We start from the raw sequence: 57,671 nt of genomic DNA on the forward strand, positions 1-57,671 counted from the left end.
GTGATCTTCGCCTCCGCCAGCGCACGGACCGTCTCCCGGAGCATCTCGTGCTCCTCCGACGGACGATACAGATCGAAGTCCTTGGCCATGGTCTGGGGCTCCCCTAGCAACGCTCGTGGCAATGATGGCACTGAATGGCACTGAGTACCCTCAGCAAAACACACTCAGTGCCATGATGCTAGTGGCTTCGGTGCGACATGCCCGACAGCAGGACCGACAGCAGACACGACGGCCCCGGCCGGGGGCGCACCCCGGCCGGAGCCGTCGTGTCTTCTCTGCTAGGGCTGCCGCACCGGGACGCTCAGCCCTTCGGCCGGGTCGTCACCACCACCGCCCCCGCGAGCAGCACCACGTTCTTCACCACGAACTCGCCGATCATCGTCAGGAGCAGCGGGTTCGCGTGGTCGAAGGCCACCTGCGGGGTGAGCAGCAGGACCAGGAAGGTGCCCAGGAGGTGGCCGGCCAGGACCGGGAGCAGCAGCTGCTGGGCGCGGGCGCTGAGCAGCCAGACGCCCAGGGCGATCTCGGCCCAGCCGAGGGCGGGGACGAACCAGGTACCGGTGTCGAAGGGGATGACGTCGACGACGAGCTGGGCGGCCGGGCTCTGCCCGATCACCTTCAGGACGCCGAACCAGACGAAGACGCCGCCCAGGCCCACCCGCAGCAGCACCAGGCCGTAGCGGTGCAGCCGCGGCGCGAGGCGGTCGAAGAAGGCGGTGAGGGGCGGGGCGGCAGGGGGCGCCGAGGCTGAGGTCTGCGGTCTGATCTGCGAGGAAACGGACATGCGCGGCCACTCCAGACGGATCGGTGCGGGATCGTGAGGTCTTGCCGGACGGGATTGCGAGGGTGCGGTCACCGGTCCGGCGGCCGGCGGCCCGCGGCGCTCGCCCCCGAGACGGGGCGGCCGGAGGTGGCCGGGATGACCGGGCGGACCCGAGTCCTCGGGTCGGCGGTGCGCGTGCAGATGTCCTGCGGTGCCAGGCGGTCGGGCCCCGCCCGCTGAGCGGGCGACGGGGCGGGCCACGGGCGGTGAGCGCGGCCGGGGTCGGTCCGGGCGGCGGAGCCGGCCCCCGAGGACGTGCCGCCGCCCCGGGAACCGGGATCTGGGCCTGTCCGGCGGATGAGGGCCGGACGGGCCCAGGTGCCGAATCTCCGCGGCACGGCGTACCCGGCCGTACGGACCGGCGGTGCCTGGCGTCCCCTCACGCTAGCCACTCGCCCCGGCCCCCGCCCCGGCCCATCGCTTCCTTGCATGCCTCCGATGGAAGAAGCCGATAGGCCGTTGCCCCGCGCGATCAATTCTCGCCAGCCTGAGGACTGTTCGAGCTTGTGTTTGATCCGCGATCCGAACGATCCGACCGATTTCCGGCGCCCAGATCGACCCGATGGACCCGTCCCACCAGCTCCGCCCCGGTCCGCCCCCGATCCGACCGATCCGGGATCCGTCCGATCCGTGATCCGCACCGTCCGCATCCGGCCCGCACCGCACGCGAAGGAAAGACAAGGGATGTCTCAGCGACCCGTCTCCACCGACCCCGCCACCCCCACGCCGTTCACCCGGCGCCGGGTGCTCACCGCCTCCGCCGCCGCGGCCGGCGCCTTCGCGCTCGCCTCCGGCGGGACCGCCTGGGCCGCCGCGGCCCCGACGACGCGGTTCGAGGCGGAGACCCGCACCGGCCGCCGGGCGCCCGGCGCGGTCGCCGAGCCCACCGTCGTGGTCCGCTGGAACCAGGCCACCATGGACGCGATCCTCGGCCGCTACCAGGCCGTCGGCAACCGCTTCGGCCCCGCCACCGTCAACGCCCGCATCCTCGCCGTCGTCCACAACTGCATCTACGACGCCTGGGCCTGCTACGACCGGGTCGCCTCCGGCACCCGCTTCGGCGGCGCGCTGCGCCGGCCCCGCTCCGAGCGCACCCTCGACAACAAGAACGAGGCCGTCAGCTACGCCGCGCACCTCGCGCTCCTGGAGTTCTTCCCGGAGTACAAGGTCGCCATCGACTCCATGCTGAGCAGCCTCGGCTACGACCCCGAGCTGACCAGCCCGCGCCGCTACAGCCCCGCCTGGATAGGCCTCCGCACCGCACAGGCCGTCCTGGACTACCGCCACGGCGACGGCGCCAACCAGCTCGGCACCCCGCCGTACGCGGACACCACCGGCTACCAGCCGAAGAACCCGCCGCAGACCGCCGGCGCCTTCGACCCGTCGATCGTCGTCTCGCCCGAGCACTGGTCCCCGCTGATCGTCGGCGGCAAGCTGCAGAAGTACCTCACGCCGCAGTTCGCCGTGATGAAGCCCTTCGCGCTCAGCCGCCCCGACCAGTTCACGGTGCCCGCGCCGCCCGCGTACCCCTCGATCCGGATGACCGCCGCCATCGAGGAACTCCTCGACATCAGCGCCCATCTGACGGACGAGCAGAAGTGCATCGCCGAGTTCTGGCTGAACGACGACGTCACCCCGCCCGGCGCCCAGCAGATGTGGGGCCGCTTCGTGTCCGCCCGTGACGGCCACGACATCGACCAGGACGCCAAGCTGTTCTTCGGCCTCAACATGGCCGAGTGCGACGCCGCCATCGGCTCCTGGGCGGTCAAGCTCGACTACGACTTCGCCCGCCCCTCCACCCTCATCCCGTACGACCAGCGCGGCCGCCAGGTGACCGTCTGGGGCGGCCCCGGGCAGGGCACCGTCACCATGGACGGGGTGAACTGGCAGGCGTACGTCGCCGTGCCGCCGTTCCCGGCCACCGTCTCCGGCCACAGCACCTTCTCCGGCGCCGCCGCCGAGTTCCTGCGCCGCTTCACCGGTACCGACTCCTTCGGCGACTCCTTCCGCTTCAAGGCCGGCACCTCCACCGTCGAGCCCGGACTCACCCCGCACACCGATGTCGTCCTGACCTGGCCGACCTTCAGCGAGGCCGCCCGCCAGGCCGGCATCTCCCGGGTGTACGGCGGCATGCACTGGAGCTTCGACAACGAGCCCGGCATCGAGATGGGCCACCAGATCGGCACGGTCGTGCACCGGCAGGCCATGCACTACTTCAACGGTTGTTGAGGAGCGAGCACGTGAGCAACCAGACCCCGACCCAGACCCCGGCCCCGGCGCCCGCCGCGGCCAAGGGCGGCAGCGGCGCCCCGCCGTTCCCTGGCGCCAAGCCCGCCCTGCTCGGCACCCTCGCCACCGTCGTCTCCCTGGTCGTCCTCGTGGCGCTCGGCGAGGCCACCGGCCATCTGCTGATGATCGCCCCGCTGGCGGCCACCGCGATGATCGTCTGCTCCACCCCGGCGCTGCCGCCCGCGCAGCCCCGCAACGTGGTCCTCGGCCAGATCGGATCCGGCGTCCTCGGCCTCGCCGCCGTCGCGCTCTTCGGGCACTCCCTGTGGGTCGCGGCCGTCGCCGCCGGCCTCAGCGTCGGCCTGATGCTGGTGCTGCGCGCCGTGCACGCGCCGGCCGCCGCGACCGCCGTCCTCGCCGTGCTCCAGGACCCGAAGCCGGTCACCTTCCTCGTCCTGCTCGGCATCGGCAGCGTGCTGCTCGTGCTGCTCGGCCTGATCGCCTCCAAGGCCGGCGTGATCGCCAAGTACCCGACCTACTGGTGGTGAACCCGATGAACCGCGAGAGCCTGCTCGTCAGCACGGAACGCCTCCAGGAGCACCTGAAGGACCCCGCCGGCACCGCCGCACTCGTCCTCGTCGAGATCACCGACGGCGGCAACGACGGCGGCGGCCGCCCCGGCCGCATCCCCGGCGCGGTCCGCATCGACTGGACCGGCGACCTCCAGGACCCGGTACGGCGCGACCTCATCGGCCCGGAGGCCTTCGCGGCCCTCCTCGGCCGGCACGGCATCTCCGAGGACGACACCGTCGTCTTCTACAGCGGCAACAACAACTGGTGGGCCGCGGCGGGCTATTGGCAGTTCCGCCTGTACGGGCACCGGGAGCTGCGGATCCTCGACGGCGGGCGCGCCCGCTGGGAGGCGATCGGCGGCGCGCTGACCACCGAGGCGCCCGAACGCCCCGCGACCACGTACCCGGTACCGGCCGGCGCCGACGAGACGATCCGCGCCCGCCGCGAGGACATGCTCGACCACATCGGCCGCCGCACCCTGCTCGACGTGCGCTCCCTGGAGGAGTACCTCGGGCACACGAACACCCCGCCCGGAGTGCCCGACGACATCGGCGTGCGCTGCGGCCACGCCCTGTCCGCCGAGCACATCCCCTGGCACACCGCCATCCACGCCGACGGCACATTCCGCGGCGAGGAGGAGCTCAGGGCGGCCTACGGCGCCCTGAACGCCGAGGCCCCGACCGTCCTCTACTGCAGGGTCGGCTGGCGCTCCGCGCACAGCTGGTTCGTGCTTCACGAGCTGCTCGGCATGAGCGACGTGCGCAACTACGACGGCGCGTGGCGGGAGTTCGGCTCCCTCATCGGCGCGCCGATCGTCAAGGGCCCGCAGCAGTGGGGCCCCGACCCCATCCCGTCCGTCGTCCCCCAGCGAGCCGCCGCCGATACGGAGGTCCCCACCCGTGCCTGACGTCACCGTCTTCCGCGATGTGCTGCGCAACGGCTTCGAGCAGACCGACCTGCCCTGGGTGCCGTGGACCGAACCCGGCCGCGAGGGCGTGGAGTTCGTGGTCCTGTGGGGCCCCGGGCACGCCGGCGAGGAGGACTCCGCCTCGCTGCTGCTCCGCTTCCCGCCCGGCGCGCACGGCGACTTCCACGAGCACCTGGGGCACGAGCTGATGCTGGTGCTCGACGGCACGCTCGACCACAGCGACGGGCGCCGCTTCCACCGCGGCGACCTCGTGATCGAGGAGCCGGGCACCCGGCACCAGATGTCCAGCGCCACCGGCTGCACGGTCCTCGCGGTCCGCGCCCGCCCGGCCTCCCCGCGCACGCCCCACGAGGGCGAGATCACCACCGGCGTCGGCGCCGGCGCCTGACACCGACGGCCGCGCGCGGACCGGTCCCCGTCCGGTCCGCGACCGGCCCCTGCCGGGGGCTCGCGGCCCCCACCGCCCGCGAGGGCGGCGACCCCTCCCGTACCGCTGCACCGTGCCGTACGGGCCTCCCCGTGGCCCGTACGAACGCACTGCACGAACGCACCCGCACGCACCCGCGCGCCGCGCCCCCCGTCGCGGCCGCCCCCGCCCGCCACCGGCCGTACCCGCCGGTGGCCGCGGCTCCCGGGGCCGTACGCGCCGATTCCCCGCCGGCGCCGCCCCATGGCCCCACGCCGCCCCCGTCGCCGTACCGCCACGCCCGGGCTCGCCCCCTTCCGCATCCGCATCCGCACCGTCACTGGAGACACGCCATGCAAAGTCTGCACAGTCCCGAGCCGTCCCGCCGGGTGCTCCTCACCACGGGGTCCTCGGACGCGCACACCTGGAATCTGGTGCACCTTCAGCTGTTCCTGGAGGAGCACGGGCACTCGGTGCTCAACCTGGGGCCCTGCGTGCCCGAGCGGCTGCTCGTGGACACCGCGCGGATGACCAGCCCCGACCTCGTCGTGCTCTCCTCGGTCAACGGCCACGGGCACCAGGACGGCCTGCGCGCCGCCCGGGCGCTGCGCGAGGACGCCGACACCCGGGAGATCCCGATGGTGATCGGCGGACTGCTCGGCATCTCGCCCGAAGGCGCCGAGGAGCGCACCGCCGAACTCCTCGCGGCGGGCTACGACGCCGTGTACCCGGACGGCACCGCGCCCACCGCGCTGCTCGCCCGGCTCGGCCGGCTCGAGGAATCCGGCGGGACGAGAGGCGCGTGTACCGGGCGGGCCGCGGCGTGACCCTTCCCGACCGGCACCCGCCGCACCCGCACCCGCATCCGCCTTCACCGCAGGCGCAGCCCGTACCCGGCCCGAACCCCGGCCCGGGCGCGAACCCGGGCCCCGCCCCGTACGCCCCCGGTGACCTGGGCGCCTTCGTCCAGGAGGCCGCCGCGGCCGGCGAGCTCGTCGTCCAGCCCCGCATGGGCATGGTCTCCCCGGAGGAGATGGCCGCCGGCGTCGCCGCCGTCGCCGCGCTGCCCGAGCGGACCGTCGCCACCCTCACCATCGACAGCTACACCCGGGTCGGCGACCACGCCGCCGCCACCGCCGCCCTGCGCACCGGGCGGCCGCTGAACGGCTTCCCGATCGTCAGCCACGGGCCCAGGACCGCCGCCCGGACCGCCGCGGCCGCCGGCCGCCGCACCCCGGTGCAGGTCCGGCACGGCTCCGCCGACCCGATGGCCATCTTCCGCACCATGGCCGCCGCCGGGCTCTCCGCCAGCGAGGGCGGCCCCGTCTCGTACTGCCTGCCCTACGGCCGCACCCCGCTCGCCGAGTCCGTCGCCGCCTGGCGGGACTCCGTGCAGTTCCTTGCCGAGGAGAGCCGCGCCCAGGGCCGGCGCGCCCATCTGGAGTCCTTCGGCGGCTGTCTGCTCGGGCAGCTGTGCCCGCCGTCGATGCTGGTCGCCGTCTCCGTCCTGGAGTGCCTGTTCTTCGCGCAGAACGGCGCCACCAGCGTCTCCCTGTCGTACGCGCAGCAGACCCACCCGCTGCAGGACGCCGGGGCGCTCGCCGCGCTGCGGCAGCTCGCCGACGAGCTGCTCCCGCCGAGCGTGGACCGGCACGTCGTCCTCTACACGTACATGGGCGTCTATCCGCGCACCGTGCCCGGCGCCCGGCTGCTGCTGCGCCGCAGCGCCGAACTCGCCGTGCTCGGCGGGGCGCAGCGGCTCATCGTGAAGACCGAGACGGAGGCGCACCGCATCCCGTCGGTCGCGGAGAACCTGACCGCCCTGTCGGTCGCCGCCGACGCGGCCAGGACCGCACGGCAGCGGGCGGCGCGCGGCGCCGGGCAGACCGCCGTGGGCGACGCCGAGGAGATCCTCGCCGAGGCCCGCGCCCTGGTCGGCGCGGTCCGGGCGCTCTCCGACGATCTGGGCCTCGCGCTCCTGAAGGCCTTCGACCGCGGGCTGCTCGACGTGCCGTTCTGCCTCCACCCGGACAACCGGGGCGAGGCCCGCTCGGCGGTCGCGCCGGACGGGCGGCTCCAGTGGACCGACCTGGGGGCGCTGCCGCTGCTCACCACCAGCCGGAGGACCACCCCGATGACCTCGCGCCAGCTCTCCGGCATGCTCGGCCGGGTCTCGCGGGAGCACGACCTGGCCGCGGAGACCGCTCCGCCGCCGGAGCCGGCTCCGCTGGACACCCCGCGCTGCCTGGCCGATCCGGTCGCCGAACCGCTGCGGATCGCCTTCGTGGGCATGGGCCCGCGCGGCCTGTCCGTCCTGGAGCGGCTCGCGGCCCGGTGCGCGGAGCGGCCGCCGGCGCGCCGCATCGAGGTGTTCGCGATCGATCCGCACGAGGCGGGGGCCGGGCGGATCTGGCGGACGGACCAGTCGCCGTGGTTCCTGATGAACACCGCGGCGCAGGAGGTCACCATGTTCTCCGGCCCGGCCGACGACGGCCCGCACCGGCCCGGCGCCGGACCCTCGCTCGGCGAGTGGTGGACCGAGCACGACCCGGCGCGCGCCGAGCCGCAGGGCTATGCGCCGCGCGCGGTCTACGGCCGCTATCTGCGCTATGTGATGCGGCGGATCGAGGAGACCCTGCCGCCCTGCCTCACCGTGCACCAGGTGCCCGCCCGGGTGATCTGCGCGGACCGGGGCGCGCCGGGGGAGCCGTACCGGCTGCGGCTCGACCGCGGCGACGTGCTCACCGTCGACCGGATGCTGCTCGCCACCGGCCACCCGGTGAACGAGCTCGACGCGCAGCAGCGCGACTGGCGCCGGTTCGCCCGCGAGCACGGCACCCCGGCCCGCCCGCTGCGCTACATCGCGGGCGGCTCCGCCAACGAGATGCCGCTCGCCGACATCCCGGCCGGCGCGAGCGTCGGCGTCATCGGCATGGGTCTCACCTTCTACGACGTGCTCGCCGAACTCACCCTCGGGCGCGGCGGCGTGTTCACCGACGGCGGCGACGGGCTGCTCTACCTGCCCAGCGGGAAGGAGCCGCGGATCCTCACCGGCTCACGGGCCGGCGTGCCGCTGCTCACCCGGGGCGTCAACCAGAAGGGGCCAGAACACCGGTACCGGCCGGTGCTTTTCACGCCCGCCCGGATGGCGCGGCTGCGCGCCGAGCACGCGCCGCTCGACTTCGAGCGGCTGGTGCTGCCCTGGCTGCTCGCCGAGGTGAACCTGGTGCTGCTCGCCACCCGGATCCGGCAGGTCCACGGTCCGGACGCGGCACGGGAGTTCACCGAGCGGGCCGAGGAAGCCCTCGCCCTGGTCCCGGACCAGGACGTGCTGCGCGGACTCGCCGCCGGCTACCGGATCGACCCGCAGCCGCTGACCGGACTCGACGCGCTCGCCCGGCCGTTCCACGGCTGCCGCTTCGGCTCGCCGGCCGAGTTCCACAAGGTGCTCACCGAGTGGCTGCGCGCCGACCTGGGCGACGCGCGGCTCGGCAACGCGGACGGGCCGATGAAGGCGGCGGCGGACGTGCTGCGGGACGTCCGGCAGACCATCCGCGAGGTGGTCGACTTCGGCGGGCTCACCCCCGCCTCGCACGCCTGGTTCCTGGCCGAGTTCGGGCCGGTGGCGGCGATGGTGTCGACCGGACCGCCGCAGCTGCGCTCCGAGCAGTTCCTCGCGCTGCTCGCCGCCGGGGTGCTCGAACCGGTCGGCCCGGGCGTGCGGTTCGGCACGGACCCGGTCGGCGGCCGGTTCACGGTGGAGTCGGCGCAGGTGGAGAACTCCTGGACACCGCTCGACGTCCTCGTCGACGCGCGCCTGCCCACCACGGACATCACCGCGGACCGCGATCCGCTGATCCGCGGACTGCTCGCGGACGGACTGGTGCGGCCCTATGTGAACGCGGGCGAAGCCGGATCCGGTGCGGGGGCCAGCGCGGGGGCCGGGGAGTTCCGGACCGGCGGGGTGGACTGCACCGACGCGCCGTTCCACCCGGTCGGCGCGGACGGCTCGCCGGAGGAGGCGATCCATGTGCTCGGCATCCCGAGCGAGCACACCCGCTGGTTCACCCAGGTCGGCAGCGGCCGGCCGGGCGGCTGGGGCTCCTTCACGCGCGACGCCGACGCCATCGCCGGCGCGCTCGCGGGAGCGGCCGGGGTGGCCGGGGTGGCCGGATGACCGCGCCCGCCCGGCGGCGGCCCGCCTGCCGCGCGGAGTACCGCAGCACGCCCGCGCACGAGGAGTACCGGGCGGCCAGGGACCTGCTGCTGCGGCTGCGCGGCGAACGGGAGGCGGCCTCGGCCGCGTTCCGGTGGCCGCGGGCCGAGCACTTCAACTGGGCCCTGGAATGGTTCGACGTGGTCGCCGAGGGCAATCAGCGCACCGCCCTGGAGATTCTGGGCGCACCGGACGCGCACGGCACGGTGCCGGTCGTGGACCGGGTCACCTTCGCCGAACTCTCCGCCCGCTCGGACGAGCTGGCGGTCACGCTCGCCGATGCGGGGGTGGCCCGCGGCGACCGGGTGCTCATCCTGCTCGGCACCCGGGCCGAGCTGTGGGAGACCCTGCTCGGCTGCATCAAGCTCGGCGCGGTCGTCGTCCCCGGCTACCAGGACCTCACCCGCGACGAGGCCGCCGACCGGATCGGCCGCGGCGGCATCCGGCACGTGGTGTGCGCGCCCGAACTCGTCCACCTGGTCGGGGAGTCGGCGGTTCCGGTGCCGGGCGTACGGATGGCGCCCGGCGCCGGGGGAGTGCCGGGCTGGCTGCCGTACCCCGACACCCGGGACGCCGGGCGGCGCCGCGCCTTCCTGCCGCCCGGGCCGACCCGGTCCGCCGATCCGTCCTTCTGCTACTTCACCTCCGGTACGACCTCGCTGCCGAAGCTGGTCGAGCACTCCCACGCCGGCTACGCGGTGGGGCATCTGTCCAGCCTCTACTGGAGCGGGCTTCGCCCCGGCGACCGGCACCTCAACCTGTCCGCGCCGGGCTGGGCGAAGCACTCCTGGTCCAGCTTCTTCGTGCCGTGGACGGCCGGCGCCACGGTCGTCGCCCCGCCCGACGGCGGACTGCCGGCCGAGCTGCTCCCCGGGGTACTCGCCGCCCAGCGGATCAGCAGCCTGTGCGCGCCGCCGAGCGCGTGGCGGGCGATGCTGCCGTACGTGACGGGGGGCCGGGGCGCGCCCCGGCTGCGGGAGGCGACGGCGGCGGGCGAGCCGCTGACCGCCGAGGTCACGGACCGGATCGAGGCGGCCTGGGGGGTACGGGTACGGGACGGCTACGGGCAGACGGAGGCGACGGCCCTCATCGGCCGGGCCCCAGACGTTCCGGCGCCGCTGTCCCCGCTCGGGCATCCGCTGCCCGGCTACCGGATCGTGCTGCGCGACCCGGAGACGGGCGCGCTCGGCGAATCCGGCGAGGTGTGCGTGGATCTGACGGACCGTCCGCCGGGTCTGATGCGGGGCTACGCGGACCGCCCGGACCGCACGGCCGAGGCCTTCGCGGACGGCCTCTACCGCACGGGCGACCGGGGCGAGCGGCTCGCCGACGGGTCGATCCGGCTGCTCGGCCGGAACGACGAGGTCTTCAAGTCGTACGGCCACCGGGTCTCCCCGATGGAGATCGAGGCGGTCCTGCGCACCCACCCCTCGGTCGCCGACGCGGCGGTGATCCCCGGCCCCGACGAGCGCGGCGGCCTCGCCCCGTACGCCGTGGTCGAACCCCGCGGCCCCGTCGAACCCGAGCTCCTGCGCACCGAGTTGCTCACCCTCGCCCGCCGCCGCCTCGCCCCGGTCTTCGTCCCGAGGTCCATCACCCTGACCCCGACCCTCCCCCGCACCCGCTCGGGCAAACTCCGCCGCTCCGCCCTCAGCGCGGACGGCAGCGCGGCCTGAGACACGCCAACGCCCGGGACGCCCTCGTGAGGGGGGCGCCCCGGGCGTTCACGCGTCCGGCGCCGGGTGTGTCCGGCGCCGTTCTCAGCGGGCTTCCGCCGGCTCCGCCGCCCGGTCCGCCTCCCGGTCCGCCGTGCTCAGCAGGACCGTCGCGACCGCGCGGGCGCGGAGGGCGGCCTCGGTGGTGCCTTCGCGCAGCGCGGTGACGATGGCGCCGTCGCCGAGGAGGGCGAGCTGGCGGGCGAGGGTCTCGTGGTCGTGGTAGCCGCCGTCGGTGAGGAGGGCGTCGAGGCGGGCGATGACCTTCTCCTTGTGCTCGGCCGCCACATGGTGGGCCGGGCTCTCCGGATCGGCGGTCTCCACCATCGTGTTGATGAAGGCGCAGCCGCGGAAGTCCGCCGCGGCGAAGCGCTCCGCGAGTCCGTCGAAGAGGGCGAGCGGCAACTCCTCCGGCCCGCGCTCGCTCGCCTCGATGCGTCCGTCCAGCCAGGCCCGCCACATGCCGTCGCGGCGCCGCAGCACCTCGACGACCACGTCGTCCTTGCTGGGGAAGTGCCGGTAGAAGGAGGCGCGGCCCACTCCGGACTCGGACAGGATCCGCTCGATGCCGACGGCCCGGATGCCCTCTTCGTAGAAAAGACGCTCCGCGGCACTGAGGAGTCGTTCTTTCGCGTTCGTGGCCATACCAAACGGTACCACTCGGTTCCGTGCGGCGGATTCCGTGCGCCCGGACCGGAGTCCACGCCTCCCGTTGCGCCAGACGGAACCGATCGGTACCGTCATGATGGTACCGATCAGTTCCGTTCGGTTCCGTACTGGTTCCGTCTTGGTTCGGCTCAAGGAGAGTTCCATGCCCCGCCTGCCCCAGCTGACCGTAGAGTCCGCCAACGAGGAGCAGCGCGAGCTGCTCGAGAGCACGCTCAAGCAGCTCGGCAAGCTGCCCAACCTCTACGCCGCCCTCGCCAACGGCCCGGCCGCGCTGCGCGGTTACCTCGCCATGCGGGACGCCCTGGTCGGCGGCAGCTTCAGCGCCCGGCAGCGCGAGCAGCTGGCGCTCTACATCGCCCAGCGCAACGACTGCACCTACTGCGTCTCCGCGCACACCCTGCGCGGCGGCAAGGTCGGCCTCGGCGAGCAGGAACTGCTCGCCACCCGCAAGGGCCAGGACGCCGGCGACCCGCACATGGACCAGGTCCTGCGGATCACCGGCGCCATCATGGAGAGCGGCGGCCGCGTCAGCGACGCCGCCCTCGCCGACGCCCGCGCCGCCGGCGTCTCCGACGCCGAACTGGCCGAGATCGTCGGACATGTGGCGCTCAACGTGCTGTCCAACTTCTTCAATCACGTTGCGCAACCGGAACTGGACTTTCCGTTGGTTCCGGCGCAGCTCGCCGAGTAGAGTCCTCCGCTGCCGACAGGGGTGCCGGGAGCGAAGGAGCGTCCGGCACCCCTGTGGTGTGAACAGACCGACTGGGGCGATCGAACGGGCGGCGTGCGACCAGCCGCCCCAGTGCCAGGCGCCGCCGGGGGGCGGCAAGGGGGTTGAACACGTGGACATCGACGCAAGAACCCTGAGAACCTTCCGCGAGGTGACCTTGACCGGGTCCTTCACCCAGGCGGCCCGCCGCCTCGGGTACTCGCAGTCCAGCGTCACGGCGCAGATGCGCGCCCTGGAACGGCAGGTGGGCGAGCCCGTCTTCGAACGGCTCCCCAGCGGCGTACGGCTCACCCGCACCGGGACCGTGCTCTGCGACTACGCCCGGCAGATCCTCACGCTCGTCGGCGAGATGGAGGTCGCCCTGCGCCGCCCCGCCGCCAACCCGCCGCGGATGACCGTCGGCGTGGTGCCCGCGCTCGCCTACGGACAGCAGCTCGCCCGCCTCACCCACATCGGCCGCCGGCTGCTCTCCGGAGTCCAGCTCGCCCTGCGGGTCATGGGCACCGGAGAGGTCCACGACGCCTTCCGGGCCGGCACCATCGACGGCGCGCTCGTCCTCACCGTCGTCGACGCCGACGACCCCGCCGCCCTGCCCGGCGCGCTCACCGACCCGCTGCGCACCCCCGACCGGGCCGACGACCTGACAGAAGTGCGCCTGCAGGAAGTCGAGTTCGTGCCCGTCACCGGAGTCACCCGGATGCGCGGCGCGGCCGCTGCCGGCCGCCAGGTCGTCATCGCCGACCCCGACTGCCCCTCGCAGCGTTGGCTGCCCGAGTTCCTCCGGCTCCGCTCCGACGGACCGCCCGAGATCCACGAACTCGGCTCCATGGCCGGGGTCCGCGCCGCCGCCCAGTCCGGGCTCGGCTGCGCCATGCTCCCGATGGCCCTGGCCGCCTCCCCGCGCGAGGCCGGCGGACTGCGCCCGCTGCCGGGCGTGCCCCGGATGCGCTGGAACGCCTGTCTGCTCTCCACTCGCGGCGACGACCGCCCGGCCCTCGACTGGGAGAACCTCGCCGAGACCCTCCGCCAGGCCACCGCGCTGGCCGGCGCGGTCCCGGCCGAGGACCCCGAGGACGCCGCGGTGTCGGCCCTCGGTCCCAACCCGGGCCTCGCCGGCTGACCTTCGCCCACGGCGCGGGCCCGCCCCCACGGCCCGCGCCCCCTGAACCGGTGCCACGGCACACCCGTCTCTCCCCGGACCCACACCCCCGACCGGGCTCCAGAGACCGCGGGTGCGCCGTGGCACCGCCATGTCCGGGCCTCGTCGGAAGACGGGCGGGAAAACGCCGAACGGCGGCGGGGCGAGGGCCCCACCGCCGTTCGGCGTATGGCTTGTCCGGTACCGCGGCGGATCAGGCCGCCGGGGCCGGGTAGGTCGGGTACTCGACGCCCGAGACGTGCTGGACGACCCGGATGACCTGGCAGGAGTAGCCGAACTCGTTGTCGTACCACAGGTACAGGATCGCGTTGTCGCCGTCGACCTTGGTCGCACCGGCGTCGACGATGGACGAGTGGCGCGAGCCGACGAAGTCCATCGAGACGGCGTCGGGGGCCGTGGTGAAGTCGATCTGGCGCTTCAGCGGCGAGTGCAGCGAGACGTCGCGCAGGTACTCGAGGACCTCGTCGCGGGTGGTCTCGCGGCCCAGGCGCAGGCTCAGGATCGCGATCGAGACGTCCGGGACGGGGACGCGGATCGAGCTGCCGGTGATCGGGGCCTTGAGGTCCGGCAGCGCCTTGGCGACGGCGGAGGCGGCACCGGTCTCCGTGATGACCATGTTCAGCGGCGCGGAGCGGCCACGGCGGTCGGCCTTGTGGTAGTTGTCCAGGAGGTTCTGGTCGTTCGTGAACGAGTGGACGGTCTCCACGTGACCGCGCAGCACGCCGTACTCGTCGTCCATGGCCTTGAGCGGCGGGACGATCGCGTTGGTGGTGCAGGAGGCGCAGGACAGGACGCGCTCGTCCGGCTTGATCGTGTCGTGGTTGACACCGTGCACGATGTTCGGGACGTCGCCCTTGCCGGGAGCGGTCAGGACGACCTTGTCGATGCCCGGACGCAGGTGCTTCGACAGGCCCTCGCGGTCGCGCCACTTGCCGGTGTTGTCGATCAGGATGGCGTTCTCGATGCCGTACGCCGTGTAGTCGACCTCGGACGGGTCGTTGGCGTAGATCACCTTGATCGTGTTGCCGTTGGCGACGATCGCGCCGTTGGCCTCGTCGACCGTGATGGTGCCCTGGAACTGGCCGTGGATGGAGTCGCGGCGCAGCAGTGAGGCGCGCTTCACGAGGTCCTGGTCGCCGCCGCCGCGCACGACGATGGCGCGCAGCCGCAGCCCGTTGCCGGAGCCGGCCTTCTCGATGAGCAGGCGGGCGACGAGCCGGCCGATGCGGCCGAAGCCGTACAGGACGACGTCACGGCCCTCGCCGCGCTCGATCTTGTTGGCCCCGGTGGCGCCGGCGACGGCCTGGGCGGTGAACTCCGCCACCGAGAGGCCCTTGTCGTCCGCCTTGTACTCGGCGGCCAGCATGCCGATGTCGATCTGGGACGGACCCAGGTCGAGGGTGGTGAGCGCCTGCAGGAACGGCATGGTCTCGGTGACCGACAGCTCCTCGCCGTCGATCTGGCGGGCGAATCGGTGGGTCTTGAGAATGCTCACCACCGACTTGTTCACCAGGGAGCGGCTGTGAAGGAGGACGGTGACGTCCTGCTCCCGGTGCAGCTTCCCGATGATCGGGATCATGGACTCCGCGATCTCCTCGCGGTTCTTCCAGTTTGTGAACGAGTCCTCGTTGACAGTCACAGAAAGCATCTCTCGATCGAGCTAGGCAGTGCTCAAATGCTATCCCGTCGTCTCCGATGTGCGGCAGGGGGGTCCCGTGTGGTCCTGGACACGGGGGTGTGGGGTGGGGGTTCCCGGCGGTAACATCGCGGGACCGTCGAATCTGACGCCCCGTCACTTCGGGGTTTCATTCCTCTCGCCGACTGCCCGGAGGCCTTGTGATGCGTCGCTCAGCCACCGCCCTCCTCACACTCCTCACGGCCCTGGCCGCCCTGCTCGCCGGACCCGGCGCGGGCCCGGCGCGCGCCGCCACCACCGCCCACCGGCCGGTCGTTCTGGTCCACGGCTACAACGCCGACCCGGGCGTCTGGGGCAGCCTCGACGCGCGGCTCCGGGCCGCCGGGTACGCCGACGGCGAGATCTTCCGCTGGGGCTACGACACCCACCAGTCCGTCAACGAGGTGCTCGCCGGCCGCTTCGCCGCGTACGTCGACGAGGTGCGCCGCACCACCGGCGCCGACCGCGTCGACATCGTCGCCCACTCCTTCGGCGGCCTCCCCACCCGCTGGTACGTGAAGTACGCCGGCGGCACCGCCACCGTGGCCCACTGGATCTCCCTGGCCGGCCCCAACCACGGCACCGGCGTCGCCTGGGCCTGCGCCCTCTGGGACCAGGCCTGCCGCGACATGACCCCGGGCAGCTGGGTCCAGAACCACCTCGCCGAAGGCGACGAGACCCCGGGCCCGGTGGCGTACACGACCTTCTGGTCGAACTGCGACGAGGTCATCGACCCGGACGACAGCGTGCGGCTCGCCGGAGCGACCAACACGCCGGCGGGCTGCCTGGACCACAACGCGCTGCTCGGGGACGAGGCGGTGGGGCGCGGGGTGGTGGCCGCGCTGGGGGCGGCCTGAGGGGGCGGGGGGCTTCCCCCGCCCCCTCCCCTCAGAGGCCCACGTCCCGCGCCCGCAGGTCGTCCAGGGTCTCGCGGCGGACGAGGAGGCGGCTCGTGCCCGCCGAGACGGCGACGAGCGGGGGGCGGCCGATGAGGTTGTAGGAGGAGGCCATGGACAGGTGGTAGGCGCCGGCGACCGGGAGGGCGAGGAGGTCGCCGGGGCGGAGGTCGGCGGGGAGGGGGACCTGGGCGGCGAGGATGTCGCCGGCCTCGCAGTGGCGGCCGACCACGGTCATCGGCCGGGGCGGCGCCGTCGAGGGGCGGGCGATCAGGCGCGGGGCGTAGCGCACGCCGTAGAGCGCGGGGCGCGGGTTGTTGCTCATGCCGCCGTCGACCGCGACGAACACCCGCTCCGGGGTGGTCTTCACGGCGAGCACCCGGTAGACGGCGACGCCCGCCGGGCCGACGACCGCGCGGCCCGGCTCGACGAGGAGCCGGGGCACCGGGAGGCCGGCGCTCGCGCAGCTCACGGCCAGTTCGGTGCGGACGCGCCGGGCGAGCGCGGGGAGGTCGAGGGCCGGGTCGCCCGGGCGGTACGCGATGCCGTGGCCGCCGCCGAGGTCGAGCTCGGGCAGGACCGCGCCGTGCGCGTCGCGGGTGCGGGCCATGAGGCCGACGAGCCGTCGCACCGCGACCAGGTACGGCTTGACCTCCGTGATCTGCGAGCCCAGGTGGCAGTGGAGCCCGGTCAGTTCGAGGCGCGGCTGGTCGAGGATGCGGGCGATCGCGTGCTGGGCGTGCCCGTCGCGCAGCGACAGGCCGAACTTCTGGTCGTCCGAGCCCGTGCGGATCTTGGCGTGGCCGCCCGCGCCGATGCCGGGGGCGACCCGCAGCAGCACCTTCTGGCGCGCGTGCGGACCGACCGCCGCCGCGATCCGGGCGATCTCGGCCGGGTTGTCGATGACGATCCGGCCGACGCCGAGCCGCAGCGCGGCCCGCAGGTCCTCCGGAGACTTGGCGTTGCCGTGCAGCAGGATCCGCTCGGCGGGGAACCCCGTGGTCACGGCGAGCTCCAGCTCTCCCGCCGAGCACACGTCGAGCCCGAGGCCCTCCTCCTCGACCCAGTGGGCCAGCGCCCGGCACAGGAACGCCTTGGCGGCGTAGTGGACCTCGGCCTCCGGGAACGCGTCGCGGTAGGCGCGGCAGCGGCCCCGTACCTCGTCCTCGTCCAGGACGTACAGCGGTGTGCCGTGGCGCTCGGCCAGCTCGTCGAGGGCGACGCCGCCGACGAGCAGCCGCCCGTCCGGACGGGCCACCGCCGAGGCGGGCCACACCGACAGGTCGGAGGCGGCAGGGGCAAGGGGTGCGACGGTCATCCCGGCCCCCTCAGCGGGCCGGCACCGGCCGCGGCCGGCGCGCGGACGGCGGGACCGGGGAGCGGCCGGCGGAGGGCCCACCGGTCGGCGGGGTCGCCGACAGCGCCGGGTCGACGGTCAGCTCCGCGACACCCAGCGGCCGGACCAGGGCCCGCAGCGCGGGCTCGGCGAGCGCCGTCCAGGCCTGGTCGGGGCCGAGGACGGACCTGAGGCGCTCGGGCGTGGTGAACGCGACGGCGGTACGGGCGCCGAGCGGCGTACGGAAGAGGCGCGCCGCGCAGCCGTGGGCCACCGGCCGGACGGGTACGCAGAGCCGGGCACGGCCTCCGCGCCGGCCCCCGCGCCGACCCCCGCCTCGTCCGGCCGGCACCTGTTCAGCGGGCTCGGGATCGTCTCCGTACAGGACGTCGCTCATGGTGGTTCCTCCCCGGGAACGGGCGCCCCCGCGCCGTTCGCGCCGGGGCCGCGCCGACGAAGCTATGCCCGGCGCCGGCCCCCGGGGCCCTGGGGGAACCGTCCCTGACGCGCCCCTGACGAGGCACCGGCGCCCCCTGACGGGGACTTGACGCGTTCAGCGCGCCGACGACACCGGTTCGGGCTCCGGCCGGTGGTGGCCGTGACGCGCGCGGAGGCCGGCGCGGGCCGGCCCGGCTCCCCGGCCGCCCCGAAGTCCGCCCCCGGGCCCCGGGTACCCCCGGCTCCCGGGCCCTCGGGGGGCACCGCCAGGACCCCCCGGCTCCGCGCCGGGACCCCGAGTCGCACTCGGGCCCGGCCCCGCACCGACTCCGCCTCCGGGCCCCGGCCCCGCCCCCGGGCCCCGGCCCCGCGCCCGACTCCGCCCCCCGGATCCGTCCCCACCCCTCCGGATTCCGCAATCCCTTCGAAACCGCCCCGCCCGGCCTGGCAGTCTTGCGTCGTGACGTACGTCGTGACCGTGGAAACCTGCATACCGGACGACGCCTCCGACCTCGACGCCCTCGGCAGGTTCGGGGCCGCCGTCCTCCTGGAGCGCGGCTTCGGCTCGGTGGCCGGCGCCGAAGGGCCGGACGGCGTGGAGGTGGACGTCCTCGATGTGACCGTGGACCCCCACCACCGGGGCGCCGAGCTGTCCGTGACCGCTCTCGCGCCCTCCCTGGAGGCCGCCGAGGACGCGGTCGGCGCCGTGGTCCAGGAGGTCCTGGACCACACCGAACTCCTCACCGGCTGGCTCGTCGTCAGCAGCGAGGTGCGGCTGCACACCGACCGCGCCCGGGAGAGCCTCGCCGCCGCCGACGGGCCGGACGCCCCGCCCAGCGACCCGGCCGCCCGCCGGGCCCGGCACACGGCGCCGGGGCGCGGCCGGCCCGCCGGGGAGGGCGACGGGGACGACGAGGACGGCGTCTGGTCCGAGATCGTCGAGGACGCCCCCGACCCCGAGACCGAGATCCGCGCCATGGCGGCCCGGCTGCGCTCCTTCGAACCGGCCGTCTTCGGCGCGAGCCCGGACACCGCCGAACTCGCCGCCGGCGTCCTGGTGCACGCCGCCGAGGTGTTCATCGACGAGCTGTACGACGACGTGCAGGCCCTCGCCGACGAGGACACCGACGTCGCCGGCTGCCAGGGCCACCTCTGGCACCTCGACCGCCTCCCGGCCCGGCACGCCGCCCGCTACGACGAACCCTTCGCCCGCCGCTTCCTCGTCACCGCCGTCGCCCTCACCACCCGTTTCACCGACGGCGGCTTCCGCCGCCTCGGCTGCCTCGCCGAGGAACTCGTCCTGCGCTTCCTCATCGAGCAGGCCCGGGCCGCCCTGGAGCTGTACGGCCTCGTCGACGACGACGTGCTCGCCGCCCTGGAGCGCTTCCGCGCCCACGTCCACGAGGGCGCGGAGGCCGAACCCCCGCTGCTCGGCTTCGGCACCTGGTTCACCCCGTTCGGCGACGACCACTACGTGCACCCGTACGCCGCCGACTCCTTCGGCGACGAGGAACCCGCCGAACGGAGCGAGGGTGCGTAGGCCGGGGCGCGGGCCGCGGCGGTAGGCTCGGGCCTCGACGGGCGGGCCGGCGGAGAGCTGAGGAGACACAGGTGTTCGTGAAGGTGTGCGGGCTCGCCACGACGGCCGAGATCGACGTGGCCGCCGCGGCCGGGGCCGATGCGATCGGCCTGGTCGTCAGCGGGACCAGCGTCCGCGGTCTGACCCGCGACCGGGCCGCGGTCCTTGCCGCCCATGCCCGCGCCCACACCCCGGAGCACGTGCTCTCCGTCCTCGTCGTCAACGACACCCCCGCCGCCGAGGCGGCCGCGCTCGCCCGTGAGCTCGACGTCGACGCGCTCCAGCTGCACGGCCCGGCGTACGGCGAGGAGGAGTTCGCCGCGGCGGTCCGGACCTTCCCCCGGCTGTGGCGCGCCACCTCCCTCAAGGAGCGGCCCGACACCCGGGTCGGCGCGTACGGCGAGGAGGTGCTGCTGCTCGACTCGCCCCGCGCCGGCTCCGGTTCGCGCTGGGACCTGTCCCTCCTCGACGCCGCCCGCCCCGAGGGCTCCTGGCTGCTCGCCGGCGGCCTGGCCGCCGACAACGTCGCCGAGGCCGTCGGCCGGGCCCGCCCCTGGGGCGTCGACGTCTCCAGTGGGGTCGAGTCCGCGCCCGGCGTGAAGGACCACGAGCTCATCCGCGAGTTCGTCGCGGCCGCCAAGGCCGCAGCCGCCGCGGGCTGACGCGGGCCGCCACGGGCTGACGCGCCGGGGCCGGCGCGCAGGGCCCGTTGTCAGACCCTCCCACTAGCGTGCGGAACGCGGCCGGAACCGCACCCGCAACTCGCACTCTCACCGGGAGAAGCTCGTGGACATCCTGCTCGTCGCCGGTCTGTGGCTCGACGGATCGGCGTGGGACGACGTCGTGCCCGAACTCGCCGCGCTCGGCCACCGTCCCGTCCCGCTCACCCTCCCCGGACAGGGCGACGGCGCCGCCTCCGCCACGCTCGACGACCAGGTCGCGGCGGTCGTCGCCGCCGTGGACGCGGCGCCCGGCAGGCCCTTCGTGGTCGGCCACTCCGCCGCCACCACGCTGGCCTGGCTCGCCGCCGACGCGCGGCCCGAGAAGATCGCGGGCGTCGCCCTGATCGGCGGCTTCCCCGCCCCCGACGGCCGGGAGTACGCCCCCTTCTTCCCGGTCGAGGACGGCGTCATGCGCTTCCCCGGCTGGGCGCCCTTCGAGGGCCCCGACGCCGCCGACCTGGACGAGGCCGCCCGCGAGCGCTTCGCCTCCGCCACCGTCCCCGTCCCCGGACCGGTGGTCCAGGGCGTCGTACGGCTCACCGACCCGCGCCGCTTCGAGGTGCCGGTGACGCTGGTGTGCCCCGAGTTCAGCCCGGACGAGGCGCGGCAGTTGCTCGCCGCCGGCGAGAGCCCGGAACTCGCCGCCGCCCAGCACCTCTCGTACGTGGACATCGACTCCGGCCACTGGCCGATGACCACCCGGCCCCGCGAGCTCGCCCGGATCCTGGCCGAGGCGGCCACCGGGGTGTGACCTGGGTCACTTTCCGTCACGGGGGTCGATGACGCGGTGTCCTGTGGCCGAACCCGGAAACGGAGGAGGTCCCATGGCCCAGGCCCGGAGCACCGTGCACACGACGACGTCCGTGCTCGTGATCGGCGGCGGATACGCGGGCGTGATGGCGGCGAACCGGCTGACCCGGCGCCCCGGCGTCACCGTGACGCTGATCAACCCACGCCCGGACTTCGTCCACCGGGTCCGTCTCCACCAGCTGGTCGGCGGATCCGACGACGCCGTCGTCGCCTACGAGTCCGTCCTGGCCGCCGGCGTCCGGCTGGTCACCGACACCGTGACCCGGATCGACCCGGCCGGGCGCGGCGTGACCCTGGCGGCCGGCGGCACCCTCGCCTACGACTACCTGGTCTACGCCGTGGGCAGCGGCACCGCCGACCCGGGCGTCCCGGGGGCGGCCGAGTTCGCGCGCCCGATCTCCACCCTGGAGGAGGCGCGGCGGCTGCGCACCGCCCTCGACGCCGAGCCCGCGACGGCCCCCGTGACGGTCGTCGGCGCCGGTCCCACCGGCATCGAGACCGCCGCCGAACTGGCCGAGACCGGCCGCACGGTCACCCTGGTCTGCGGCGGCGTGCTCGGCCCGTATCTGCATCCGCGGGCCCGGCGTTCCGTCGCCCGGCGGCTCGGCCGGCTCGGTGTGACGGTCGTCGACGGGGCGGACGCGAAGGTGACGGCCGTGACCCGGGACGCCGTACGGCTCGCGGACGGCCGCGAGCTGCCGAGCCGGGTCACCGTCTGGACTGCCGGCTTCGCCGTCCCCGACCTGGCCGTCCGTAGCGGGCTGACCACCGACGCCCTGGGCCGGCTGCTCACGGACGAGACGCTGACGAGCGTCGACGACCCGCGCATCGTCGCGGCCGGCGACTCGGCGGCGCCGTCCGGTCTGCCGCTGCGGATGAGCTGCCAGTCCGCGCTGCCCCAGGGCGCCCGGGCCGCCGACACCGTCCTCAGCCGGCTCACGGGCGAGCGGCCGGCGGAGCTCCACCAGTCGTACTACGCCCAGTGCGTCAGCCTGGGCCGGGACGCCGGGCTCTTCCAGCTCGCCGACCGCGCCGACGTCGCGATCGGGTTCCACGTCGACGGCCGGCTCGGCGCCCGGTTCAAGGAGATCGCCTGCACCTCCATCCACCAGCAGCTGGTGGGGGAGGCCCGCAAGCCCGGCTCCTACCGCCTCCACCATCTGCCGGGCGGCGCCGCCAAGCGCCGCAGCCTGCTGCGCGCCGCCGGCGCCGGCCGAGCCGGCCGGGATCAGGCGTCGGCCGCCCGCTGAGCCCGCTCGGTGCCGTCCTCGTCGCGGTCGGCCACCCAGCGCCAGAAGTCGACCATCATCCGCTCGTAGCGGATGCCGAACTCCAGGGCCTCGCGCTGGCCCCGAGTGAGGAGTGCGCCGACCGAGGCGGCGAGCTGCTCGTACTCCTCCAGGGTGCCGGTGTGCTCGGCGACGAGGAAGGTAAGGGCAAGCCGTGCCCGGGTCAATGCCCGTGCACGGCCGAGGTGTTGGGGAGAGCGGAGGGGGCTAGCGGATCGGGCGGTCCAGGCGCACCTTCACCAGCGTCGTCTCCACGCCGCTGTCGACGAGGCGGCCGTTCGCGTCGAAGGCGCCGGCGCCGTCGGTCATGCCGAGGTCGTTGTCGTTGAGCAGCACGAGGGTGCGCGCGCCCTCCACCGCCACGCCCTCGATCTTGCTCGGCACGCCCTCGACCGTGCCGAGGTCCACGATCAGGCGCTTCGCCGGCACCGGCACGCCCTCGGCGGCCGGGTCCGCCAGCTGCTCCAGGGACGGGGTGGTGGCGGTGGAGTCCCAGGCCGAGCCGAGGATGTCGGCGTCGTGGCGCAGCCGGATCTCGTACAGCCGGGCCGCCTTGTCGGTGCGCTCCTGCACCAGGAGACGGTCGCCGCCGAGCGCGACCAGGGCGGAGATCTTCAGCTCGGAGGTCTTGGTCTGGCCGGGCTCGACCTCGCCCACCGGGTCGAAGCGGTACGCGTACTCGCCGGTGACCGCGCCCTCGCGGGGCGAGAAGCGCAGCAGGCGGGTGGTGCGGGAGTCCTCGCCGCTGTTCTTGTCGGGGTTGAGCAGCGGGCTCTGCAGCGCCATCACCAGGTCGCCGTCGGGCAGCAGGGCGAGGCCCTCGAAGCCGCGGTTGATCTTCCGGGTGAGGAGGATCGACGGCAGCGACTCGATCACCGGGTAGTCGGCGCCGGTCAGGTTCAGGCCCTGGGGCACGTGGCGGGCGAGCACCCGGCCCCGCGGCGACACGTGCACCAGCGACGGACCGTACTCGTCCACCAGCCAGAAGCTGCCGTCGCGGTCGCGCACCAGGCCCTCGGTGTCCAGGCCGTTCGGGTTGTACGCGAGCGGGGTCCGGGCGTCGTAGGTGTACGGCGCCTCGTCCCGGCCGGCCTGGTTCGGCAGGCCGGTCACCGGCTTGCCGGAGGCGGTGGTGAGCGGGATGGCCCGCACGACGTCGATGCGGTCGCCGACGACGCGGATCTTCACGATGGCCGGGTCGAAGCCGGGTACCGGGAAGGTGCGGCGCTTCTCCTTGCCGACGGAGATCTGGCCGTTCGGGCCGCGGTCGGTGACGGTCCAGTACTCGCCGGGCCGCTCGGCCGGGTACAGGTCGCTGCCGATGCCGCCGAGGTCGACCCCGCGGTCGTCGGCGACGCTGCCGGGCAGCAGACGGTTGCTGAACTCGGCGAGCGGGATGTCGGGCAGCGTGGCGTCGGCCACCACGCGGGCCGCCGGGCCGGTGCCGTGGCCGGGCGCGTGCGGGGCCGGCGCGCCCGAGGCCGGCCAGGCGAGGGCGGTCAGGGCGAGTGCCGCGGACAGCGGAAGGCCGATGGCAGCGGTCGTGGCGCGGGGCGCGCGGGAGGCGTTGGTCATGGCCGGATCGTGAGCGCCGTCGGTGAGATCCGGGTGGCGGGCGGGGGGTGGTCGGATGAACCGCCGGTGGCTGAACGCTCGTTCACGTGTTCGTGACCGCCCCCCGCCCCCCGCCCGTCGCTCAGTGCCGCTCGGGCAGGTCGCGCTCCGCGGGGCGGTCCGTGGCGCTCGGCGCGCTCTGGAGGGAGCGGGCCGTGGGGGACGCGGCCGGCTTCTTGTCGGTCGTCGCGGTCGTCGCGGTCGTCGCGGTCTTCGCGCTTCCGCAGAAGGCCGCCTCAAGGGTTCCGCCGAGCGCGGTGTTCGCGGCCCCGTGGTTGGAGGTGTTCGCCAGCGCGGAGACGCTGCGCCGGCCGTCGCGGGTGGCGAAGGCGTACGTGTAGAAGCCCTGGACCGTGCCGGTGTGGCCGTACACCTGGGTGCCGCAGGACAGGTCGTAACGGCGCAGACCGAGCCCGTAGAAGCGGGTGTTGGTGGTGTCGGTCGGCGTCACCGTCGTCATCGCGTCGAGCGACGCGGGGGACAGCAGCCGGCCGCGCATCAGGGCGCTCATGAAGGTGTCGAGGTCGGCCGTGGTGGAGATGACCGCGCCGGCGGACTGCGCCCACGACACCGTCTGCTCGGTCGAGTCGACCAGCGGCGCGCCCTCCTCGTCCGGGTGCAGATAGCCCTTCACGTGCGGGCCCGCGATGCGGGTGTCCGGGTGGATGTACGAGGTCCCGCGCAGCTTCAGCGGCTTGAAGATGCGCCGCTGGTACGCGTCGGCCACCGGGCGGCCGGTCAGCTTCTCGATCAGCATGCCGACGACGACGAAGTTGGCGTTGGAGTACTTGTAGGAGACACCGGGCTCGGTGGTGCGGGGCAGGGCCAGCGAGAGGTCCACCAGCTCCTGGTACGTGAACACCCGGTTCCGCACGGCCTCGAAGCCCGGCACGGTGTGCTCGAACATCGGGTCGGTGTAGTCGGCGAGACCGCTGCGGTGGGTGAGGAGGTGGCGGACGGTGATCCGGTCGTCGGGCAGCAGGCCCGGGAGGTAGCGGTTGACCGGCTGGTCGAGTTCCAGCCGGCCCTCGTCCACGAGCTGGAGCAGCACGACCGTCGAGAACGTCTTGCTGACGCTCCCGATCCGGAACCGGGACCGCACGTCCATCGCCTCGCCCGTCACCCGGTCCCGCACCCCGACCGCCCGGCTCCTGACCCCCTCCGGCCCGCTGTACCGGGCCATCGCGCCGGGCGCGCCGTTGGCCATGGCGGCGTTCAGCGCGGCGGTGATCCCGGCCATGTCGGGCGCCGGGGCGGGGGCGGTGGTCGCTGCGGTACGGGCGGGTGCCTGCGCGGCGGCGGCCTGCGTGACCGGGACGAGCGTCCCGGCGAGCGCGGCGACCAGCGCGACGCCCGCGCCCACGGCCAGACGTCGGTGCGGCGAAAGGAGCACGGAATTCCTCGACTTCTCACTCGAAGCGGTCGCCCCGGACGTTCCGGACGACTCGCTCACCGAGCATGAGTGCCGAGGCACCGGAAGGGTTCCTGCCGGTCCCGGCGTGTTTCGGCCATCTCCGCGGCGCGGGCGTGGCCGGATTCGGATCACCCGTCCTGTGTCACTCCGGAGCGGCGAGGTAGACCGCGACTTGGGTCGGCCTGCCGCCGGTGTGCCGGAGGTCGGCGAGGGACGTGGCCACGTCGCGGAGGATGTCCAGCGCGATCCGGAAATCGCCCGCGGCGGCCTCGGCGCCCGCGACGGGCCGGGCATCGGGCCAGACGACGACCGCGCGGGGGGACTTCAGCCCGTGCAGACCGCCCCAGACCGAATCCGCGAGGGCGTCCCACACCATGCGGCAGGTCCCGAGCGGCGGGTCCAGGGGAAGGGTCTCCCGCACCGCCCGGAAGAACGCCTCCTTGTCGGTCCGCCCGGCGGTGGAGAGCGTGAACACGGGAACGCCCCGGCGATCGGCCTCGGCGAGGATGCCCGGGAGGTCCGCGCCGGAGACCTCGTGGAAGCCGCTGTCGATCACCATGCCCGGAACCGTACCGGTGCGTTCCTCCGGTGCGCCGGGCCGGGCCCCGGCCCCTTCGCCGCCCCCTCCCCGCCCGTCCCCGCGAGTAGACTCCGAAGGGGTACGCGTGCCTGTGCCGGAGGTCGAGTTGACCGGTTCCGCTGGGGGCTCGGGGGCGGGGGCGAAGGTGTCCGGGGGCGGGGCGGAGTCCGGGTTCGCGGGGTTGGCGGCGGAGAACCGGCGGCTGCGCGGGGAGCGGGCGCGGGCGCATCTGCTCGATCTGGCGACCGGGGTGCTCGCCGTGCAGCTGGGGGTTTCCACGGGCGATGCGGCCGAGCACCTGACGGCCCTCGCGGGGGCCACCGGGATGACGGTCGAGGACCTCGCCGCGGACGTCGTGAACTCCGTCGCCGGACCCCGGGCGGCGGAAGGACTGGGGGTGCCCCCGCCCGCGTCGCCGCTGCCCGCCCGCCGGAGCCGCCGTACCGCCGCCGTCGTCGAGACGGCCGAGGACGTCGCGGCGGCCGCCCAGGCGCTGCTCGACGGCGGGCTCGGGCCGCTCGGGGCGGACAGCGTGTGGTTGTGGCGGCTGGTCGAAGGCGGGTGTCTGCGGCTCGCCGGACACGCCGGGGTGGGGGCGGCGGAGGCCGCGGCCTGGTGGTGGATCCCGCCCGCCGCGCCGGAGCCGATCCGGGCCGTGCTCGACGGGAACGCGCCCGTGTGGCTGCCCGAGGGCCCGGCCGCCGGCGCCGCCCTGCCCGGCGCCGGCGAGGGCGCCGCACGGGCCGTGCTGCCACTGCGCCGGCGCGGTACGACCGAGGGCGTCGCGCTGGTCGGCTGGCCCGGCCCCGTGACCTTCGACCCGACGCTGCGCCGGGCCGTCGGCGGCCTGATGGACGTGGCCGGCGCGCTCCTGGACCGGCCGGACGGCGAGGAGGCCGGCGCCCCCGTCCTCGTCGACCTGCTCGACGCGCTGACCCACCCGGCCGCCCTGCTCCGTACCGGTGAGGCCACCGGAACCCCGGTCGTGGAGGTGGAACACGTCAACGAGGCCGCCGTCACCGCCCTCGGCGGCACCCTCCCCGCCGACGACCCCTCCCTCGCCCGCGCCTTCCCGCACGCGCACACCGAGCTCGCCCGGCTGGTCCGCCGCGCCCGCCACACCCGCCGCCCCGGCCACGCCGCCCGGCTGCCCGCCGGGCCGCCGGCGGACGGCCCCGGCCCGCTGCTCGACATCCGCGTGCTGCCCGCCGGACCCGACCGCGCCGTCGTCCTCTGGCACACCACCGGCGACCCCGGCCTGGCCACCGGCCGCGCCGTCGCCCGGCTGCAGAGCGTCGCCACCTTCCAGGACAGCCTGACCGGCGGCGACACCGTGTGGTCGGAGCAGGCGTACGGCATCTTCGGCATGGCCCGCGACGAGGCCCCGCTCCCGCTGCTCGCGCTGCGCGCCCGCATCCACCAGGAGGACGGCGAGGCCCTGACCGCGCTGCTCAGGACGCTCACCGAGCGCCGTACGGGCGCCCAGACCGTCCTGCGGACCGTGCTGCCCGACGGCTCCGTGCGGCATGTGCGGGTCGCGGCGGAACCGCTCCTCGACGGCGACACCGTCACCGGCTTCGTCGGCGCCTACCAGGACGTCTCCGCGACCCGCCGCACGGAGCTCGCCCTGACCGCGACCTTCGACCGGCTCACCGCCGTCCGCGACCAGGCCGAGCTGCGCCACCAGGTCGCCCTCCAGCTCCAGCAGGCGATCGTCCCCGAGGCGACCGCCCTGGGCGAACTCCCCGGCGGACTCACCGTCGCCGCCCGCTACCGGCCGGCCGCCGAGGAGTACCAGGTCGGCGGCGACTGGTACGACGTCCTTCCGCTGCCCGGCGGCAAGGTGCTGCTCGCCGTCGGCGACATCGCCGGACACGGCATCGACTCCGTCACCGGCATGGTCTCCCTCCGCAACGCCCAGCGCGCCCTCGCCTTCACCGGCCGCCCGCCCCACCAGCTGATGGGCTGGCTCAACGAGGTCACCCTCCGCACCGGCGGCGGCTCCACCGCCACCGCCGTCTGCGCCCTGTACGACCCCGAGGACGGCGGGCTCGTCTGGTCCAGCGCCGGCCACCTTCCGCTGCTGCTGATCCGGGACGGCCGGGCCCGGCTCCTCGAACCGCCGCAGGACGTCCTCCTCGGCGCGGTGCCCTCGTACGCGTACGAGGAACGCCGCACCGCCCTGCGCCCCGGCGACACCCTGCTGCTCTACACCGACGGCCTGGTCGAGCGCCGGCACGAGGGCCTCGGCCCGGGGCTCGCCCGGCTGCTCGCGGTCGCGACCCGGGTGGCGGGCCGGGAGAGCCCGGAACTCCTCGTCGACGCGCTGCTCGCCATGGCCCTCGGGGACACGGACGACGACACGAGCGTGGTCGCGGTGCGCGTCCGGCGCCCGGAGGAGACGGCCGGCGGCGAGGAGCCCGGTCCGCGGTGGCTCAGTCCTCCAGCCGGCGGCGGATCCTGACCATCAGCTCCGCCTCGTCGACCGGCTTGGCGACGTAGTCGTCGGCGCCCGCCTCCAGGGCGCGGGCCCGGTCGCCCGGCATGGCCTTCGCGGTGACGACGATGATCGGCAGACCGGCCCGGCCGGGCATCCGCCGGATCTCCTCGATCGCACGGTAGCCGTCCATGCCGGCCATCATCACGTCCATCAGGACGAGCCGGACCTCGTCGTGCGCGGCGAGCAGTTCGATGGCCCGACGCCCCCCGTCCGCGGTCAGCACCCGCAGCCCGTGCGTCTCCAGGACCTGGGTGAGCGCGAAGACGTTACGGAGGTCGTCGTCCACGATCAGGACGGTCGCCGCCGCGGGCGCCGGCGTCGGGGCGGGGGCCGCGCTCTCCGCCTCCTCGTCCGTCCCGGTCTCGGCGCGGGCGGCCGGTCCCGGGGCGGCCGGGCCCGCCGCGGCCGGGGCCGCCTGCTCCGGGAGGTGGAAGGTGAAGCGGCTGCCCCGCCCCGGGGTGCTCTCGACCTCGATGGTGCCACCCAGGAGGGTGGCCACCTCGCGGCTGATGGAGAGGCCGAGGCCCGTCCCGCCGTACTCGCGCGACGTCGTCCCGTCGCCCTGCTGGAACGCGTCGAAGATGTGCCGCAGCCGGTCCGCCGGGATGCCCACCCCGGTGTCCGCGACCCGGAAAGCCAGCACCGGCCGCCCGTCCCGCAGCGCGGCCGGCACCTCGTCGGGCGGCGTGCGCTCGACGGTCAGCGACACCTCGCCGACCTCGGTGAACTTCAGCGCGTTGGAGAGGAGGTTGCGCAGCACCTGCCGCAGCCGCGCCTCGTCGGTGGTCAGCCGCTCGGGTACGTCGGGGGCCACGGACACGCCGAAGTCCAGGCCCTGCTGGTCGGCGACCGGGCCGAAGGTGGCCTCCAGATACTCCAGGAGCTGGGACAGCGCGAACGGTTCGCGCCGCACCTCCATCTTGCCCGCCTCCACCTTCGACAGGTCCAGGATGTCGTTGATCAGCTGCAGCAGGTCCGAACCGGCCGAGTGGATGACCTCCGCGTAGTCGACCTGTTTCTCCGTCAGATTCCCCTCCGGGTTCTGCGCGAGCAGCCGGGCCAGGATCAGCAGACTGTTGAGCGGGGTGCGCAGTTCATGGCTCATGTTGGCCAGGAACTCCGACTTGTACATCGAGGTGCGGGACAACTGCTGGGCGCGCGCCTCCAGTTCCTGCCGGGCCTGCTCGATGACCCGGTTCTTCGACTCGATGTCCTGGTTGCGCTCGGCGAGCAGCTCCGCCTGTTCCTGCAGTTCGGCGTTGGAGCGCTGGAGCTCGCGCTGCCGGGCCTGCAACTCCAGGGTGCGGGAGCGGAGTTCGTCGGCGAGGCTGCGGGACTGGGCGAGCAGTTCGTCGGTGCGGAGGTTGGCGACCAGCGAACTCAGCACGGCGCCCGCGCTCACCACGAACCGGTCCAGGAAGTCGCGTTGCAGCGCGCCGAAGGGCCGCAGGGAGGCGAGTTCGACGGCGCCGAGGACCTGGTCCTCGACCACGATCGGCAGCACGATCAGCGCGGCCGGCTCGCCGGTGCCGACGGCGGAGGACACCGTCGCGTACCCCTCGGGCACCGGATCGACGAGCAGTACGCGCCGGTCCCGCGCCGCCTGTCCGACCAGCCCCTCGCCGGTCCGGAAGCGGCGCGGCGGATCGCCGGGGGCGACCGGCAGACCGTACGAGGCGGCCATGACCAGATCGGGGCCCGCACGCGACTCGGCGGCGGGTACGTCGACGGGCCCGGCGCCCCGCTCGCCGCCCTGCTCGGCCCCGTGCTCGCCGACCGGCGCGTCGGCGGTCAGGAAGAAGGCTCCGTACTGGGCCGAGACCAGCGGCGGCACCTCCGCCATGATCAGCTCCGCGATCTCCGGCAGCCCGCGGGTGCCCTGCAGCAGCGCCGTGATCCGGGCCAGATTGGTCTGCAGCCAGTCCTGTTCCTCGTTGGCGCGGGTGGTCGCGCGCAGCGACTCCACCATGGCGTTGATGTTGTCGCGGAGCTCGCCGACCTCGCCCGGCGCCTCGACGGTGATGGAACGGGTGAGGTCGCCCTCGGCGACCGCGCTCGTGACCTCGGCGATCGCCCGGACCTGACGGGTCAGGTTCCCGGCCAGCTCGTTGACGTTCTCGGTGAGCCGCATCCAGGTCCCGGAGACGCCCTCCACCTCCGCCTGACCGCCGAGCTGGCCCTCGGTGCCGACCTCGCGGGCCACCCGGGTCACCTCGGCGGCGAAGGACGACAGCTGGTCGACCATCGTGTTGATGGTGGTCTTGAGCTCCAGGATCTCGCCGCGCGCCGACACGTCGATCCGGCTGGTCAGATCGCCCTGGGCGACGGCGGTGGTCACCTGCGCGATGTTGCGGACCTGGTTGGTCAGGTTGTCCGCCATCGAGTTGACGTTGTCGGTGAGGTCCTTCCAGGTGCCGGACACCCCGCGCACCCGGGCCTGGCCGCCGAGCTTGCCCTCGGTGCCGACCTCGCGCGCCACCCGGGTCACCTCCTCGGCGAACGAGGAGAGCCGGTCGACCATCGTGTTGATGGTCTCCTTCAGCTCCAGGATCTCGCCGCGCGCGTCCACCCGGATCTTCTGCGTGAGGTCGCCGCGGGCCACGGCGGTCGCGACCTGCGCGATGGACCGCACCTGGGAGGTGAGGTTGTCCGCCATCGTGTTCACACCGGTGGTGAGCTCCCGCCACACCCCGCTCGCCCGTGGCGCGCCCGCCCGCCCGCCGAGCAGACCCTGCCCGCCGACCTCGCCGGCCACCCGGGTGACCTCGGCGGTCAGCAGCGACAGCCGGTCGACCATGTCGTTGTAGACGGTCGCGATCTCCCCCTGCACGCCCTCCGCGCCCTCGGGCAGGCGTACGGACAGTTCCCCGTCCCGTACGGCGGTCAGCCCGGCGAGCAGCCGCCGCAGCCCCTCCTCGGCGGACCCGGAATCGGGCCGGTGCCCGTCCCGCTCGCCGTCGTGCGGGCCGTCGTGCTCGCCGTACTCGCCGTGGGGTGCTGGTGTGCGTTCTGCCATGAGGGCCTGCCCGGGCGGGGTCGGACGCCCCGCCCATCCACTCTAGGACCCGCCAGGTCCGGAAGCCTCCGGGAACAGGTCCACCTGGAACCAGACCGTCTTGCCGTCCTGCCCCCGGGGCACCGTGCCCCAGCGCGCGGCGAGCCGCTGGAGCAGATAGAGCCCGTGTCCGGAGGAGCGGTAGGCCCGGTGCGGGCCGTGCGGCCGCGGCCGGTCCGGGTTGGTGTCGCTGACCTGCACCCACAGCGCACGGTCGGTCCCGTCGAGGCGCAGCTCGCTCGGCACGCCGCCGTACGTGTGCGCGTTCGTGACGACCTCGGAGACCAGCAGCAGCGCGTCCGCCACCGCCCGCGTGTCCGGCGCGTCCGCGGGCCCGAACCAGGCGCTCAGCGCCCGCCGGGTCGCCTCCCGGCAGGCGGCGACGACGCCCGGCCCCGGTGGCATCCCCGTCAGGTCGTACCTGAGGGACCGGCCGCGGCCGCGGCCACGGATCTCCTTGGCGTGCGTGAGGGACATACGCTGCGGCTTTCCGCTGCCCGGAGCGGCAAACGGGAGCCGCGCAGGGCGGGGGCGCCGGGCGCTCGGGCGCTCGGGCGGAGTCAGTCCCTCCGCCAGGGCGGCCGGGACGGGCGGGTGACCTCCACCCACACGATCTTCCCGAGGGCGCCGTCCGCCTTCGGCGCCGAGCCCCAGGCCCCGGCCAGCCGGTCCAGGACCATCAGCCCGTGCCCGCCGGGCAGCGCCGGAGAGCGGGGCGCGTGCGGTCGGGGCGGGTCCGGACTCCCGTCGGCCACTTCGAGCCGCAGCCGGCCGTCGGCGTGCCGCAGCACCAGCTCCTCGGGCCCGGCGGTGTGCAGACACGCGTTGGTGACCACCTCCGACACCATCAGGAGTACGTCCTCGGCGCGTTCGCGCCCCTCCGGCGTGGTCGCGGGCAGCCACCCCCAGTCGCGCAGCGCGGCCGCCGTGAAGTCGCGGCAGCGGGTCACGGCGCCGGTGGTGGTGCCGAGGAGGAGCCGCCGGACCTGGGCGCCGGCGAAGGCATCGACGAAGGGGTCGGAGAGGGAATCGGAGAAGGCGGCCGCGTCCGGTGGCCGGTCGCCGTCGTCTTCCCGCCCCCTCATGACCCCTCCGGGGCCGGGGCGTCCGCGAGGGCGCTCGCGACGGTCTCGTAGACCCGGAAGACCGATCGCGCTCCGGTGATCTCGAACATGCGGTCCACCGGCGGTCGCAGTCCCGCGAGGTCGAGGCGTCCGCCGGCCTCGGTCATCCGCAGCCGGGCGCGGAGCAGCACGTTCAGACCGGTGGAGTCGCAGAAGCTCAGCTCGGAGCAGTCGACGACGATCCGGAATCCGTCCCTGCCGCTGCCGTCGCTCCCGTCGTGCGCCGTGAGGGCGTCCCGGAGCGGGCCCGCCGTGTCGTGGTCGAGTTCGCCCGCGAGGGCGAGGACGACGGTGTCGGGGCGCCGTCCGTTCAGCTCCCGGACGTCGAGCCGTCCGGCGAAGTCCTCCGCCCGGTCCATGGCCTCCATGCGGTGCCGGCCTCCTTCCGGTCCGGTCTGTACGTCCTGCGTTATGCGTCCTGCGTTGTGCGCTCTCCTTCTGCGTCCATGATCAGGCGAAGCCGAGCACCGCGCGATCCTTGACGATGGTGAACAGCCGCAGCGTCCCCGTCATCGCGAACAACTGCTTCAGCTGCCGCGGCACCGGTCCCGCGAGCACGAGCCGGCCGTGCGCGAAGTGGGCGGTCAGCAGCTCGTGCAGGAACGACGAGTCGCCGAAGCCGATCTGCGAGATGTCGAGGACGGTCTGCCGGCAGCCCGAGTGCCGGGCCTCGGTGAGCGCCCGGCGCAGACAGTCGATCGTGTCGACGTCGAACTCCCCGGTCGCCGCGAGCACCACGGTGCCCGGTGCCGGGGAGGGTTCGCGCACCACCCACGCCGTCCCCGCAGAGGCGCGGTAGGTCCGCGGCTCCTGACCGGCGGGAGCCGGGTTCCGCTCCCCGCCCTGGGACGGCACGAAATCCACGGGGACCATTGCGGCACCTCCGCTGGGCGCCTGCCCCGATCCGGCCTGCTCATGCGGCCCGGGGCGGGCGTGGGCCGGGCCGGCTCAGGGGCGCAGCGGCTCGCTGAGTTCCACGGCGCGCAGGGCCGCCGCGAGCGAGAGCTCGTCGGGGAAGTCGAGGGCCGTGTCGGTCAGCTTGATCACGTGCTCGTCGCCGTGCGCGAGGGCGCGCTCGAAGACCTCCTCGGGGGTGCGGGAGCCGGGCGGTGCGGGGACGACGGCCTCGGCCGGCGCGTACATCGCGGTCACCGCCGCCGACGCCGTCCACGCGGCGTGCAGGCTCGGCGCCCACAGGTCGCGGGGGAGTGCGGGCAGGGTGCGCAGGACGGCGTTGGGCGCGGTGGCGGCGTGGACCAGCATGGTCTCCTCGCCGTGGCCGTGGGTGGCGTAGCGGTGGGTCGCGGCGCGCACGAGTTCGGTGAGCCGCTCGTACGCCGCGTCCGGCCCGGTCACGGACGCCGCCCAGACCGGCAGCTCCCCGACCCGCCCGAGCCGGTCGGGGAAGCTCCCCTCCTGCCCGGCGATGCGCGGTACGGCGTCGAGCGCGGCGGAGGCGGTGGCGCCGTCCGCGCCCGGCCGCGGGGTGACGCCGGTGACGGGGCGGTGCCGGGCGGCCCAGTAGCCGAGGCCGTGCGCCAGCTCGGTGAGCCGCGGAGCGGTGTGGTCGTCGCCGTCCGCGAGCAGGGTGCGTACAGCGTGCCCGACGCGGATCACGGGGTGCGTCGAACCGCCGTACATCCCGGGCAGCAGCCGCGGCCACCACTCGGCGAGCACGTCCCGCCACGGGCGCTCGGCCAGCTCCCGGCCGAAGTGCCCGATCCAGTCGGCGGCCCGCCGCGGGTCGCCCAGCGCCTCCCGCCAGTCCTCGCCGGTGACGGGCGCGACCCCGGCCGGGAACTCCTCCAGCTTCGGCGCGTACGCGTCGAGCCACCGATGCACCGTCCGCCCCTCCCCGCGCGTGGCCAGCGCCTCCACGGCCATCGGCGCGTGATTGGTGAGCCGCCCGAGCCGCCCGAGCCGCTCGGGCCCGCTGGAGTGCAGCCGCTCCAACGCCTCGTCGAGGACGCCGGTGCGGTCGGTGCTGTGCCTGCCTGTCGTCTCCATACGGGGGACCGTAGGCCGCGCGGGCCGGGCGGCGGAACGGGCTCAAGTCCTAGGCCGGGAACCGCCGCCGGGCCTAGGCCGGGTCCTGGGGTGAGTCCTGGGGCTTCGGCGCGTATCGAGGTACTTCTGGGACCTCGCCCGTACATCGCCGGCCCGAACGCCACACGCCCGGACACCCGTTCGTGGTTCGTGCGTTCCGTACGAAGAAATTTCTCGTGCGGGTGGAGTGGCGGGGGAAAAGGCCGTCGCACGCCCCATGGCGCGCCGGGACTCGCGATCATGCCGGGGTGATCAATTCCGTACCCCCACAGGACCTCAACCACCCCGCCCCGCGCCGCACTTCGCGCCGCCGGGCGCTGCTCGTCGCCGCGCTGTGTCTGCTGCCGGCGGCCGTCGCCGCCCCGGCGGGTCAGGCGAGCGCCGCGCCCGGCGCGCCCGCCGCGCCGCGGCCGGCGGTGACGGCGGGGGAGGCGGTGGCCTCCGCGCGGCTCGCCGCGATCCGCCAGGACCCGGCCGCGCTGCAGGCCTTCTTCCGGGCCATGCCCAAGGGCGGTGAGCTGCACAACCACCTCTCCGGCGCGGTCACCACCGAGTATCTGATCGAGCTCGCCGCCGAGGACGGCCTCTGCATCGACACCAAGACGATGACGGCCGTCGCGCCACCGTGCGGCCCGGGCACGCGCCCCGCCGCCGACGCGCGCACCGACGGCGCCTTCCACGACGCGCTCGTACGCGAGTGGTCGATGCAGGACTTCCCGCCCGGCGGCAACGGCCACGACCACTTCTTCGACACCTTCGGCAAGTTCGGCGAGGTGACCTGGCGGCACCGCGGCAAGCTGCTCGCCGAGTTCGCCGACACCGTGGCCGAGCAGAACCAGTTCTATCTGGAGACCATGGTCAGCCCGGCCTCCGACAGCGCGAAGAAGCTCGCGGGCGAGGTCGGCTGGGACGCCGACCTGGCCCGGATGCACAGCAAGCTGGTCGCCGGCGGCAAGCTCGACAAGGTGGTCGCCGAGGCGCGCAAGGAGGCCGACGCCGGTGACGCGGAGTTCCGCACGGAGGCCCGCTGCGCCACCGACGCGCCCCGCCCCGGCTGCGGGCTGACGGTCCGCTGGATCTCCCAGGTCTCGCGCGGCAGCACCGACGAGCGGGTCTTCACGCAGATGGCGCTCGGCATGCGGCTCGCCGAGGCCGACCCGCGCTTCGTCGCGGTCAACCTCGTGCAGCCCGAGGACTGGGACACCTCCCTGGCCAACTACCGCACCCAGATGCGGATGCTGCAGTACCTGCGCGGTGTCTACCCGAAGGCCCACGTCACCCTGCACGCGGGCGAGCTGTGGCCCGGTCTCGTCAAGCCCGAGCACCTCACCTTCCACATCGGCGAGGCGGTGAACACGGCCGGCGCCGAGCGCATCGGGCACGGCGTCGACCTCGTCCACGAGGACGACTGGCAGCGGGTCGCCGACACCATGGCCGCGCGGCGGATCGCCGTCGAGGTGCCGTTCACCAGCAACGCGCAGATCCTCGGCGTCAAGGGCGCCGACCACCCCTTCGAGACGTACCGCGCGCACGGCGTCCCGGTCGTCCTCGCCACCGACGACCCGGGCGTCTCGCGGATCGACATCACCCACGAGTACCGCTACGCCGCCGAGACGTACGACCTCGGCTACCGCGAGCTGAAGGACCTGGCCCGCGCCTCCCTGGAGTTCGCCTTCCTGCCCGGCGCCAGCATCTGGCAGGGCAACCCGACGCGTGACGGCTACCGCCTCGCCGGTGCCTGCCGCCACGACGAGCCGGGCTCCGAGCGGCTGCGCCCCGCCTGCCGCCGGCTCCTCGACGCCAGCCCCAAGGCCGCCGTCGAGTGGCGCCAGGAGGCCGCGTTCGGCGCCTTCGAGCACCGCGTCGCGACGGGCTCCGTGGGCAGCTGACCCACCGGCCCATCCGGTACGTCCGCCCCGTCGTCCACCACCCCTCCCCGGGGCGGGCGGCGGGGCGGCGTCACTCCGGAGGCCCGCCGGCGCCGGGCGTGCGTCCCCGTCCCGCCGGTGGCGGTGGGCGTCCCGGCGGCGCGGTGCCCTTTCTCCCTGCGGATGTCCGCCGGTGGATCGGCGGGCTACCCTCTGGCCGGTCAACCGCGTTCCGTCAGAAGGGGGTTCGACCGCCATGACCGCGTCGTCCCGTGCCTCGATGCTCGACCTGCTCTCGGCCGACGGCCCCGACCCGGACCATGCCGAGGCGCTGATGCTCTACGGCCGGCTCGTCGGCACCTGGCGCGTCGAGAACCGCTACCGGTTCCCCGACGGGGAGTGGCGCACCGCGGCGGGCGAGTGGCGGTTCGGCTGGACGCTCGGCGGACGGGTCGTGCAGGACGTGCTCCACTGCCCCGACTTCCACGGTCCCTACCCCGGCACCACGGTGCGGATGTACGACGTGACCACCGGGCTGTGGCAGATCACCTGGTTCTCGCCGAAGCTGCCCTCGTACTTCTCCCAGACGGGCCGCCCCGACGGCGCCGGCGGCATGATCCAGGAGGGCACCGACGCCGAGGGCAGGCCCTCGCGCTGGACCTTCGGCGACGTCACGCCGGACTCCTTCCACTGGCAGGGCTTCGTCGCCACGCCCGACGGCGGCTGGGACCTGTTCCAGGAGATGCACGCGTCCCGGGACGGGGGTCAACCGATCGGCTGACCCCGGGGTCGGCCGGCCGGGGCCGCGACAGGGGCCGGCGGGCGGACCGGGCGGGGTCGCCGGCGGACCCAGGATGGATGACGGAGCGGGACGGCGCAGCGCCTCCCGGGCCGCGACCACCATCACGAGGAGTCATCCACCATGAAGAAGATCTTGATGCGGGCCCGTGTCCTGACCGGCGGCGCCACCCTCGTCGTCCTCGGCGCCGGCTCCTTCGGTGCCGTCTCGGCGAACGCCGCCACGCCCGCCGCCGCCCCGGCCGGTCGTCGCCAAGGCGGACGCCGAGGGCGACAACACGCGCCAGACGACCCACCTGACGATCGAGGCCGCGACGAAGGCCGCGCAGGCCGCCCTGAAGGCCGCCGAGAAGGAGAACCAGCGGGTGTCGGTGGCGGTCGTGGACCGCGACGGCAACACCGTCGTGACCCTGCGCGGCGACGGCGCGGGCCCGCAGTCCTACGAGTCGGCCGTGAAGAAGGCGTACACCGCGGTCTCCTGGAACGCCCCGACCTCCGAGCTGGTCAAGCGCCTCACCAACGCGCCGACCCTGAAGGACATCCCCGGCACCCTCTTCCTCGCCGGCGGCGCCCCCGTCGCCGCCAAGGGCGCCCCTATCGCGGGCATCGGCGTCGCGGGCGCGCCCTCCGGCGACCTGGACGAGAAGTTCGCCCAGGCCGGCGTCGCCGCCCTCAACTGAGGTAATGAAAAGAGGACTTGGCCGACTCAGGCGCTCGTGAGGATCACGAGCTGCCGGGTCGCCCGGGTCATCGCGACATAGCGGTCGACGGCACCCTCGACGCCGGTGCCGAACCGCTCGGGGTCGACCAGGACCACCAGGTCGAACTCCAGGCCCTTCGACAGCTCCGGGGTGAGCGAGAAGACCCGCTCCCTGCCCCGCACCACGGGACCGCCGATGACGCAGGCGGTCCCTTCGGCGTGCTCGGCCGGCCACGCGTCCAGGATCCCGTCCAGGTCCGTGACCGGGCCGTGCACCACGGGGACGCCGGAACGGCGCACCGAGGTCGGCACGTTGGCGTCGGGCAGCGCGGCCCGGATGGCGGGCTCGGCCTCGGCCATCACCTCTTCCGGCGTACGGTAGTTGATGCTCAGCGAGGCCATCTCGACCCGGTCCAGGCCGACCCGCTCCAGGCGCTCCCGCCACGACTCGGTGAAGCCGTGCCGGGCCTGCGCGCGGTCGCCGACCGCTGTGAAGGAGCGCGACGGGCAGCGCAGCAGCAGCATCTGCCACTCGGCGTCGGTGAGTTCCTGCGCCTCGTCGACCACGATGTGCGCGAACGGCCCGGCGAGCGCGTCCCGTTCGGAGCCCGGCAGGACGCTCTCGTCGACCAGGCTGACCTTCGCGTCCTCGCCGCGCAGCATCCGTACCAGGCCCTCGCCGTCGTCCCCGTCCGCGCCGGAGTCGGCGGCCGCCGCGATCAGGTTGTCGACCACCGCCGACATCTCCCGGCGCTGGTCGGCGAGCGCCTGCTCGTAGCGGCGCAGCCGCAGCCCCGCCTCCGGGTCGCCGAGCCGCTGCCGCGCCGCGTCAAGGAGCGGCAGGTCGGAGACCGTCCACGCCCGGGCGTCCGCGCGCTGCAGCAGCCGCACCTCGTCCCGCGACAGCCACGGTGCGCAAAGACGCAGATACGCCGGTACGGACCAGAGGTCGCCCACCAGGTCGGCCGGATCGAGCACCGGCCAGGCCCCGTGCAGCGTCTCGGCCAGCTCCCGGTCGGCGCGCAGCGCCCGGCGGAACGCCTCCTCGGCCACCTCGGTGTCCTCGTCCAGCTTCTCCAGGAGCAGACTGCCCAGCTCCGCCCAGATCCGCTCGCGGGCCTCGTTGTGCGGCACGCCGTCGGCGGCCTCGAAGGCCTCCGCCCAGTCGTCGGCGGTGAGCCGCAGCTCCGCCCACGGGGTGCTGACGGTCAGCGCCTGCGTGGGCGCCTCCTCGTAGAACCGCACCGCGAGCTCGATCGAGCGCACCATCTCGGCGGAGGCCTTCAGCCGCGCCACCTCCGGGTCGCTCTCCGGCACCGCAGCGGCGCCCTCGGGGACCAGGTCGCGCACCGTGCAGGTGCGCACGCCCTCCTCGCCGAGGCTGGGCAGCACGTCGGAGACGTACGCCAGATACGGCCGGCTCGGGCCGACGAAGAGGACGCCGCCGCGCCGGTGCCCGAGGCGCGGGTCGGAGTAGAGCAGATGGGCGGTGCGGTGCAGGGCGACCACGGTCTTGCCGGTGCCCGGGCCGCCGTCGACGACCAGCGCGCCGCGCGAGCCGGCCCGGATGATCGCGTCCTGGTCGGCCTGGATCGTGGCCAGCACGTCCCGCATGCGCTCGGAGCGGTTGGAGCCGAGGCTCGCGATGAACGCGGACTGGTCGTCGAGCGCCGCGTGCCCTTCGAGGCCGTCGGCGCTGAACACCTCGTCCCAGTAGTCGTGGATCCGGCCGCCGGTCCACTGGTAGCGGCGGCGGCTGGCCAGGCCCATCGGGCGGGCGTGGGTCGCGGCGAAGAAGGGTTCGGCGGCCGGCGAGCGCCAGTCGACGAGCAGCCGCCGCCCGGCGGCGTCGGTGAGGCCGAGTCGCCCGATGTAGACGGGCTCGGTGGAGTCGGGGCCGGCGGAGCCCGTTCCGGCCGGGTCCGCGGGGACGATCCGCCCCAGGCACAGGTCCAGGCCGAAGCGGCGCAGGGTGCGCAGCCGGGCGGTCAGCCGGTGGATCTCGTTGTCCCGCTCCATCGCCTCGCGGCCGATCCCGCCCGGCGCCCTGCGCAGCACGGCGAGCCGGTCCGACAGCTCGGCGATCGACTCCTCCAGGCTCTCGGCGACGGCCGCGAAGTGCTGCTCGTCGGCGGCGATCAGTGCCGCGGCGGCCTTGGGGGAGTGGTGGTCGGACAGATTGAACGCGGACGTATGCGTACGCACGTGGTGAAGCTCCCATTTCCGCAGGTTCCGGCGTCAGGAGAGCGATTGTGCGGCAGCAGGGGGGCCTTGCCGCAAGGCCCCCCATGCGCTATAACTTAAGAGTGGCGAGGAGAGCGTTCCTCGCCTCTTCTGTTGTACGGGCCGGGATCACGCCTGCTCGGTCGCGAGCAGCGCCCAGATCTGAAGAGCGCGCCGCCCTCCAGTCCTGAGGGCTGGGATCGGGCGCCGGATCGGGCGACGGGTCCGGGTGGTGCGGCCGGCCGGTGACGGGCGTCCGCACCCCTGGTGAACGCTGCCCAGCCCAGGCGAGCGCCAACGGACGTGCCCAGTACGGCCGTCGGCGATGCCGGTGTGTCACGGCGGATCACGGCTGGGGAAAGCGGCCACCGCCGACGCCGGTTCCCCCGACGGACGCCTCGTCCTCGCCGGCGCGACCGACGACCACGGCTGGGGCTGAGCACCGGCGTGCTCGCCCAGTACTGGACTCCCTGAGCCGTCAGCCTCGCGGTGGCGCCGTGCTCGCACCCGGCACCAGGCCCGGCAGGAGCAGCCGAGGTGCGGGCGGCACGGCGCCGGGCGGGGTGGCGAGGGCCAGGTCCACGGCCTGGCGGGACATCTCGCGCTTCGGCAGCACCACCGAGGTGAGCGTCGAGCGGGACAGCAGGCCCTCCGGGGTGTCGTCGTGGGCGACCAGCGAGAGGTCGTGCGGGACCGAGCGGCCCAGGGCGCGGGCCGCCTCCGTGGCCGCCGCGGCCAGCACGTCGTGGGTGGCGAAGAGCGCGGTGGCCCCGGGGTGGGCGCGCAGGGCGGCGAGCGCCGTGTCGAGGCCGGCGCGGAAGGCCGGGGCCGGGGCCAGATGGACGGGGGAGTCCTCGCGGAAGGCGCGCCGGAAGCCCTCGACGCGTACGGAGTGGGCGGGGCTCGCCAGGATCACCGCCCGCTCGTGGCCCAGCTCGCGCAGATGGCGGCCGGCGAGCCCGCCGCCGTACGCGTAGTCGATGGTGACCACCGGGAAGCCGGGCGGCACCGGCGCCTCCCACGCGCACAGCACCACCGGGAAGCGGGCGTCCGCGAGCAGCGGCAGATGGCCGGTGAGCCCCTGGTCCCCGGCGATCAGGAGCGCGTCCACCGAGCGGCTGGTGAGCCCCGCCAGATGGCGGCGGGCCCGCTCGCCGTCCCGCCGGGTCGTGCAGAGCAGCAGATGGTGACCGCGCTCCTCCAGGGCGTCCTCGACCTCCTCCACGACGTCCGCGTAGAACGGCGCCGACACCGTCGGCACGAAGAGGCCCACCGTGCGCGTGCTGCCCGTCGCCAGCGAACGGGCCACCAGATTGGGTACGTAACCGAGTTCGGCGATCGCCGCGCGCACCCGCGCCTCGGTGGCCGGGCGCACCGCCACCCGTCCCGTCACGACGTTCGACACGGTCTGCTTGGTGACGCCGGCCCGTTCCGCCACCTCCCGCATGGTCACCATGGCGTCGCACCGTAGCCCGGCCGCCAACCGCGGTCAAGGGACGGTGATTTCACGGACGCGACTGCGCCGCGCCTCTTGTTTTACCGGTCAAATGAGCTCTATCGTCCGTGGCCGTTCGGCAACTCCGGCCCCCGCCCAGGGAGTTCACGTGCATCCTCCACGCTGCGGCAGGCTCCTGAGCCTGCTCGCCACCACCGCGCTCGCCGCCGCTTCCCTCGCCGTCACCGCCCCCACCGGCTCCGCGGCCCCGGTCTCGACCCCCGCCCCGGCCCCCGCCACGAGCCAGGACACCTACACCGTCACCGTCGGTGCCAAGGGCTCCTGGACCCACCCCGACGACACCCCCGCCAGTCCCTACACCGACAAGGACGGCACCTTCTACTTCCAGCAGGCACACGCCCTCTACGGCGCGAACGACTCCCGCCAGTGGAACTTCTTCACCGGCGCCGACCTCGACACCGCCACCCGCTCCGGCGCGCTGAGCGACGCCGTCAACCCGAACAACAGCAACGACCGCAACAACGACACCACCTGGCGCTGCAACAACAGCCCCACCGGCGTCGAATCCACCAACGCCCCCGCCGGCAGCGGCTACGCCCACCGCAACTACTGCGACCTCACCGGTCTGTGGGTCGACCCCGACACCGGCGACTGGTACGGGCTCGTGCACAACGAGTTCACCCCGCAGCCCTTCGCCGACGGCATCCACTACGACGGCATCGACTACGCCGTCTCCCGCGACCAGGGACGCACCTGGACCGTCAAGGACCACGTCATCACGTCCCCGTACAGCACCAGGCGCGGCGACACCGCCGCCTTCCCCCAGCAGACGTACCACTACGGCACCGGCGACCCCCGCCTCTTCACCGACACCGCCTCCGGCTACTTCTACGTCTTCTACGGCTCGCGCATCGTGAACAAGGGCGGCGGCTGGGCCGCCTTCTACGGGCACGTCGCCCGCGCCCCCATCGCCTCGAAGATGGCCCCCGGCTCCTGGCAGAAGTGGTACGACGGCGCCTGGTCCCAGCCCGGCGTCGGCGGCCGCGAGAGCACCATGGTCCCCGTCGGCACCAGCAGCACCGGCTACGTGCCCACCGACCAGGAGTACGACCCGGCCACCCCCGGCACCGTCAGCCAGCAGGTCGCCGCCGGGCAGACCCCGCCCACCTCGCCGCTCTTCGTCATGGACATCACCTACAACGCCCACCTCGGGCTCTACATCGGCGAGCCGCAGGCCGTCGACCAGAGCGGCAAGGCCCCGCAGGAGCTCTACGCCACCGACGACCTCACCACCCAGAAGTGGTTCCGGCTCGGCGACACCGGCGGCTACACCACCGCGTCCTGGTACCGCTGGTTCCTCGACTCCGGCAACCGCACGAACTCCGGCATCGTCGGCCGGGACTTCCGCGCCTACTGCTCCTTCGGCTGCTCCGGCGGCGCGAGCAGCGAGTACGTCAACCTGCGCATCGACAGCAGCCGGCCCGCCGCGCCCGTCGACACCACCAGGACCTACCGGATCGGCAGCGCCGGCGGACGCGTCCTCGCCCAGGTCCAGGGCGGTACGGGCACGACGTCCGTGGCCGCCCCCACCGGCTCGGCCCTCGAGTCCTGGACCTTCACCGCCAAGGGCGACGGCTCCTACCGCATCGCCAACGCCGCCACCGGGCAGTTCCTCGGCGTCGCCGCCACCGGCCCGGCCACCCGCGCCTGGGGCACCCGGCCCACCGTGACCGCCCCGGCCGGCGGGACCGCGGCCACCGGCCAGGAGTGGTTCGTGATCCGCGGCGCCTCGGCCGCCGACAACACCCCCACCGGCACGTACCGCCTGGTCAACCGCTACAGCGGGCTCGTCCTCGGCCTCTCCGGCGACCCCGCGCGGCCGGCCGCCGAGACCACCCCGGCCCGCAGCTGGACCGACACCACCGGCAGCCCGGTCGGCGCCGGCCGCGGCGCCGCCGAGCAGACCCTGAGCCTCACCGCGACCGGCACCGCGCCGCCCGCCCTCGACGGCGTCCGCACCCTCACCACCGTCTCGGGCGGAAAGACGCTCGACGACCCCGACAGCAGCAGCGCCAACGGCACCCAGCTGATCACCTGGAGCCCGAACGGCGGCGCCAACCAGAAGTGGACCCTCACCCGGCAGACCGACGGGAGTTACGAGCTGCGCAACGGCTCGTCCGGGAAGTGCGCCGACATCGAGGGCGGGTCCACGGCCGCCGGCGCCCGGGTCATCCAGTGGACCTGCCACGGCGGCGCCAACCAGCGCTGGACCATCCTGCGCCTGCCGTCCGGCGGCGGCTACACCGTCGCCTCCGTCGGCAGCGGACTGCTCCTGACCACCGCCTCGACCGGCGACGGCGCCCGCGTCACCCAGCAGCCCGACACCGGATCCGGCCTCCAGCAGTGGACGATCACATGAGGTCCTGGCCCTGGCCCGAGTCCTCGTCCCGGGGCAGCTCCTGGGTCGCCCAGATCGTCTTCCCCCGGGCGGCGAACCGGGTGCCCCAGCGGCCCGCGAGATGCATCACCAGGAACAGCCCGCGCCCGCCCTCGTCGGTGGGCTCGGCGAGCCGCATGTGCGGGGTGGTGCTGCTGCCGTCGGTGACCTCGCAGATCAGCTCGCGGTCGCGCAGCATCCGCAGCGACAGGGGCGGCAGCCCGTAGCGGATCGCATTGGTGACGAGCTCGCTGACGATCAGTTCGGTGGCGTCGGCGAGCTCGTCGAGCCCCCAGTCCGCCAGCTTCCGTACGGCGAGGGCGCGGGCCTCGGCGACCACCGTCGGGTCGTGCCGCAGCGGCCACTCGGCGATCCGGTCCGCGCCCAGCCGGCGGGTGCGGACCAGCAGCAGGCTCGCGTCGTCCACGCTGCGCGGGTCGTGGCGCTCGCCGAGCGCGTACACGACGTCGTCGCAGAGCTCCGCCGGCGTCCGGCCCGCCCGGCCGAGCACCGTCCGCAGCGTCGCGCGGCCCTCGGCCGCCGAACGGCCCCGGCCCAGGACCAGACCCGCGGAGTAGAGGGCCAGCAGACTGCCCTCGGCGAGCTCCGCGGTCGCGACGGAGAAACCGCCGCCCCCGCCGAGCGGCGGCCCCGGCCGGATCTCCGACACCTGACTCCGCCCGTCCGGGCCGAGCACCAGCGGCACCGGATGCCCCGCGCTCGCGCCCCGGCAGCGCCCGGACACCGGGTCGTACACGAGGTAGAGACAGGTCGCCGACGGGGGCTCGGCCTGCGTCGACGTGGCCCCGCCCTCCGGTCCGACCTCCCGCGCCAGCCGTACGGTCACCTCGTCGAGACCGGACAGGAGCTCGTCCGGGGCGGGGTCGCGGGCCGCGAGCGCCCGCGCGGCGGTCCGCAGCTGGCCCATGGTCGCCGCCGCTTCGATGCCCCGCCCGGCGACCGTGCCGACGGTCAGCCCGACCCGCGCCCCGGAGAGCGGGATGACGTCGAACCAGTCCGCCCCGTCGTCGCCCGGCAGATGCACGTGCGCCGCCTCCACGCCCGTCAGCTCCGGAGGCGCGGACGGCAGCAGCCGGCGCTGCAGGGCGGTGGCGACGGTGCGCTCGCGGGTGTAGGCGTGGGCCTTGTCGATGCCGAGCGCCGTGAGCGTGGCGAGCTGTTCGGCGAGCTGCAGGTCGTCCCCGTCGAAGGGCTCGGGGCGGGTGGTGCGCAGGAAGACCGCGATCCCGAGGGCTGTGTCGTGCACCACGAGCGGCGCGGCGATCAGCGAGTGCGCGCCGGCGCCGAACGTCTTCGCCCCCGGGGTGCCGGCGGCGAGCCGGGGGACGAGACGCGGCCGCAGATCGGCGAGAGCCTGGGAGCACGGGGTGGGGAAGGGGAGCTCGACGAGCGCGCCCGGTGCGACGTCCCCGGCCGAGCCGTCGGCGGCGCGGAACGCGGCACGGCGCAGCGGGCTGCCCGGACCGACCCGGCCGGGCCGCAGCCGGCGCCCCTGGGACACCTCGCCCAGCACGTCGACGATCACGACGTCGGCGAGGTCCGGCACCGCCACCGCCGCAAGCTGCTCGGCCGTGGCGGTCTCGTCGAGGCTCGTGCCGATCCGGCGGTGCGCCCGGTGCAGGACCTCCAGGCGGGCCAGGGCCTGCTCGCGGTCGGTGACGTTCTCGGCGAGCGCGGCGAGTCCGAGCACCTTGCCCGAGGAGTCCGTGAGCCGGAACAGGGACGCGGACACGGCGATCTCCTCGCCGTCGCCGGGGTCGGGCCCGCCGGGGCGCCGCCCGCGCAGCAGGATGCCGAGCGCCGACTCGCCGGTCTCCAGGACGCGCCGGGCGGTCGAGATCAGCTCGTCCGTGGCGAGTCCGGGGGCGAAGCCGCCGATCCGGTGACCGAGCACCCGTTCCTCCGGCACCTGCCGCATGCCGTGCGCCGCGTGGTTGAAGCGCGTCACCCGCAGCTCCGGGTCCACCAGGAACAGGCCCACCGGCGCCTGGGTGAAGAGGGCGTCCAGAAGCGCCGCCTCGGCCGCCCGTTCCTCGGCCCCGCGCTCCGCATCGCCCACCGTCGCCACCACCTCCGGCTCGCCGGGCCGCCGTGTGCCCCGCAAGACCACGATGGCAGCCGCCGGGCGCGCGGCAAGTCGGCGCCGGGTCGCCCCCGGCACCATGGGTGGTGCCGGGGCACGAGGCTCACCCGTTCGGCCGAGAGCGTCAGCCTCCGGACCCCAGCGCCCCCAGGATCCGCTCGGCCGCCAGCGTCGCCGTCAGCTCGCCGTCCCGGACCCGCCGCTCCACCTCGGGGGTGAGGGCGCGGACCGCCGGGTCGGCGTGCAGGCGGTTCAGGAGCTCGTCGCGGACCATCGACCAGGCCCAGTCGACCTGCTGGTCGCGGCGCCGGGCGTCGAGGCGGCCGGTCGCGTCCAGGAGTGCGCGGTGCTTCTCCAGGCGCTCCCACACCTCGTCGAGGCCGGTCGACTCGCGGGCGCTGCAACTCAGCACCGGCGGCGTCCAGAAGGCCTCCTTGCCGTGCATGAGACGCAGCGCGCCCGCGAGTTCGCGTGCGGCGGCGCGGGCGTCGCGCTCGTGCGGGCCGTCGGCCTTGTTGACCGCGACCACGTCCGCCAGCTCCAGGACGCCCTTCTTGATGCCCTGCAGCTGGTCGCCGGTGCGGGCCAGGGTGAGCAGCAGGAAGGAGTCGACCATGTTCGCCACGGTCGTCTCCGACTGCCCGACGCCGACCGTCTCGACCAGCACGACGTCGTAGCCGGCGGCCTCCATCACCACCATCGACTCACGGGTCGCCTTGGCGACACCGCCCAGCGTGCCCGCGCTCGGCGAGGGCCGCACGAACGCCGCCGGGTCGACCGCGAGCCGCTCCATCCGGGTCTTGTCGCCCAGGATGGAGCCGCCGGTACGGGTCGAGGACGGGTCGACTGCGAGCACCGCCACCCGGTGCCCGAGGCCGGTCAGCATGGTGCCGAAGGCGTCGATGAAGGTCGACTTGCCGACCCCCGGCACCCCGCTGATCCCGATCCGCCGGGCCCGGCCGCTGTGCGGCAGCAGCCGGGTCAGCAACTCCTGGGCGAGCGCCCGGTGTTGCGGCCGGGTGGACTCGACGAGGGTGATGGCGCGCGCCACGAGGGCGCGCTTCCCGTCCCGTACACCCTTCTCGTACGTGTCGATGTCGATGGCCATGGATCAGGCGTCGTGTCCCGCGACGGCGTCCTGTCCCGGGCCCGCCTCGTGCCCCAGGCCGGCCGCGAGCCGGCGCACCAGGTCCGCGGCGGCGTCCGGGATCACCGTGCCGGGCGGGAAGACCGCGGCGGCACCCATCTCCAGGAGCGTGGGCACGTCCTGGGGCGGGATGACCCCGCCGACCACGATCATGATGTCCTCGCGGCCCTCCGCGGCCAGCTCGTCCCGCAGCGCGGGGACGAGCGTGAGGTGGCCTGCCGCCAGGGACGAGACGCCCACGATGTGGACGTCCGCCTCGACGGCCTGCCGGGCCACCTCGGCCGGCGTCTGGAACAGCGGGCCGACGTCGACGTCGAAGCCCAGGTCGGCGAAGGCGGTCGCGATCACCTTCTGGCCGCGGTCGTGCCCGTCCTGGCCCATCTTGGCCACCAGGATGCGGGGACGCCGGCCCTCGTTCTCCTCGAAGGAGTCGACGAGCGCGCGGGTGCCGTCCACGGACGGGGACTCGCCTGCTTCGTTGCGGTACACGCCGGAGATCGTACGGATCTGGCCCGCGTGCCGCCCGTACACCTTCTCCAGGGCGTCCGAGATCTCGCCGACAGTCGCCTTGGCGCGGGCCGCGCGCACCGCCAGTTCGAGCAGGTTGCCCTCGCCGCCGGCGGCCCGGGTGAGGTCGTCGAGCGCGTCCTGGCAGGCCCGCTCGTCGCGCTCGGCGCGCAGCCGGCGCAGCTTCTCGATCTGCTGGGCGCGGACCGAGGAGTTGTCGACCTTGAGGACGTCGATCTGCTCGTCGCCGTCCACCCGGTACTTGTTGACGCCGATGACCGGCTGCCGGCCGGAGTCGATCCGCGCCTGGGTACGGGCCGCGGCCTCCTCGACGCGCAGCTTCGGGATGCCCGCGTCGATGGCCTGTGCCATGCCGCCGGCCGCCTCGACCTCCTGGATGTGCTGCCAGGCCTTGCGCGCCAGGTCGTAGGTGAGGCGCTCCACGTACGCGCTGCCGCCCCACGGGTCGATGACCCGGGTGGTGCCCGACTCCTGCTGGATGAGCAGCTGGGTGTTGCGGGCGATGCGCGCCGAGAAGTCGGTCGGCAGGGCGAGCGCCTCGTCGAGCGCGTTGGTGTGCAGCGACTGGGTGTGGCCCTGGGTCGCCGCCATCGCCTCCACGCAGGTGCGCGTGACGTTGTTGAAGACGTCCTGCGCGGTGAGCGACCAGCCCGAGGTCTGCGAATGGGTCCGCAGGGAGAGGGACTTGGCGTTCTGCGGGTCGAACTGCTTGACCAGCTTGGCCCACAGCAGCCGGGCCGCGCGCAGCTTGGCGACCTCCATGAAGAAGTTCATGCCGATCGCCCAGAAGAACGACAGGCGCGGCGCGAACGCGTCCACGTCCAGGCCCGCCTCGCGGCCCGCCCGCAGGTACTCCACGCCGTCCGCGAGGGTGTACGCCAGCTCCAGGTCGGCCGTCGCACCGGCCTCCTGGATGTGGTACCCCGAGATGGAGATGGAGTTGTAGCGGGGCATGTTCTTCGAGGTGAAGGCGAAGATGTCGGAGATGATCCGCATCGACGGCTTCGGCGGGTAGATGTAGGTGTTGCGGACCATGAACTCCTTGAGGATGTCGTTCTGGATGGTCCCCGCCAGCTTCTCGGCCGGCACACCCTGCTCCTCGGCGGCGACGATGTACAGCGCGAGCACGGGCAGCACCGCGCCGTTCATCGTCATCGACACCGACATCTTGTCCAGCGGGATGCCGTCGAAGAGCTGCCGCATGTCGTAGATCGAGTCGATCGCCACGCCCGCCATGCCGACGTCGCCGGTCACGCGCGGGTGGTCGCTGTCGTAGCCGCGGTGGGTCGGCAGGTCGAAGGCGACCGACAGGCCCTTCTGGCCGGCCGCCAGGTTGCGCCGGTAGAAGGCGTTGGACTCCTCGGCGGTCGAGAAGCCCGCGTACTGCCGGATCGTCCACGGCTGGTTGACGTACATCGTCGGGTACGGGCCGCGCAGATACGGCGTCACGCCCGGGTAGGTGCCGAGGAAGTCGACGTCCTCCAGGTCACGGCCGGTGTACAGCGGCTTGACGCCGATGCCCTCCGGCGTCTCCCACAGCAGGTCGTCGCCGCCCGAGGCGCGCTTGACCGCGGCACGCCAGTCGTCGGCGCTGCCGGCCGGGGTGGGGGATCCGAGGTCGATCCCGGTGAAGTCGGGGATTCCCATCAGGACACTCCCATGCGGTCGAGGGTGGCGGAGAGCACGGCGACGGCGTCGCACCCCGCGAAGACGTACGAGTCGGCGTCCGGGTACGCGGCCGGGCGCCCGGCGAGCACCACGTGCCCGGCACCGGCGGCGCGGAACGCGGCGGCCTCCTCGGCGGCCCGCTCCTCGTACACCGCGTCGCTGGAGCACAGGCACACCTCGGCGGCGCCGCTGTCCTCGAACGAGCCCTCGGTGACCGGCTCGATGCCACCTGCCTGGAACAGGTTCGCGGCGAAGGTGAGGCGCGCGGTGTGCGCGGCGGCCGGGCCGAGCGCGGCCAGATAGACCCGCGGCCGGGCGCCGGTGGCGGCGAGATGCGCGTCGGAACGGGCGCGCAGCGCCTCGAAGGCCTCGTCGCGGCGGACCCGCGGCAGACCCCCGGTGGGCTCGGCGGGCGCCGGCTCGCGCACCACCGGCTTCTCCGCCAGGTGCGGGAACTCGCTGACCCCGGTGACCGGTTCGCGGCGCTTGGCGAGCGCCTTGGACCGCTCGGCCCAGGTGGCGCTCAGCCGCTGCTCGATCCAGCCGGAGCGCAGCGCGGCGGCCTGGCCGCCCTGCCGCTCGATCTCCTGGAAGAACTCCCAGGCGGCGTGGGCGAGTTCGTCGGTCAGCGTCTCCACGTACCAGGAGCCGCCGGCCGGGTCGATGACCCGGGACAGGTGCGACTCCTCGATCAGGATCGTGGAGGTGTTGCGGGCGATCCGGCGCGCGAAGGCGTCCGGCAGACCGAGCGCGTGGTCGAAGGGGTGCACGGTGACCGACTCGGCGCCGCCGACACCGGCGGCGAGGGTGGCGACCGTGGTGCGCAGCATGTTCACCCACGGGTCGCGGGCCGTCATCATCACCGGCGAGGTGACCGCGTGCTGGAGCTGTGCCCCGGCCGCCGCCGCGCCGGACGCCTCGGCGACCCGCGCCCACAGGCGACGGGCGGCGCGCAGCTTGGCGATGGTGAGGAACTGGTCGGCGGTGGCCGCGTAGCGGAACTCCAGCTGGCCGAGGGCCTGCTCGACGGTGAGGCCGCCGTCGGTGAGCGCGCGGAGGTAGGCGACGCCGGTGGCGAGCGAGGCGCCGAGCTCCTGTGCGGCGGAGCCGCCGGCCTCGTGGTACGGCAGGGCGTCCACGGTCAGCGCCCGCAGCCCCGGGTACGTCTCGGCGCAGCGGCGGGCCAGCGCGACGGCGCCCGGGAGACCCTCGGGGTCGTACGGGGTGCCGGTGCGGGCCTCGGTGCCGAGCGGGTCGGCGCCCAGGTTGCCGCGGGCGGCGTCGGCGGCGACGCCCCGCCGCCCGTACAGCGCGAAGAGCTCCTCCGCGGCGGCGGTGGTGTCGGCGCCGGCGTCCAGGACGACGGGCGCGAGGTCGAGGTAGACCCCCTCCAGGACCCGGCCGAGGGCGTCCACCGGGATGCCGTCGGCACCGACGGTCAGCCACAGCGAGGTGACGCCGTTCTCCAGGTCGGTGAGGACCGCCTCGGCGTCCGCCGTGCGGTGGCGCTGGCGCACGTCCCAGCCGCCCGCCGTGTTGCCCTCGGCGCGCCCGGAGCGCACGAAGGGGGCGAAGCCGGGCAGCCCGGGATCGGGCACGCCATCGGCGTCGGTGTACAGCGGCCGGGCCTGTACGCCGTCCTCCAGCTGGGTGGAGAGCGCGTCCTCGGCCTCGGTCTCGGGAACGTCCTTGCCCGACCTGCTCAGTACGCCCGCCACGAGGCGCTGCCACTGCGCATGGGTCGCTGCGGGGAACTCGGCGGCCAGAGAGAGGCCGTCGTCAGGCAGCACAGTCATGGTCGGAGCCTAGGTTGTCACGCATACGAGCAGCAGCGTGATCAGCTGTGACCTTGACCTCGCCGGATTTCCCTTGATCCCGGGTGACGGTCGTGCTGGGCGGGAAACAGGGGGGTGTCAAGGGGTCGGTACGGGTTGTGGCGGACCCGCGGCTCGGTCCTGCGGGCGCCCGGACGACCGGCTCGGTCCTGTGGTCGCCCGGGCGTCCGGACGTCAGACGTTGACGCCGAAGTCCAGGGCGATGCCGCGCAGCCCGGAGGCGTAGCCCTGGCCGACGGCGCGGAACTTCCACTCGCCGCCGTGGCGGTAGAGCTCGCCGAAGACCATCGCGGTCTCGGTGGACGCGTCCTCGGAGAGGTCGTAGCGGGCTATCTCGCGGCCGTCGGCCTGGTTCACGACCCGGATGAAGGCGTTGCGGACCTGGCCGAAGCTCTGGCCGCGGTTCTCGGCGTCGTGGATCGACACCGGGAAGACGATCTTGTCGATCTGCGCCGGCACGGCGACGAGATCGACCTTGATGGACTCGTCGTCGCCGTCGCCCTCGCCGGTGAGGTTGTCGCCGGTGTGCTCGACGGAGCCGTCCGGGCTGGTGAGGTTGTTGTAGAAGACGAAGTGCGCGTCCGACACGACCTTGCCGGAGGCGTCGCAGAGCAGGGCGGACGCGTCCAGGTCGTAGGCGGCGCCGGTGGTCGTCCGCACGTCCCAGCCCAGGCCGACCAGAACGGCGGTCAGGCCGGGGGCCTCCTTGCTGAGGGAAACGTTGCCGCCCTTGGCCAGGGAAACGCCCACTGTTCATCCTCCACGGTCGTGCTCACACCTGTTCGCCCAGCAAGACGCGAGGACGGCCGTGATGGTTGCCTCCAGGAGGGTGCCGGGAGCGTGCAACCCCGTGGCCCGGCCACTCGTCTCCCTCTGCAGGGCCGGACGAACGAGGGCGTACCGATGACTGACAGGCGACTGCACCATGCTCCGCGACGGCGCCGCGGCGGGCGACTGCTCACCACGGCGCTGGCGCTGCTCGTGCTCGCCGTGTCCGGCGTCGGCTGGATCTATCTGGAACTCGGCGGCGACATCGACACCTTCGGCGCCGACGGACTCTCCGACAACCGCCCCGCCGCCTCCGCCCACGGGCAGAACGTCCTCGTCATCGGCTCCGACGCGCGCACCGACGGCAACGACGAACTCGGCGGCGGCGACGCGCACGACATCGGGCGCTCCGACACCGCGTTCCTGCTGCACGTCTACCGCGACGGCCGGCACGCCGTCGCCGTGTCCTTCCCGCGCGACACCCTGGTGGACATCCCGCCGTGCCGCCTGCCCGACGGGACGTGGACCCGGCCGCGTACCCGGGTGATGTTCAACTCGGCGTTCAGCACCGGCGAGACGGCCAAGGGCAACCCGGCCTGCACCCAGAACACCGTGGAGAAGCTCACCGGACTGCGCGTCGACCACACCATGGTCGTCGACTTCAAGGGCTTCGCCGCGCTGACGGAGGTAGTCGACGGCGTCCGGGTGTGCCTGCCCAACGACGTGTACCAGAAGGACCTCAACCCCAAGCGCGCCACCCGCGGCGAACTCCTCTTCCCCAAGGGTGAGCAGACCGTCGCGGGGCAGCGGGCGCTCGACTACGTACGGCTGCGGCACGGCATCGGCGACGGCTCCGACATAGGCCGCATCAAGCGCCAACAGGCCTTCGTCGGCAGCCTGTTCAAGAAGGTCAAGAGCGACGGGCTGACCCCGACGAAGCTGCTGCCGCTGGCGAACGCCGCCACCGAGTCCCTGACCGTCGACTCCGGGCTCGGCTCCGCCGACAAGCTGATCGACTTCGCGATGTCCCTGAAGGACGTCGACCTGCACGACACCACCTTCGTGACGCTGCCCTGGCGGTACGAGGGCGCCCGCGTCGCGATCGTCGAGCCCGAGGCGGACGCACTCTGGGCCGCCCTCCGTGCCGACCGGCCCCTCGGCGCCCGCCCCGGTGCGGGGGCCACCCCGACGGCCACCGCCTCCCCGGCGTCCGGCGCGGGCATCTCCGTCGCCGTCCACAACGGCACCCGCACCAGAGGCCTTGCCGCCCGCGCCGCCGAGATGCTCCGCGCGGCCGGCTTCACCGTCACGGACGCCTCCACCGCCCCCGACCAGACCCACCCCCGTACCCTGATCGCCTACGGCCCCGGCCAGAAGTCCCAGGCGGAGGCCGTCGCCACCCACTTCACCGCGGCCGAGCTCACCCCGGCCGGCAGTCCCGGCATCACGGTCACCCTGGGCCGCTCCTACGCCGACACCCCCTCGGCCACCACGGCCCCCAGCACCCCGACCGCCACGGTCCCGCCCGCCGACACCCGCCCGGCGGACGAGGACCCCTGCGCGAACCTCTCGTACGGCTGACGCGTACAGCTGACGAAGTCCGCCGGGACGACCAGACGAGCGACGGTGCCCCTCGGGTCGGACGAAACGGGACGCAACCGCCCTAAGCTCCCCGTATCGAACGTCCGCACCCCTTCGAAGGGAGCACGTCTTGGCATCCCGGCTCAACCCCTACATCAGCTTCTCCGGTGACGCGCGACAGGCCATGGAGTTCTACCGGAGCGTCCTCGGCGGCGACCTCAGCCTGAACGGCTACGGCGACTCCATGCCCCAGGTGCCGCCCGGGTACGAGGACAAGATCATGCACGCCATGCTGGAGACCGACTCCGGCTTCACGCTCATGGCGGCCGACATGCCGCCCGGAATGGAGCACAAGCCCGGGAACAACTACGCGGTGAGCCTCAGCGGCGACGACGCGGACGAGCTGCGCGGGTACTGGGAGAAGCTGTCGGCGGGCGGGAACGTCGCCGTGCCGCTGGAGAAGCAGATGTGGGGCGACGTGTTCGGCATGTGCACCGACAAGTTCGGCATCACCTGGATGGTCAACATCAGCGAGCAGGGCTGACGGGACTGGCTGAAGGGGCGGCGCCACGCGCGGGGCGCCGCCCCTCCGATCAGGACCGCTGGGACCGCTGGGACTGGTGGGACCGCTGCGAGGCGATCAGCTCGCGGTACCAGTCGAAGCTCGCCCGCGGCGTGCGCAGCCCGGTGGCGAAGTCGACCTCGACCAGGCCGAAGCGCTGGTGGTAGCCCTCGGCCCACTCGAAGTTGTCGAGCAGTGACCAGGTGAAGTAGCCGCGCACGTCCACGCCTTCGGCGACGGCCCGCGCGACGGCGCCGATGTGCCCGGCGAGGTAGTCGATGCGCGCCCGGTCGCGCAGCCCGGCCGGCTGCGAGCAGCCGTTCTCGGTGATCCACACCGGCGGAAGGGCGCCGCCGTAGCGGGACGCGAGGCCGGTGAGCAGCTCCGTGAGCCCGTCGGGCACGACCGGCCAGCCGAACGCGCTGCGCTCGTACGCCTCTTCGGGCTCGGCGAGGTCGAAGGGCAGCCCGCCGGCGGGGTCGGCCGGGGCCGTCACCCAGGTCGGGTTGTAGTAGTTGACGCCGAGCCCGTCCAGCGGCGCGCCGATCGTGTCGAGATCGCCGTCGCGCACCACGCCGCCCCAGCTCGGGTCGGTCATGCCGTAGGCGGTCAGATCGGGGTAACGGCCAAGCAGCAGCGGGTCGTTGAAGAGACGGTTGTGCAGGACGTCGTACGCCGAGGCCGCCGCCGTGTCCGCCTCGCGCCGTGCGTCGGAGCGCAGCCGCACGGGAGTGCAGTTGTTGGCGACGAGCACCCGCGCGTCCGGCACGTCGGCGCGCAGCGCCGCCGACGCGAGGCCGTGGCCCAGGAGTTGGTGATGGGCGACGGGCAGGGCGTCGAGCATCAGGGCGCGGCCGGGGGCGTGGACGCCGAAGCCGTAGCCGAACGACATGTGTACGAAGGGCTCGTTCAGGGTGATCCACCGTGTGACCCGGTCGCCGAGCCGCTCGGCGACCACGGCCGCGTACTCCCCGAAGCGGTAGGCCGTCTCGCGGTTCAGCCAGCCGCCCTCGTCCTCCAGGGCCTGCGGCAGGTCCCAGTGGAACAGCGTCGGCGTCGGCTCGATCCCCGCGCCGAGCAGCGCGTCGACGAGCCGGTCGTAGAAGTCCAGGCCGCGCGGTTCGACCTTGCCCGCCCCGGTCGGCAGGATCCGCGGCCAGGAGAGCGAGAAGCGGTACGCGTCGAGGCCGAGCCGGCGCATCAGCGCGACGTCCTCGTCGAGGCGGTGGTAGTGGTCGCAGGCGACGTCCCCGGTGTGCCCGTCGCGGACGGCGCCGGGGCGCCGTACGAAGGTGTCCCAGATCGACGGGCCCTTGCCGTCCTCGCCGGCCGCGCCCTCGATCTGGTAGGCGGCGGTCGACGCGCCCCAGACGAAGTCGTCCGGCAACCGGAAGGGGGTGTTGGAGCTCGTGGTCACGGGCACCTGCCTTGGTCGTGCCTTCGTCGGTGGCTCGCCGGCGCGAGGTTCTTCACGGCGCGACCGCAACGTAACATGAACGCACGTTCATGTTCTACGGTGCGCGCAGCCGGCTCCGCAGGTCCTCCCAGTACGCGTTCAGCATCCGCTTGAGCTCGTCCACGGTCCCGGGATCCGCCGTGCCGCCGCCCTTGTGGACCTCGTGCAGCACCGCGTTCGCCGCCCACACCACCATCCGCGTCGCCCGTGGCAGCACCTCGTCGTCCGCGACGCCCGTCAGCTGCTCCACGATGCGCCGCAGCCCGTCGGCGATGAGCGCGTTGCTCGCCTCGTCCGCCCGCGCCAGCTCGGGGCTGAGGTGCCGCCCGGCCCAGAGCGCCATGCCGCCCGGCTGCGACCGGAACAGCTCGGCGTACACATCGACCATCGTGCCGACCAGATCGGTCAGTTCACCCGCGACCGCCCGCTCGACGAGATCGTCGATCGCGGTCCGGTACCTGTCCAGACAGCGCCGGCCGAGCGCGTCCACGACGGCGCCCTTGTCCGCGTAGAACTGGTAGATGCTGCCGACCGGCGCCCCCGACTCCTCGGCGATCCGACGCATCGTCAGGGCCTCGTACCCCTCCTGCGACAGGATCCGGTCGGCGGCCCCGAGGATCGCCTCGACCCGCGCCCGGCTCCGCGCCTGCCGGGGCTGTCGCGGCTGTCGCGCCTGCCGCGGGGAACCCTCCGCCACGTCACCCTCCCGATGGTCCGTCCGCTCTGTCCGGCGAAGGGGGAACGTAACCCATGGGCCGTGCCTCCGCCTCGTGACGGCGGCCCGCCCTCTTGACATTCGGTCATGCTCCTGACAGCTCTTGCTCTGCCGTCATTCCGGCCGGCGACAGCAACCCGAAGGGGGCGAACAGGCCATGACCAGGCCCGAGAGCACGGGACACGAGCACGAGCACGAGCACGAGCACGAAGACGCGCGCGCGGACGACTACGACGTCGTCATCAGCGGGGCGAGCCTCGCCGGCAGCACGGCGGCGATCCTGCTCGCCCGGCGCGGCGCGCGGGTCGCGCTGCTGGAGCGGCGCTCGGACCCCGAGGCGTACAAGGTGCTGTGCACCCACTCCATCACGGCGAACGCGCACCCCGTCCTCGACGAGATCGGCCTCCTCCCCGAGCTGGAGAAGGCCGGTGCGCTGCGGAACGACGCACGCTGGCACACGCGTTGGGGGTGGATCGAGCCGCGCGCCGCGGCGGGCGGGCCCGCGCTGCCGCACGGGTACAACGTGCGGCGCAGCACCCTCGACCCGCTGATCCGGGCCCGCGCGGCGCAGACGCCCGGCGTGGACCTGCTGCTCGGCCACCAGGTGACCGGGATCGTACGGGAGGACGGACGCGTCGCGGGGGTGCGGGCGTCGACTCCGCAGGGCGAGCGGGAGCTGCGGGCCCGGCTGGTGGTCGGGGCCGACGGCAAGGACTCCGCCGTGGCGAAGTTCGCCGGGGTGCCCACCCGGAAGCACCGGAACACCCGGTTCGGCTACCTCGCGCACTTCCGCGACCTCCCGCTGCACGGCGGGATCGGCCAGACCTGGTTCCTGGAACCGGACATGGCGTACGCGTTCCCGAACGACGACGGCGTCACGGTCCTCGCCGTCCTCCCCGACAAGAAGCGCCTGCCGGCCTTCCGCGAGGACCTGGAGGGCAGCTTCCTCGACTTCGTCCGCGGCCTGCCCGACGCGCCGCCCGTCGATGCCGCCACCCGCGTCTCGAAGATCATCGGCGCGGTCGACTACCCCCTGATCACCCGTCAGCCGACCGCCCCGGGCCTCGCGTTGATCGGCGACGCGGCCCTGACCGGCGACCCGCTGTGGGGCGTCGGCTGCGGCTGGGCCCTGCAGACCGCCCAGTGGCTCGCCGACGCCGTCGCCCCGGCCGCCGCCGGCCAGGGCGACCTCGACACGGCCCTCACCCGCTACGCCCGCCGCCACCGCCGCGGCCTGCGCGGTCACCAGCAGATCGCCGCCGACTTCGCCAAGGCCCGCCCCTTCAACCCGGGCGAGCG

At 74.2% G+C, this 57,671-nt stretch carries 45 protein-coding genes and 1 pseudogene (1 of these 46 running past the window's edge); 22 read left to right on the top strand and 24 right to left on the bottom strand.

Annotated elements, in window-relative coordinates:
• Nucleotides 1-301: 301 nt before the first annotated feature.
• Nucleotides 302-784, bottom strand: a complete 483-nt coding sequence (locus KV205_RS33090; RefSeq protein ID WP_265868576.1) for a hypothetical protein — start codon at nt 782-784, stop codon at nt 302-304.
• A gap of 723 nt (nt 785-1,507) precedes the next feature.
• On the opposite strand from KV205_RS33090, the gene KV205_RS33095 reads away from it, so the two are divergent.
• The 7 genes from KV205_RS33095 to KV205_RS33125 all read left to right on the top strand — a co-directional run bounded on the left by KV205_RS33095 (nt 1,508) and on the right by KV205_RS33125 (nt 10,851).
• Nucleotides 1,508-3,052 carry a vanadium-dependent haloperoxidase gene (locus KV205_RS33095; RefSeq protein WP_265868578.1) on the top strand — a complete coding sequence of 515 codons (1,545 nt, stop codon included), beginning with the start codon at nt 1,508-1,510 and terminating at the stop codon, nt 3,050-3,052.
• 11 nt (nt 3,053-3,063) lie between these two features.
• Nucleotides 3,064-3,600 (top strand): HPP family protein, encoded by a 537-nt coding sequence (locus tag KV205_RS33100; protein WP_265868582.1) that lies wholly within the window; start codon nt 3,064-3,066, stop codon nt 3,598-3,600.
• Between the two features lie 5 nt (nt 3,601-3,605).
• Nucleotides 3,606-4,532 (top strand): sulfurtransferase, encoded by a 927-nt coding sequence (locus tag KV205_RS33105; RefSeq protein ID WP_265868583.1) that lies wholly within the window; start codon nt 3,606-3,608, stop codon nt 4,530-4,532.
• A complete protein-coding gene (locus KV205_RS33110; protein WP_265868584.1) occupies nt 4,525-4,941 on the top strand; it encodes a cupin domain-containing protein in 417 nt (138 codons plus the stop codon). The genes KV205_RS33105 and KV205_RS33110 overlap by 8 nt, the downstream gene beginning before the upstream one ends.
• 371 nt (nt 4,942-5,312) lie before the next feature.
• Entirely contained in the window at nt 5,313-5,786 is a 474-nt protein-coding gene (locus KV205_RS33115; protein ID WP_265868585.1) for a cobalamin B12-binding domain-containing protein, read from the top strand.
• Nucleotides 5,783-9,136, top strand: a complete 3,354-nt coding sequence (locus KV205_RS33120) for an FAD/NAD(P)-binding protein (RefSeq protein WP_265868586.1) — start codon at nt 5,783-5,785, stop codon at nt 9,134-9,136. The genes KV205_RS33115 and KV205_RS33120 overlap by 4 nt, the downstream gene beginning before the upstream one ends.
• Nucleotides 9,133-10,851 carry an acyl-CoA synthetase gene (locus KV205_RS33125; RefSeq protein ID WP_265868589.1) on the top strand — a complete coding sequence of 573 codons (1,719 nt, stop codon included), beginning with the start codon at nt 9,133-9,135 and terminating at the stop codon, nt 10,849-10,851. Before KV205_RS33120 ends, KV205_RS33125 begins: the two co-directional genes overlap by 4 nt.
• An 84-nt stretch (nt 10,852-10,935) precedes the next feature.
• Here the strand turns inward: KV205_RS33125 and KV205_RS33130 are convergent, their stop codons facing one another.
• Nucleotides 10,936-11,535 carry a TetR/AcrR family transcriptional regulator gene (locus KV205_RS33130; RefSeq protein WP_265868590.1) on the bottom strand — a complete coding sequence of 200 codons (600 nt, stop codon included), beginning with the start codon at nt 11,533-11,535 and terminating at the stop codon, nt 10,936-10,938.
• Nucleotides 11,536-11,701: 166 nt separating this feature from the next.
• Here KV205_RS33130 and KV205_RS33135 point away from each other — a divergent pair, with 166 nt between their 5' ends.
• Together KV205_RS33135 and KV205_RS33140 are read left to right on the top strand one after the other, a co-directional pair.
• Nucleotides 11,702-12,250 (top strand): carboxymuconolactone decarboxylase family protein, encoded by a 549-nt coding sequence (locus KV205_RS33135; protein WP_265868591.1) that lies wholly within the window; start codon nt 11,702-11,704, stop codon nt 12,248-12,250.
• Entirely contained in the window at nt 12,159-13,409 is a 1,251-nt protein-coding gene (locus KV205_RS33140; RefSeq protein WP_265868593.1) for a LysR family transcriptional regulator, read from the top strand. Before KV205_RS33135 ends, KV205_RS33140 begins: the two co-directional genes overlap by 92 nt.
• Nucleotides 13,410-13,641: 232 nt before the next feature.
• Here the strand turns inward: KV205_RS33140 and KV205_RS33145 are convergent, their stop codons facing one another.
• A complete protein-coding gene (locus tag KV205_RS33145) occupies nt 13,642-15,087 on the bottom strand; it encodes a glyceraldehyde-3-phosphate dehydrogenase (protein ID WP_265868673.1) in 1,446 nt (481 codons plus the stop codon).
• A gap of 200 nt (nt 15,088-15,287) precedes the next feature.
• Here KV205_RS33145 and KV205_RS33150 point away from each other — a divergent pair, with 200 nt between their 5' ends.
• Nucleotides 15,288-15,980, top strand: a complete 693-nt coding sequence (locus KV205_RS33150; RefSeq protein ID WP_265868594.1) for a triacylglycerol lipase — start codon at nt 15,288-15,290, stop codon at nt 15,978-15,980.
• A 31-nt stretch (nt 15,981-16,011) separates the two neighbouring features.
• On the opposite strand, the gene lysA is transcribed toward KV205_RS33150, so the two are convergent.
• Both lysA and KV205_RS33160 read right to left on the bottom strand, forming a co-directional pair.
• Nucleotides 16,012-17,337, bottom strand: coding sequence for a diaminopimelate decarboxylase (gene lysA / locus KV205_RS33155; protein ID WP_265868596.1), 1,326 nt, complete (start codon nt 17,335-17,337; stop codon nt 16,012-16,014).
• A 10-nt stretch (nt 17,338-17,347) separates the two neighbouring features.
• Nucleotides 17,348-17,752: an SAV_915 family protein gene (locus tag KV205_RS33160; protein ID WP_265868598.1), complete on the bottom strand. Its 405-nt coding sequence runs from the start codon at nt 17,750-17,752 to the stop codon at nt 17,348-17,350.
• 501 nt (nt 17,753-18,253) lie between these two features.
• Between KV205_RS33160 and KV205_RS36470 the strand changes: the two genes are divergently transcribed.
• From KV205_RS36470 to KV205_RS33180, 4 genes are all read left to right on the top strand, one after another.
• Entirely contained in the window at nt 18,254-19,333 is a 1,080-nt protein-coding gene (locus KV205_RS36470) for a hypothetical protein (RefSeq protein WP_265868600.1), read from the top strand.
• Nucleotides 19,334-19,404: 71 nt separating this feature from the next.
• On the top strand, nt 19,405-20,034 hold the full coding sequence (locus KV205_RS36475; protein WP_265868601.1) for a phosphoribosylanthranilate isomerase: 630 nt from the start codon (nt 19,405-19,407) through the stop codon (nt 20,032-20,034).
• A gap of 124 nt (nt 20,035-20,158) precedes the next feature.
• Nucleotides 20,159-20,845 (top strand): alpha/beta fold hydrolase, encoded by a 687-nt coding sequence (locus KV205_RS33175; RefSeq protein ID WP_265868603.1) that lies wholly within the window; start codon nt 20,159-20,161, stop codon nt 20,843-20,845.
• Nucleotides 20,846-20,918: 73 nt separating this feature from the next.
• Entirely contained in the window at nt 20,919-22,154 is a 1,236-nt protein-coding gene (locus KV205_RS33180) for an NAD(P)/FAD-dependent oxidoreductase (RefSeq protein WP_265868604.1), read from the top strand.
• Here the strand turns inward: KV205_RS33180 and KV205_RS33185 are convergent.
• From KV205_RS33185 to KV205_RS33200, 4 genes are all read right to left on the bottom strand, one after another.
• A complete protein-coding gene (locus KV205_RS33185; protein WP_265868605.1) occupies nt 22,133-22,360 on the bottom strand; it encodes a hypothetical protein in 228 nt (75 codons plus the stop codon). The genes KV205_RS33180 and KV205_RS33185 overlap by 22 nt on opposite strands.
• A gap of 40 nt (nt 22,361-22,400) precedes the next feature.
• Nucleotides 22,401-23,768 (bottom strand): esterase-like activity of phytase family protein, encoded by a 1,368-nt coding sequence (locus KV205_RS33190; RefSeq protein ID WP_265868606.1) that lies wholly within the window; start codon nt 23,766-23,768, stop codon nt 22,401-22,403.
• 121 nt (nt 23,769-23,889) lie between these two features.
• Complete coding sequence (locus KV205_RS33195) at nt 23,890-25,200, bottom strand: serine hydrolase (RefSeq protein ID WP_265868607.1); 1,311 nt, start codon at nt 25,198-25,200, stop codon at nt 23,890-23,892.
• A gap of 163 nt (nt 25,201-25,363) precedes the next feature.
• On the bottom strand, nt 25,364-25,780 hold the full coding sequence (locus KV205_RS33200) for a barstar family protein (protein ID WP_265868609.1): 417 nt from the start codon (nt 25,778-25,780) through the stop codon (nt 25,364-25,366).
• A 106-nt stretch (nt 25,781-25,886) separates the two neighbouring features.
• On the opposite strand from KV205_RS33200, the gene KV205_RS33205 reads away from it, so the two are divergent.
• On the top strand, nt 25,887-28,265 hold the full coding sequence (locus KV205_RS33205) for a SpoIIE family protein phosphatase (RefSeq protein WP_265868610.1): 2,379 nt from the start codon (nt 25,887-25,889) through the stop codon (nt 28,263-28,265).
• Here the strand turns inward: KV205_RS33205 and KV205_RS33210 are convergent.
• From KV205_RS33210 to KV205_RS33235, 6 genes are all read right to left on the bottom strand, one after another.
• Nucleotides 28,237-31,317: a HAMP domain-containing protein gene (locus tag KV205_RS33210; RefSeq protein WP_265868612.1), complete on the bottom strand. Its 3,081-nt coding sequence runs from the start codon at nt 31,315-31,317 to the stop codon at nt 28,237-28,239. The two genes, KV205_RS33205 and KV205_RS33210, sit on opposite strands and share 29 nt — an antisense overlap.
• A 42-nt stretch (nt 31,318-31,359) precedes the next feature.
• Nucleotides 31,360-31,833: an ATP-binding protein gene (locus KV205_RS33215; RefSeq protein WP_265868613.1), complete on the bottom strand. Its 474-nt coding sequence runs from the start codon at nt 31,831-31,833 to the stop codon at nt 31,360-31,362.
• A gap of 83 nt (nt 31,834-31,916) precedes the next feature.
• Nucleotides 31,917-32,441: an ATP-binding protein gene (locus tag KV205_RS33220; RefSeq protein ID WP_265868615.1), complete on the bottom strand. Its 525-nt coding sequence runs from the start codon at nt 32,439-32,441 to the stop codon at nt 31,917-31,919.
• The gene (locus tag KV205_RS33225) at nt 32,438-32,839 is read right to left on the bottom strand and encodes an STAS domain-containing protein (protein ID WP_265868674.1); all 402 of its coding nucleotides are present in this window, start codon (nt 32,837-32,839) and stop codon (nt 32,438-32,440) included. The genes KV205_RS33220 and KV205_RS33225 overlap by 4 nt, the downstream gene beginning before the upstream one ends.
• 91 nt (nt 32,840-32,930) lie before the next feature.
• Nucleotides 32,931-33,353, bottom strand: a complete 423-nt coding sequence (locus KV205_RS33230; protein ID WP_265868617.1) for an STAS domain-containing protein — start codon at nt 33,351-33,353, stop codon at nt 32,931-32,933.
• 75 nt (nt 33,354-33,428) lie between these two features.
• Entirely contained in the window at nt 33,429-34,487 is a 1,059-nt protein-coding gene (locus KV205_RS33235; RefSeq protein ID WP_265868619.1) for a questin oxidase family protein, read from the bottom strand.
• Between the two features lie 356 nt (nt 34,488-34,843).
• On the opposite strand from KV205_RS33235, the gene KV205_RS33240 reads away from it, so the two are divergent.
• From KV205_RS33240 to KV205_RS33250, 3 genes and pseudogenes are all read left to right on the top strand, one after another.
• Complete coding sequence (locus KV205_RS33240; protein ID WP_265868675.1) at nt 34,844-36,415, top strand: adenosine deaminase; 1,572 nt, start codon at nt 34,844-34,846, stop codon at nt 36,413-36,415.
• Between the two features lie 235 nt (nt 36,416-36,650).
• Entirely contained in the window at nt 36,651-37,175 is a 525-nt protein-coding gene (locus KV205_RS33245; RefSeq protein WP_265868620.1) for a hypothetical protein, read from the top strand.
• Between the two features lie 141 nt (nt 37,176-37,316).
• Nucleotides 37,317-37,872 (top strand): annotated as a pseudogene (locus KV205_RS33250) (heme-binding protein).
• 26 nt (nt 37,873-37,898) lie between these two features.
• Here the strand turns inward: KV205_RS33250 and helR are convergent.
• Complete coding sequence (helR, locus tag KV205_RS33255) at nt 37,899-40,097, bottom strand: RNA polymerase recycling motor ATPase HelR (protein WP_265868621.1); 2,199 nt, start codon at nt 40,095-40,097, stop codon at nt 37,899-37,901.
• A 496-nt stretch (nt 40,098-40,593) separates the two neighbouring features.
• A complete protein-coding gene (locus KV205_RS33260; RefSeq protein WP_265868623.1) occupies nt 40,594-41,571 on the bottom strand; it encodes a LacI family DNA-binding transcriptional regulator in 978 nt (325 codons plus the stop codon).
• Between the two features lie 148 nt (nt 41,572-41,719).
• Here KV205_RS33260 and KV205_RS33265 point away from each other — a divergent pair, with 148 nt between their 5' ends.
• Nucleotides 41,720-43,990, top strand: a complete 2,271-nt coding sequence (locus tag KV205_RS33265; protein WP_265868625.1) for an RICIN domain-containing protein — start codon at nt 41,720-41,722, stop codon at nt 43,988-43,990.
• Here the strand turns inward: KV205_RS33265 and KV205_RS33270 are convergent.
• The 5 genes from KV205_RS33270 to KV205_RS33290 all read right to left on the bottom strand — a co-directional run bounded on the left by KV205_RS33270 (nt 43,983) and on the right by KV205_RS33290 (nt 52,040).
• Nucleotides 43,983-46,133 (bottom strand): SpoIIE family protein phosphatase, encoded by a 2,151-nt coding sequence (locus KV205_RS33270; RefSeq protein ID WP_265868626.1) that lies wholly within the window; start codon nt 46,131-46,133, stop codon nt 43,983-43,985. The genes KV205_RS33265 and KV205_RS33270 overlap by 8 nt on opposite strands.
• A 103-nt stretch (nt 46,134-46,236) precedes the next feature.
• Nucleotides 46,237-47,220 (bottom strand): methylmalonyl Co-A mutase-associated GTPase MeaB, encoded by a 984-nt coding sequence (gene meaB, locus KV205_RS33275; protein ID WP_265868627.1) that lies wholly within the window; start codon nt 47,218-47,220, stop codon nt 46,237-46,239.
• A 3-nt stretch (nt 47,221-47,223) separates the two neighbouring features.
• Entirely contained in the window at nt 47,224-49,434 is a 2,211-nt protein-coding gene (gene scpA, locus KV205_RS33280; RefSeq protein WP_265868629.1) for a methylmalonyl-CoA mutase, read from the bottom strand.
• Entirely contained in the window at nt 49,434-51,251 is a 1,818-nt protein-coding gene (locus tag KV205_RS33285) for a methylmalonyl-CoA mutase family protein (RefSeq protein ID WP_265868631.1), read from the bottom strand. Before KV205_RS33285 ends, scpA begins: the two co-directional genes overlap by 1 nt.
• 213 nt (nt 51,252-51,464) lie before the next feature.
• On the bottom strand, nt 51,465-52,040 hold the full coding sequence (locus KV205_RS33290; protein ID WP_265868633.1) for a TerD family protein: 576 nt from the start codon (nt 52,038-52,040) through the stop codon (nt 51,465-51,467).
• 153 nt (nt 52,041-52,193) lie between these two features.
• Here KV205_RS33290 and KV205_RS33295 point away from each other — a divergent pair, with 153 nt between their 5' ends.
• Nucleotides 52,194-53,639 (top strand): LCP family protein, encoded by a 1,446-nt coding sequence (locus tag KV205_RS33295; RefSeq protein ID WP_265868635.1) that lies wholly within the window; start codon nt 52,194-52,196, stop codon nt 53,637-53,639.
• A 130-nt stretch (nt 53,640-53,769) separates the two neighbouring features.
• Nucleotides 53,770-54,183 (top strand): VOC family protein, encoded by a 414-nt coding sequence (locus tag KV205_RS33300; RefSeq protein WP_265868636.1) that lies wholly within the window; start codon nt 53,770-53,772, stop codon nt 54,181-54,183.
• A 49-nt stretch (nt 54,184-54,232) separates the two neighbouring features.
• Here KV205_RS33300 and KV205_RS33305 read toward each other — a convergent pair whose 3' ends face one another.
• Together KV205_RS33305 and KV205_RS33310 are read right to left on the bottom strand one after the other, a co-directional pair.
• Entirely contained in the window at nt 54,233-55,624 is a 1,392-nt protein-coding gene (locus KV205_RS33305; protein WP_265868637.1) for a GH1 family beta-glucosidase, read from the bottom strand.
• Between the two features lie 88 nt (nt 55,625-55,712).
• Nucleotides 55,713-56,354: a TetR/AcrR family transcriptional regulator gene (locus KV205_RS33310; protein ID WP_265868639.1), complete on the bottom strand. Its 642-nt coding sequence runs from the start codon at nt 56,352-56,354 to the stop codon at nt 55,713-55,715.
• A gap of 175 nt (nt 56,355-56,529) precedes the next feature.
• Between KV205_RS33310 and KV205_RS33315 the strand changes: the two genes are divergently transcribed.
• Nucleotides 56,530-57,671, top strand: the 5' portion of a protein-coding gene (locus tag KV205_RS33315; RefSeq protein ID WP_265868641.1) for an NAD(P)/FAD-dependent oxidoreductase. The gene runs 157 nt beyond the window's last position; 1,142 of the gene's 1,299 nt are visible here — the first part of the coding sequence; its start codon is at nt 56,530-56,532; its stop codon lies off the right edge, out of view.

Origin of the sequence: Streptomyces sp. SKN60, assembly GCF_026236535.1 — a bacterium.
Lineage (GTDB): Bacteria > Actinomycetota > Actinomycetes > Streptomycetales > Streptomycetaceae > Streptomyces.

Bases quoted from the DNA above. Each gene is read 5' to 3' on its own strand.
- KV205_RS33200 (WP_265868609.1), bottom strand. From the start codon at position 25,780: ATGGTGATCGACAGCGGCTTCCACGAGGTCTCCGGCGCGGACCTCCCG.
- KV205_RS33220 (WP_265868615.1), bottom strand. From the start codon at position 32,441: ATGAGGGGGCGGGAAGACGACGGCGACCGGCCACCGGACGCGGCCGCC.
- KV205_RS33095 (WP_265868578.1), top strand. From the start codon at position 1,508: ATGTCTCAGCGACCCGTCTCCACCGACCCCGCCACCCCCACGCCGTTC.
- KV205_RS33105 (WP_265868583.1), top strand. From the start codon at position 3,606: ATGAACCGCGAGAGCCTGCTCGTCAGCACGGAACGCCTCCAGGAGCAC.
- KV205_RS33115 (WP_265868585.1), top strand. From the start codon at position 5,313: ATGCAAAGTCTGCACAGTCCCGAGCCGTCCCGCCGGGTGCTCCTCACC.
- KV205_RS33210 (WP_265868612.1), bottom strand. From the start codon at position 31,317: ATGGCAGAACGCACACCAGCACCCCACGGCGAGTACGGCGAGCACGAC.
- lysA (WP_265868596.1), bottom strand. From the start codon at position 17,337: ATGACCGTCGCACCCCTTGCCCCTGCCGCCTCCGACCTGTCGGTGTGG.
- KV205_RS33285 (WP_265868631.1), bottom strand. From the start codon at position 51,251: ATGACTGTGCTGCCTGACGACGGCCTCTCTCTGGCCGCCGAGTTCCCC.
- KV205_RS33140 (WP_265868593.1), top strand. From the start codon at position 12,159: ATGTGGCGCTCAACGTGCTGTCCAACTTCTTCAATCACGTTGCGCAAC.
- KV205_RS33160 (WP_265868598.1), bottom strand. From the start codon at position 17,752: ATGAGCGACGTCCTGTACGGAGACGATCCCGAGCCCGCTGAACAGGTG.
- KV205_RS33245 (WP_265868620.1), top strand. From the start codon at position 36,651: ATGACCGCGTCGTCCCGTGCCTCGATGCTCGACCTGCTCTCGGCCGAC.
- KV205_RS33295 (WP_265868635.1), top strand. From the start codon at position 52,194: ATGACTGACAGGCGACTGCACCATGCTCCGCGACGGCGCCGCGGCGGG.
- KV205_RS33090 (WP_265868576.1), bottom strand. From the start codon at position 784: ATGTCCGTTTCCTCGCAGATCAGACCGCAGACCTCAGCCTCGGCGCCC.
- KV205_RS33190 (WP_265868606.1), bottom strand. From the start codon at position 23,768: ATGACCAACGCCTCCCGCGCGCCCCGCGCCACGACCGCTGCCATCGGC.
- KV205_RS33135 (WP_265868591.1), top strand. From the start codon at position 11,702: ATGCCCCGCCTGCCCCAGCTGACCGTAGAGTCCGCCAACGAGGAGCAG.
- KV205_RS33225 (WP_265868674.1), bottom strand. From the start codon at position 32,839: ATGGACCGGGCGGAGGACTTCGCCGGACGGCTCGACGTCCGGGAGCTG.
- KV205_RS33215 (WP_265868613.1), bottom strand. From the start codon at position 31,833: ATGTCCCTCACGCACGCCAAGGAGATCCGTGGCCGCGGCCGCGGCCGG.
- KV205_RS33260 (WP_265868623.1), bottom strand. From the start codon at position 41,571: ATGGTGACCATGCGGGAGGTGGCGGAACGGGCCGGCGTCACCAAGCAG.
- scpA (WP_265868629.1), bottom strand. From the start codon at position 49,434: ATGGGAATCCCCGACTTCACCGGGATCGACCTCGGATCCCCCACCCCG.
- KV205_RS33180 (WP_265868604.1), top strand. From the start codon at position 20,919: ATGGCCCAGGCCCGGAGCACCGTGCACACGACGACGTCCGTGCTCGTG.
- meaB (WP_265868627.1), bottom strand. From the start codon at position 47,220: ATGGCCATCGACATCGACACGTACGAGAAGGGTGTACGGGACGGGAAG.
- KV205_RS33230 (WP_265868617.1), bottom strand. From the start codon at position 33,353: ATGGTCCCCGTGGATTTCGTGCCGTCCCAGGGCGGGGAGCGGAACCCG.
- KV205_RS33235 (WP_265868619.1), bottom strand. From the start codon at position 34,487: ATGGAGACGACAGGCAGGCACAGCACCGACCGCACCGGCGTCCTCGAC.
- KV205_RS33150 (WP_265868594.1), top strand. From the start codon at position 15,288: ATGCGTCGCTCAGCCACCGCCCTCCTCACACTCCTCACGGCCCTGGCC.
- KV205_RS33130 (WP_265868590.1), bottom strand. From the start codon at position 11,535: ATGGCCACGAACGCGAAAGAACGACTCCTCAGTGCCGCGGAGCGTCTT.
- KV205_RS33125 (WP_265868589.1), top strand. From the start codon at position 9,133: ATGACCGCGCCCGCCCGGCGGCGGCCCGCCTGCCGCGCGGAGTACCGC.